Consider the following 56193-nt stretch of genomic DNA (forward strand, 5'->3'; position numbering starts at 1 on the left):
TCTTCGGCGTATCGCAGTATCCGTAATTTACGCCCAATCTCGCGTTGATCCTTGTTCATGAACATCTCCTTCTTCCCAAATCTGGGACGTTAAAAGAAATGTCTCGCGAGTAACGGCATATCTACACAGGCGGAGGCACCAAAACTGCGACACATTGAGCAGGTTGATAGATTTATTGCTCCAAGGGGCTGTGCCGCTCCGATACGCGCCCTATACCCGCCAAAATTCATTTCGGGGACAAAAACGCTCATGTATGAAAGCCTCAGCCTCGCCGCCGACAATCTTTTATCCCCGATCGTATTGTCCTTCGCCCTCGGCCTTGCCGCCGCCCTCGCGCGCTCTGACCTTTCCATCCCCGAAGCCGCGGCCAAGGCCCTCTCGATCTACCTCCTCTTCGCCATCGGCTTCAAAGGCGGGGTCAGCGTCTCGGATCACGGCGTCGACATTCATCTCGGCGCGGCGCTGCTTGCGGGCATCCTGCTCTCGGCATTGCTGCCGCTTCTCGCTTTCGCCCTGTTGCGGATGATGTCGGGCATGGACCGCCTCAACGCCGCTGCCGTGGCCGGTCATTACGGCTCGATCTCGATCGTGACCTTCGTCGCGGCCACCTCTGTGCTGGAAAGCCAGGGCATCGCCGCCGAAGGCTATATGGTCGCCGTCGCCGCCGCGATGGAGGCCCCGGCGATCCTCTCGGCGCTCTGGCTCATCTCGCGCGGCGAGGGCTCGGGGCGGATGGATGCGACCCTCTGGCGTGAAATCCTGCTTAACGGCTCGATCGTCCTCTTGGTCGGGTCTTTCTTCATCGGCTGGATCACCGGCCCCGAAGGTCTCGCCGAAATCAGCAGCTTCATCGTCTCGCCCTTCAAAGGCGTGCTCTGCCTGTTCCTGCTCGACATGGGGCTGGTGGCCGGGCGCGGCCTGCGTCAGGGGCGCGGAACGCTTGGGCTTGGCGCAGTCGGTTTTGGCCTGCTGATGCCCGTTGTCGGCTCTCTGGTCGGGCTGGCTGCTGCGCTCCTGATCGGCCTCTCAACCGGGGGCGTGATGCTGATGATGGTGCTCGCAGCCTCGGCAAGCTATATTGCCGTGCCCGCCGCCATGCGTGTCGCCCTGCCCGAGGCAAACCCGTCGATTTACCTCACGCTCTCGCTTGGCGTGACCTTCCCCTTCAACCTGACCCTTGGCCTGCCGCTTTACCTTGCACTGGCCCAGATGGCGACCGGAGGCTAAGCAAATGCAGACCCACAAAGCCAAACGCGTGGAAATCACCATCGAAAGCGTTATGCAATCGCGCCTGACAGATGCCCTTCGCGATGCGGGCGTCACCGGCTATACCATCCTGCCGGTCCTGGGCGGCTCTGGCCGCTCCGGCGAATGGTCGCGCTCGGGCCAGGTCAGCCGCGCAGGCGGCATGGTTCAGGTCACCTGTATCATCCGCCCCGACCGTCTTGATGCGCTGCTGGATGCGGCCTTTCACGTGGTCGAACGCCACATCGGCGTGGTCTGTGTCACCGATTGCGACGTGCTGCGCGCCGAGCGGTTTTAGAGCATGTCGCCTTCATTCGAATTCACGTGACATGCTCTAAGTATTGATTTCGCATGTTCGATAAGCTCAAAACCGGTTCCCACTTTTGAACAACATGCTCTAGGCTCTACTCGGCCGCGTCCTGCGCGGCGGTTTCCGCCTCGATCTCGGCGGCGCGCTTTTCGACCTGCTCGACGATATGCTCGACCATCTGCGCATTATCCATCCGGTGGCTTTGCTTACCCGCAAGATAGACCATGCCATTGCCTGCCCCGCCGCCGGTAAAGCCGACATCGGTCATCAACGCCTCGCCGGGGCCATTCACCACACAACCGATAATGCTAAGGCTCATCGGCGTCTTGATATGTTCAAGGCGCTGTTCTAGCGCCTCGACCGTCTTGATCACGTCAAAGCCCTGACGCGCGCAACTTGGACAGCTGATGATATTCACACCGCGATGCCTGAGGCCAAGCGATTTCAGGATTTCATAACCAACCTTGATCTCTTCCACCGGGTCCGCCGAGAGGCTGACACGAATCGTATCGCCAATCCCCATCCACAACAGATTGCCCAAACCGATCGCCGATTTGATCGTTCCGCTGGTTAGCCCCCCGGCCTCGGTGATCCCAAGATGGATCGGCGCGTCGGTTGCTTCTGCAAGCTGCTGATAGGCGGCGGCGGCCATGAACACATCCGAGGCCTTCACCGAAATCTTGAACTCGTGAAAATCGTTATCCTGCAAAATGCGGATATGCTCCAACCCGCTCTCGACCATCGCGTCGGGGCACGGCTCGCCGTATTTGTCGAGCAGATGCTTTTCAAGACTGCCGGCATTGACCCCGATCCGCATCGAACAGCCATGATCGCGCGCGGCGGCGATGACCTCTCGCACGCGCTCCTCACTGCCGATATTGCCGGGATTGATCCGCAAACAGGCGGCCCCCGCTTCGGCAGCCTCAATCCCGCGCCGATAGTGAAAATGAATGTCGGCCACGATCGGCACCGGGCTTTCGCGCACGATCTCTTTCAGCGCCTTTGAACTGGCCTCGTCCGGCACGGAAATCCGCACGATGTCGGCCCCGGCATCCGCCGCCGCCTGAACCTGTGCCACGGTGCCCGCCACATCGGTGGTCAGCGTGTTGGTCATCGTCTGCACCGTGATCGGCGCATCGCCCCCGACGGGCACATTGCCCACCATGATCTGTCTGCTTTTACGGCGGTAAATATTGCGCCATGGGCGGATATGGTTCAGCGACATCGCGAAAGCCCCGTCAAATCATGTGAAATCCTACCCCATGACTATCGCGCGCCGCACCAATTCGCAATCTGTCCGCACATCGCCATCACTCATGGGAAACCGCGTTAGTCCTGCGCCGCAAGCGCGGGGCTGGCCGGGGCCAACTGCAATTCGGCGACATAGCGCATCAAATCCTGATCCGCGTTGATATCGGCCACGGCATAGCGCCCCTGAAGCTCTGACGGCGTCAGCGCCAGACCAGAGGTCACGGACCCACGCGGACCGGCGGGGCCGTAATGCTCGCCGTTAACCGCGAAATAAACCGCCCCCGATTCGCCCACCCGCAGGGTCGGCGGCTCTTGCGTGGCGGGCACATCATAGCTTTCGCCGGCGTTCAGGATGCCCTCATAGATCACGCTGCCATCCGCTGCGCGCACCCTGACCCAGGCCGCCCTGACCGCCACAAGGCGCACGTCGGGCATATCGTCGGCCACAACCTGTGGCCGGTTCTGGGTGACACCGCTCACCTCATCAAGCTGCGCCACGGCAAAGCCGCTGTCGCGATCCGCGCTCGGCGTGCCGGGGCTCATCGTACCCACTTCGGCCGGGTTCAGCGTCGAAATCGGTGCATCGCGGGCCACCATCACAGGCACATCAAGCGCCTTGGGGCGATAAAGACGGCTCAACCGCTCATCGCGCGGCGGCTGGAACACACCAGAGGCCTCTGCCGTCGCCGTCGCAGACGGATCACTGACAGAGCCCGCGCTTGTCAGCGGATCGAGATCGGCCAGCACGATGGGGGTATTTTCAACTGGCGCCAACTGAACCTGCTGCACCTGGTTGAGCACGCTCCACCCGCCATAGCCAATCGCCCCGATCAGCGCCACAAGCACAAAGGCAGAGCCGATTGCGCCCGGCTCGATCCGCGACAAAAAGGTGTCCGTCGCCGGCAGAAACGGCGCGTTGGGAGAAATCAGCGGGTCGGATGACTTGGCCGTGACACGCACGGCAGAGGTGCCCGTCTTGCGGATCGACGACGCCTCGGCGGACATGCCATGGGCAATCGAAAAGCCGGATTCCGCACAAAACGCCTTGAACGCCTGATCCGGGTCCATGCCAAGGTAGCGCGCATAAGAGCGCACGTAACCGGGAATAAATCCGGGGGTATCAAAGGCTGTGGGGTCGGCATTTTCAATCGCGGCCACATAGGTCGCCTTGATCCGAAGTTCGCGTTCTACATCAAGAAGGGATTTGCCAAGCGTGGCACGCTCACCCCGCATGAGGTCACCAAGCCGCAACTCAAATGCGTCAAAGCCACGGGCCTCGACGTCTTTGATCTCGGCTGTGCGTGTAAACCGCCGCCCAATCATGCGCTCACTGCCTCTTTGGTTACCTAATGCGTTTTCCCGAACGTCCCGATTCGAGCTTTGCACTTTTCTTTACGCAACCTTAACACAGAGCAAGCGCTATTGCACGTTTTACGGCATTAACCAGCCATCTCGGCGCGATTCAGCGCACAGTGGCTCCAGAGTTCGTCCATCGCATTTACCAGCGCATCCATCTCGTCAGAGCCATGCACCGGCGAGGGTGTAAAGCGCAACCGCTCGGTGCCGCGTGGCACGGTCGGAAAGTTGATCGGCTGCACATACATGCCAAAACCTTCAAGCAACATATCGCTGAGTTTCTTGGTATGCACAGGGTCACCCACAATCACCGGCACGATATGCGAGCCGTGATCGACAATCGGCAAACCCAATCCCTTGAGACGGGCCTTGAGAACTTTCGACTGTGCCTGATGCTGCTCACGCAGTTTTTTGCCCTCGGAGGTCTTGAGAAACGCAACCGAGGCCCTGGCCCCCGCCGCCAGCGTCGGGGCCAGCGAGGTCGAAAAGATGAAACCGGGCGCGTAAGAGCGCACCGCGTCACACATCTTGGCCGAGGCCGCGATATAGCCGCCCATCACGCCATAGGCCTTGGCCAGCGTGCCGTTGATGATGTCCAGACGATGCATCAGCCGATCACGCTCGCAGATACCCGCGCCACGTGGGCCGTACATGCCCACGGCATGCACTTCGTCGATATAGGTCAGCGCGCCGAATTCATCCGCAAGATCACAGATCGCCTCGATCGGGCCAAAATCGCCATCCATCGAATAGATGCTCTCAAAGGCAATCAACTTGGGCGCCTCGGGATCATCGGCGGCCAGCAACTCGCGCAGATGCTCAACGTCATTGTGACGGAAAATCCGCTTGGCACCGCCGTTGCGGCGCACACCTTCGATCATGCTGGCATGGTTCAGGGCATCCGAATAGATGATCAGCCCCGGAAACAACTTGGGCAGCGTGCTGAGCGTGGCGTCATTGGCGATATAGGCGCTGGTGAACAAAAGCGCCGCTTCCTTGCCATGCAGATCGGCCAACTCGGCCTCAAGCCGCTTGTGATAAACCGTCGTGCCGGAAATATTGCGCGTCCCGCCCGACCCGGCGCCGGTGGCATCAAGCGCCTCATGCATCGCCTCAAGAACAACGGGATGCTGGCCCATGCCTAGATAGTCATTGCCGCACCACACGGTGATCGGCTGTTCGCTGCCATCGGGCTTGCGCCAGATCGCGTGGGGGAAATTGCCATTGCGGCGCTCAATATCAATAAAGGTGCGATAGCGCCCTTCCTGATGCAGACGTTCGATTGCGTCGTCCAGCTTGGCAGAATAATCCACTGGCAGTCCCTTCCCTCACCGATGCCGCAGCCCGCCTTTTGCAAAGCGCCCTGCGGGCCGTAGCAGCGTAGCACGCTACTTATTCAATAATACGAATGGATATATAATCCACCCGCTTCTAGCAACAGGCTACAAAATGCCGCCCCCCCCTACCTTGACTTGTGTCAAGTCGCTGGACAGCACCGCAGGGCCTGTTACCCTCGGCTAAAAGCATAAATCAGCATCAAAGGCCAGCCATGTCCCTTTCCGCCGTTCTCGCCCGCATTGACGACCAGCTACCGACCGCCACCGAGCGGTTGATGGGCCTGTTGCGTATTCCCTCGATCTCGACCGACCCGGCCTACCGCGATGCCTGTCAGGACGCCGCCGACTGGCTCGTGGCCGACCTGCAAAGCCTTGGTGTCAAGGCTGAAAAGCGCCCTACCCCCGGTCACCCTATGGTCGTGGGCCATATCGACGGGCCGAGCGATGGCACCGGGCCACACCTGCTGTTTTATGGTCATTATGATGTACAACCCGTTGACCCGCTTGAGCTGTGGAACAGCGACCCGTTTGACCCGCAACTTCAGGACAGCGATCACGGCAAGGTGATCCGCGCGCGCGGTGCCTCTGACGACAAGGGACAGCTGATGACCTTTGTCGAGGCCTGCCGCGCCTATAAGGATGTCACCGGCGCCTTGCCCTGCAAGATCACGTTTTTCTTTGAAGGCGAGGAAGAATCAGGCTCGCCCTCGCTGATTCCCTTCATGCGCGAAAACGCCGACGAACTTTCGGCCGATATCGCCCTGATCTGCGACACCTCGATGGTCGCGCCCGGCGTGCCCTCGATCGCCTCACAACTGCGCGGCATGCTCAAGGACGAATTCACCATCACCGGCCCCCGCATTGACCTTCATTCCGGGCATTACGGCGGCCCCGGCCTGAACCCGCTGCGCGAAATCAGCCGGTTGATCACAAGCTTTCACGACGAAACCGGCCGTGTCGCGGTCGAGGGGTTTTACGAGGGCGTCCACGAGGTGCCCGACGACCTTCTGCGGCAATGGGAAACCTGCGGCTTTGACGAACACGCCTATCTCACCTCGGTCGGCTACACCCAACCGCATGGCGAAAAGGCCTATCCCACCCTTGTGCAGCAATGGGCCCGCCCTACGCTTGAAATCAACGGCCTCTGGGGCGGCTATCAGGGCGCGGGCAGCAAAACCGTGATCCCGTCCAAGGCCCATTGCAAGCTGACCTGCCGCCTCGTCGGCGACATGGACCCGGACGCGCTGCGCGCCAAAGTGCGCAAACACGTCGAGGACCGGCTGTCGCCCGATGTTACAATCGCCTGGGACCAGGATCTCGAAGGCTCCCCGGCTGCGGTGATGAACATCGACCGCCCCGAGTTTGAAAAGGCCCGCGCGGCGCTTTCGGATGAATGGGCGCGCGAAGCGGTCTTTACCGGCATGGGCGGCTCGATCCCGATTGCGGGGTATTTCAAGGAAATCCTCGGGCTCGACGCCATGCTGATCGGCTTTGCCCAGGAAGACGATGCGATCCACTCGCCCAACGAGAAATATAACCTCTCAAGCTTTCACAAAGGCATCCGAAGCTGGGCGCGCGTGCTTGACGCCCTGGCGGGGTGAGCGTGGGTTTCACCCACCCTACAGGTGACCACAAATGACAGTTCCGGGCTTCACCGACCACAAATTCGCCCCCAACGGCGTCGATATCACCTTCTCGCAAGGCGGCTCCGGCCCGGCGTTGCTGATGCTGCACGGCTTCCCCCAGACCCGCGCCATGTGGACACATATCGCGCCGGAGCTTGGCAAGACGCACCGCGTCATTTGCCCCGACCTGCGCGGCTATGGACAATCGGGCAAGCCACAAGACGTGGCTGCCTATGCCTTTCGCGAGATGGCCCGCGACATGACGGCACTGATGGCAGAGCTGGGCCACACCACATTTGACCTCGTCGGCCACGACCGCGGCGCGCGCGTCGCGCATCGCCTTGCGCTTGACGCCCCAAACCGCCTGCGAAGCGTCACGCTGATGGATATCGTCCCGACCCACACCCTGCTCGCCGAGCTGCGCGCCGATGTGGCGCAGGCCTATTACCACTGGTTCTTTCTAGCCCAGCCAGAGCCCTTCCCGGACACCATGATCGCCCATGACCCCGACGCCTTTTATCACGCCTGCCTGTTGGGCTGGGGCGGCGCCAAGCTCACGGATTTCGACGCGGCCCTGCTTGATCACTATCGCCGCGCGTGGCGCGATCCCGACACGATTCGCGGCATGTGCAACGACTACCGCTCCGCTCTGTCGCATGACTTCGCCGATGACGCCGCCGATCTCGACGCGCGCATCGTCTGCCCGACGCTCATCCTCTACGGCGCCGATGGCGCCATGGCGCGGGCCTATGACGTGCCCGCCACATGGGCGCAAAAATGCAGCCAAATGCAGAGCGCCACCATTCCCGGCGGGCATTTCTTTCCCGACACGACGCCGAACGCAACGCTCGCCGCCCTGCGTGCCTTTTTGGCACCCTAGGTTTTCATCGTTCCATAAATACTCAAATCCAAACCCTGCGTCACACGCAGCGCTTGATGGTCTTTAAAAACAAAGGAAAAAATGGCGCGGTTGACGGGACTCGAACCCGCGACCCCCGGCGTGACAGGCCGGTACTCTAACCAACTGAGCTACAACCGCGCATCTTACGTCCGAGGGATAAAAGGCAGCGGTGGCGCGGTTGACGGGACTCGAACCCGCGACCCCCGGCGTGACAGGCCGGTACTCTAACCAACTGAGCTACAACCGCTCACTGCTCGCCCAATCCCTCAGGCGTGTTGCGCTTCTTACGGCGGGCCTGCGCCCCCGTCAAGCGCCCGCAACAGGAAAATTCAACTTTCCCGGCAAGTTCCCATTTCCCCCCGGTTAATGACACTCGGCGCTCGCCGTCAGGTAACGCCCAAGCCCCTCTGGAAGCGCCTCGATTCCAAGCCCCGGAGCATCACTCGCACGCCATTCTCCGCCCTCGCAAACGCCCCCCATCCCGTCAAACGCGCTGCGCAACGGGTTGGGGTTCACATCCACCTCAAGCATGCCATCCCCGCCAACCGCCGCGAGGACCGCCCCCGAGGCCGCAAGCCCTATCCCGCCGCCCAGGAAATGCGGGCAATAACGCCGCCCCTGCGCCAAAGCCCGCTTTGCCACCGCAAAACAGCCGCTTATCCCGCCCCATTTCACCACATCGGGCTGAATCACCTGCAAGGCCCCCGCCGCCGATGCCGCGTCAAACGCCGCCTGCCCCACGATATTTTCACCGCCCGCCAAGGGCATATCCGCCGCGCGCGCAAGCTCCTGCCACTCTTCTTGCGGCGCGAAGACCGGCAAGGGCTCTTCCAACCAGCCAAGCCCTGCCCCGGCGACCGCCTTTACGAAGGCCCGCGCCTGCGGCAAGTCCCAGGCCTGATTGGCATCCGCGCACAGCACCATGCCCTTGGGCAGGGATGCCGCCACCGCCAACAGCTTTTGCGCATCGCCCTGCGCAAAGCCGACCTTGACCTTGAACGCGCCAAACCCGGCCTCCTGCGCGGCGGGGATCAACCGGTCTGCCGCGTCAATCGCGATGCCGCTGGCATAGGTCGGCACCGACGCGGGGGCCCCCTTGCGCAACATCTCGCGCAAGGGTCGACCGGCACGCCGCGCCACAAGATCCCAAAGCGCGATATCAAGCCCCGCAATCGCCTGATCAAACGGGCCCGGTTCGCCGCATTGCACCGCGCGAATGCGGGTCTGGGCACTAAGCCGGTGAAACAGGGCCTCGGGGTCTGCGGCCCTCTGGCCAAGCACCAACCCCGCGATATCGCGCTCGATCAGGGCGACGCGATGCTCGGCACCGGCAGCAGGCCAATTGGCAAACACCTCGCCCCAGCCAAAACAGCCATCGTGATCCTCGACGCGCACAAACACCGCCGGACGGTCGCGCATGACGCCAAAGGAAGTCGCCACCGGCACCTCTATCGGCACCCGATAGGCATAGGCCTCGATCCGGGTGACAGGCGCGGCCCCCTCCTCGTCAGCTCCGGTCATGATGATCCCCCATGGCATGCCTCAAGGGCGCAAACCTGCAATGTCAGGCCGCGCGCCGCAATCGAAAGCGCCAACCTCATCGCACACCTCATGGCGCGCTCCGGCTCTGCTTGGGTGATCGGCCAAATCGCGCGCGGAAACTCTTTGTGAAAACCATCGTCGACGTGAAACCCGATGCCACGGCAACTTCGCTCACCTTCAAATCCGTCTCGCGCAAAAGACCGCGCGCGTGATCAAGCCTTAGATCACGAAAGAACCGATAGGGCGATTTGCCAAGGTATTTGACGAACAAACGCTCCATCTGGCGGCGAGAGCATCCTGCCGCATCGGCCAATTCCTCCATCGTGGGCGGTGCCTCGATCTGCGACTGCATCGCCTTGATCGCGCGCACAAGAAAGGGGTTTCGGGTCTCGATTCCCGTGCTCACCGATGCGCGTTGCGGTGCGTGGTCACTGCGCCGTTGGCTGTAAAGACACATGTCCGCCACGAGACCGGCAAACGCCCCGCCATAGTCGGCCTCGATCTGCTCAAGCATCATATCGGTCGTCCCGACACCACCGCCACAGGTAAAGATCGTGCCATCCACCTCATAGGCGTTCTGCGTCACCTCAATGTCGGGAAATGTCTCCTGAAAGGCGGGCTGATTCTCCCAGTGCAGGGTCGCGCGCCGCCCCTTCAAGAGACCGGCCTGCGCCAGGGCAATTGCACCGGTGCAAATGCCGCCGACGCGGCCCCCGAACCGGGCGTGCTGGCGCAAAAGGCCAAGCAGGTCCTTTGCCCCGGCCCCGACGCGCACGGTCCCGCCACAGACCACAAGATCGGTTTCGCGCGAAAACGGGCCTAGCGATTGGTCGACATTGACCGACATCCCGCAAGAACTTGCCGCGGGCCCGCCATCGCAAGAGGTGACGGTCCAGCGATAAAGCGGCCGCTGTGCCAACTGGTTGGCGATCCGCAACGGATCAAGCGCCGCGCTAAACGCCAGAAGCGTGAAATAGGGCAGCAGGTGAAAGGCAAAGTGGCGGACCGGGCGGACCTCTTTGATTGCAAAAAAGGCCGCGCCTTGCGGGATGATAGCCTCGCGCTGCACCGCCGGGTCACCCATCGCGCAGGACATGAAACCTGTCACGCGCCCACTGCCGGATCAGCGGCTTGCGCTCCCGTCGATCACAACGGGCAGGCGCTCCATGACGTTTATCAACCTTCATCTATTCCCTCGTTTCAGTGTTGCAAAAGACCAGGGCCATGGCACGATCTTATCCCTGTCTCGGCAAAACGCCCATACTCGATCTACGCGATCCGCCATTGGGCATCCGAAACCATGGACGTCCCGCTCAATTGCGCATAGTTTTTCGCTCAATTGCATCGATCGGAGACCAGTCATGGACCAATTCGCGGGCGGTTGCACCTGTGGCGATGTTCGATTTCTGGCCTCGGGGCGCCCCTACCGGGTTGGGCTCTGCCACTGCCTTGATTGCCGCAAACATCATGGCGCACTGTTTTACGCTGCGGCCGTCTTCCCTGCGGATGCGGTGAAAATTGACGGCGCGCCCCGAGAGTACGCCGGGCGGTTTTTCTGCCCGCGCTGCGGATCGTCAGTTTTCGCCCAAAGCGGCAACGAAATAGAGGTTCATCTGGGCGCGCTCGATGCCCCCGACCAACTGACGCCGACCTACGAAAGCTGGGTCATCCGGCACGAGGCCTGGCTGCCGCCGTTTCCCCATCTCAAACAATTCGATCGCGGTCGTGACGACGCAGGGCGCGATGAGGCGTAGGCGAGACGCCGCCCTTGCGCGCGGGCCAGCGGTCACTTGCGGTTCTTGAAAGGGGGGGAATGGTGGGTGATGAGAGGCTCGAACTCCCGACATCTTCGGTGTAAACGAAGCGCTCTACCAACTGAGCTAATCACCCGATTGCGGGCGTCTTAGCCAAGCCCGCCGCCCAGTGCAAGAGGCTTTGTTCACCTTCCTGCAAATCCTTTTGAATTCATCCGTCAAACGCGCATTCAGCGCATCAAAACCACCGGAACCTTGCAGGATCGGATCATCGCCGTGGTGGTCGAGCCGATAATCAGGCTGCGAATGCGGCTATGGCCATAGGCGCCCATCACCAGCATGTCAAAATCCGCCTCTTCCACCAGCTTGCCAAGCGCCGCGTCCGGCTGGCCCGAGACAACGCCGGTCTCGGCCTTGATACCGGCCGCCTCAAGCAGGGCGCGGGCATTCTCAAGGCCTTTCTTGACCTCGGGCGTGGCCGTGCCGACGGTGACCACATGCACCGAGAGCCCCGCGAAAACCGGGCTGCGGGCGATCTGATCCACCGCTTTCATCGCAGAGATGCCACCGTCATAGGCGACAAGCACCTTTTCAATCGGCTCGAATGCGCGCGCGGCCACGACAACGGGCTTGTGGCTGGCGCGCACGATCCGCTCAAGGTTCGATCCCAGATGCCCCTTTGCAAAATCGGCCGCCTCGCCGCGTTTGCCGATCAGGATCATCGCCGCATCGTCCTCGACCTCGGCCACGGTTTCCACGATATCGCCGTGGCGCAGCCGGGTGGTGATCTCGCTCACCCCGGCGCGTTCAAGAATACCGCGCGCATCCTCAAGGATCGCCCGGCCACGATGCGCCACAAGCTTGGCGCGCTGCTCGTCCAGCGCCGCCAGTTCTTCCAGCAAAGCCGTGCGCGCCCCAAGCCGGATCGAACCCGACAAATCGGCATTCTCGGCGCTTTCACGGCGCCCCAGCACATGCAAAAGCTCGACCGGCGCGCCCAAGCGCCCCGCAAGCCAGGCGGCGTGTTCGCAGACCGACGCCGAATAAATCGAACCATCCACAAGCGCGATGATCTTGTCTGTCATGGGTTATCCCCCCTCAATGCGCCATCAACGTATCTATGGCTCCGGGCTTATCATGAATTGCCAGCTTGTCGACGATGGTTTCGCTGGCCTCGTTCATACCGACAATCTCGACCTCGGCACCATCACGGCGGAATTTAAGGACCGCCATGTCGAGCGCCTGAACCGACGAGATATCCCAGATATGCGCCTGGCTCACGTCGATCACCACCCGGTCAAGCGCCTCTTTGAAGTCAAAGGCATTCATGAAATCCTCGACCGAGCCATAGAAAAGCTGCCCTTCCACGCGATAGGTCCGCACCCGTCCATCGCTTGTGATGTCGGTGGTGACCCGGAACAATTGCGCGATCTTGCCGGCAAAGAAGATGCCCGACAAGAGCACGCCCACCAGCACGCCAATCGCAAGGTTGTGGGTGTAAACCACCATCACCACCGTCGCGATCATCACGATCGAGGACGAGCGCGGATGCGTGCGCAGCTCCTTGACCGACGACCAGCTGAACGTGCCGACCGAGACCATGATCATGATCGCCACAAGTGCCGCCATCGGGATGCGGCTTACCATATCGCCAAGCCCGACCACGAGGATCAAAAGGCACACACCGGCCACGAAAGACGACAAACGCCCGCGCCCGCCGGATTTGACGTTGATGATCGACTGCCCGATCATCGCACAGCCCGCCATGCCACCGATAAAGCCGGTCGCCGAATTGGCCAGCCCCTGACCGATGCATTCCTGATTGCGGTTCGATTTGGTGTCGGTCAGATCGTCAACGATATTCTGGGTCATCAGGCTCTCGAGCAGGCCGACAACCGCCACCGCGATCGAATAGGGAAGAATGATCTTGAGGGTCTCAAGGTTGAACGGAATGTCGGGAATCAGAAAGATCGGCAAGGTATCCGGCAAATCCCCCATATCGCCCACCGTGCGCACATCAAGCCCAAGCGCCAGCGTCACCGCCGTCAGCACGATGATCGTCACAAGCGGCGAGGGAATGGCCTTGGTCACAAGCGGGAAAAGGTAAATGATACACAGGCCAGCCGCCACCAGAACATAGGTGATCCAGGGCACAAGGCGCGGATCAAGTTCGGGCAGTTGAGCCATGAAAATAAGGATCGCAAGCGCGTTGACGAACCCCGTCATCACCGATTTCGAGACATAGCGCATCACAAACCCAAGCCGCAAAATACCCGCCCCGATTTGAATGAGGCCAGCAAGAACGGTCGCCGCCAAGAGGTATTCCAACCCGTAATCGCGCACCAGCGTGACCATAAGAACGGCCGTGGCCGCCGTGGCCGCCGAAATCATGCCCGGCCGCCCGCCGGTGATCGCGGTGATCACGGCAATCGAGAAGCTGGCATAAAGCCCGACCTTGGGGTCAACCCCGGCGATGATCGAAAAGGCAATCGCCTCGGGGATAAGCGCAAGCGCCACCACCAGTCCCGACAAGACGTCGCCTCTGATATTTCCCAGCCATTGGCCACGATAGGCATCAAGTGAAATCATGTGAAATCCGTTCCTGACCAAGCCCGCCGCAACCGGCCCTGTCATGTCTGTGCAGTTTTATCGTCGATGGATCGGCGCATTTTAGCGCCGCAAAAGCGCCCAAGGTCACGACCCAGGGGCACCCGTTGATTGGGCGCAGGCTTTAGCCGCCCTGCCCGGCCTTGCCAACCCCATGCGCGCGCATTCCCGCCTTGGCGTGGCCGCAGGGCCGCGCGCCTCAGGCCTTGGGCGCTACCAGATCGGGAATGATATAGGCTTCTTTGCTCAGCCCGCGTTTCTCGGCCGTGGCGCGCACCGCCTCTTGCAGGCTCGCGCTGCGCTTGAGCAGCTTCACAAAGCGCGCCTCATCCAGCACCAGAAGCGTCGAGGGCGCAATCGCGCGCACTTCGGTGCGGCGCGGCTTTTCCATCAGGATCGCCATCTGCCCGAACATATCACCCCGACCAAGCCGCCAGGTCTGGTTCGCGCTCTCAAGCTCGACCGCGCCCGAGGCCACAAAGAACACGCTCTTGGCGGCGGCGTCCTTGCGCACGATCACCTCTTCCTCGTTGACATAGCGCGTGCGCAGCGCCCGCGTCAGGCGCCTGAGGCTGCGCGCATCAAGCCCGCGAAACAGCTTGAACTGGCTCACCAGCTCCGCCTTTTGCACCGCAAGATCAAGCTTGGGGCGCTCTTCGGCCTTAAGACGGCGGGTGTCTATATCCTGAACCAGCGAGGTATAAAGCTCCGAGCCGATCAACCCGTCTTCGCGCATCGCCTCGTATTCGCGCGCCTCAAGGCGCAGCGCGGTGCGCCGGATAAAACGGCGCTCAAGCTCTTCGGCATAGCCGGGATATTGCAGCCGCAGCCCCTCAAGCGCGGTTTCGACACGCTCGACGCGCCGGGTCTGAAGCTCGTGCAGCAATTCAGCCACCCGACGCCCGTGAATGCGCCGGATGCGCTTGTCGATGAACCCGCTCAGATCGCGCAGGATAAGGCGCTGCGACAACAGCACCTCGAAGCGATCCGCCGTCATCCGCGCCAGCGGCCCCGACAGGCCAAGCCGATTGTTGAGGATCACCGCGGCGTGAAACGCCCGATCATAGCGCAGGCTCTTGCGCGCGGCGCGCTGATAGCCGGTGCGCCCGCCACTGCGCGTCGCCTCGATCAAACGATCCGCCTCGCTCAGGATCTGCTCCGAAAGGCGCGCCGAAATCGCCCGCTCGCGGAACCGTGCCAGAATGGTATCGCGCTCGGCCCCCGCAAGCGCAATGAGCCCGAGCGTGATCCGGTCGCGATCCGAGATGGCCGCATCGTCCTCGGCCGCCTTGACCGCGCCATCAAGCCTCTCGCCAAACCGCTTGGCCTCAGAGCGCACGGTTTCCTTGGTCAGCTCGTAATTCTCCGACACCCGCGCCACGTCTTCGCGCACTGTCTGAAGCGCCACCGCGATCACCTGATTGCTCAGCGCGGAATCCAGCGGCGACAGCCGGTCAAGCCCAAGTCGCCCGATCACCCACCGCAGGGTCGTGCCCTGCACCAACAGCGTAAACAGGGTAAAGCCCGTGGCAAGGATGCCGACCAGCCGCTTGGCCTCAAGCGGGACGCGGAAACTCTCGGTCACCGCAAGCGCAAGCGCCAGAGTGACCGCACCGCGCAAACCGCCCCAGAGGATCGCCGCGCGATACGGGCGCTCGACCACCGGCGACAGTCTGACCGCCGACAAAAGCGGCATCAAGCCGAACAGGATAACTGCACGCGCCGCAATCGCCGCCAGCGTCACCACCACGATCAGGATGAAATCGCTCGCCCGCACCTCTTCCAGAAGGCGCGGGATCAACAAGGCCGCAAGGATAAAGATAAGCGCCCCGGCCCAATGCGCCAAAAGGTTCCAGACCTCGCGCAGGTTGGCCCAGGCCTCGGGTGGCAAACGCGCGGGCCCGGTCAGGTTAAGCGTTAGCCCCGCCGCCACCACCGCGATCACGCCCGAGGCGCCCACGCTCTGCTCGGCCCCGATATAGGCGAGATACGGCAGCGCGACCGAGACCGAAATCAAGGCCAGCTCGTAGCGCGCGAAAAGCGCCATGATCCAGACCGCGATCCGCGCCGCCAGCCAGCCCACCACCGCGCCCCCCGCGATCAGGACCGGAAACTGCGCCAGGGCATCGCTGAGCGTCGGGTCGGGCATGCCGAGGCGAACAAAGCCCATGAACAGGCCAAAAAGCGCAATCGCCGCCGCGTCATTCAACAGGCTCTCGCCCTCGATGATCCGCGACAACCGCCGCGGCGCCGAGATCGAGCGGAAAATCCCGACCACCGCCGAAGGGTCGGTCGTGCTGACAATCGCGCCGATCAAAAGACAGGCCGCAATCGGCAAGGTACTTGCCCAGGCAAGCGCATAGCCAACCGCCAGCGTCGCCACCACGACCGCCACCACAGCCAGCACCAGGATCGGCACCCAGTCATCCAGCATCCGGCGCGGGTTGACCCCAAGCGTGACCTGAAACAACAGCGTCGGCAGGAACACGTACAAGAACACGTTCGAGCGGATCGGCAACGCCAGAATCGCCTCGGCCACCGGATTGAGGGCGTCGGTGATATCCGTGCGCAGGAAAAAGATCGCCGCCGCCCCGATCAACATGCCAAGGCAGGCCAGGATCACACTGTAAGGAAGGCGCAGCCGCGCCGCCAACGGATCAGCCGCGGCTATGACAAGAAACAGCGATGCGATGATCGTGGTGACAAGAACAATATCCATAGGCCTGAAATAGCTCAAAAATCAGCGGTATGTAATCACGCTTATAAGGATTACACGCCCGCGCACCCTCGCCTGCGCCGTTTCTCGCCACAGGCACGCAAAAAGGCCCGATCGCCACGCAATCAGGGCCTCCGCGCAGGGTAATCGTGCGGGCACTTAGCGACCAAAGGGGTTAAAATGGTGGGTGATAAGGGATTTGAACCCCTGACATCTTCGATGTGAACGAAGCGCTCTACCACTGAGCTAATCACCCGCCGTGGCCGGTTTCTAGCGTCAGTCCGCGCCCTGTGCAACCTGATCTTTCATGGGATCTTCCTCGCCGCCACCCGGCCCGCTGATCACGCTCGCGCCACCGGCTTTGGGCTGGCGTATCTTGGCGACGATCACCCGCGCATTGGCCATTTCCTTGATCCGGTTCAGCTTGACCTTGCCGAGGGGCTGAAGGTTCAACTCACGACCTTCCGCCAGAGCTTCGCCGAGAATTTCCAACACTGCCTCGACCACCGGCTTGGCGAGTTTCTTTTTGACATCTGTGCGGGTGACGACCTTGTCCAGAAGCTCTTGTTTCTTGAGTTCGGGCCCCGCGTCAGGGGTCATGTTTTCCGAAACGACAACGGGAGTGATGCTCTCTGCTGGATCCGCTTTTGGCGTGGGTGCGGGGGGGCTTGCCTTGGCGCTGGCTTGACGGCTTGCGGTTGTGCTGCGTCGCGTGCTCATTTGATGCCTCAATTGTTTGTTTTATGGAAACAATCTAGCGCGCGAGCGACGAAATTACCAGCAACAGTTGACGAAACGGCACCTTGGGATCAAAATTGTTGCCTAACTTTTCAGACTTGCGGATTGACCATGACAAGGACCATGACCGCCGCCATTATTGGCCTGAGCCTTTTGAGTGCACCCGCCCTTGCCAGCGGTCTTGCCGATCCGGTTGTCGCGCCCGAAGTGGTCGCCGCAGAGGCCACCGCATCCTCCGGTTCACTCGATAGCGCGATCCCGGCGTTGTTCGCCATTCTGGTGCTCCTGCACCTCGCCGGCGCGCTCTAACCACGCCACGCTCGCGCATCGCATGCCACATCTGTCGCCCCCACACGGGCGCCGGAAAAAGACCCGTTTTCGCGCAGCCCTTTTCAAAAACTTCCAAATTTGCCCATCTTATGTTATTTTCAAACCCATCCGTGGGCGGTTTTGTTTTTTTCGACCAATCGTGACAGATTTTGTATTTTTTCCGCCAATGGATTTTTTCTGGGGGAATACCATGAAAAAACTACTTATCTCGACATTTTTTGCCTCAACGCTTGTGCTGACAGGCATGGCGCAGGCGGCGGAAAAGGCGCGTGTCAGCGCCAAACAGGTCCGCAGCGCGGCAACCGTTTCCTCGCAGGGCTCTGTCGGAAGCGCGGGTCCCGAGGTGGTCGTTCTGATCATCATGGCCATCGTCTTTATCACAGCACTCGTTTTCTCAGGCGGCAGCAGCGCAGGGACCTACCCGGCAATGATGAGTGACGAACGCCTGAAAACCGACATCAAACGGGTGGGCACCTCGCCCGATGGCTTTGGGATTTACCAATTCCGCTACAAGGGCCACGCCGAGCTTATCCAAGGCGCCATGGCCCAGGACGTGCAGCGTCTGCGCCCCGGTGCCGTCAGCCGCCACAGATCCGGTTTCCTGATGGTGGATTACGGGCAGATCGACGTCGCCCCGCGCCTAATCGACTAGAGACTGTCACGTTCGCTCAAAAATCACGCGACACCCTCTAACGGAATGATGTCGCAAGTTCGAAAATCTCAAAACCGGTTCCCACTTTTGAGCAACATGCTAACGGAATGATGTCGCATGTTTCAGGGTGGCCTTGCCAAACGAAATGCGGCGCAGGGCCTCCCCTGCGCCGCACCTCATTTTCCTGAACGACCCCGCCTAGTGCGCGGTGGCACCTGTGCCCTCGCCGCCCCGCTTGATCGCGGCCTCGGCTGCGGCGGCCTCTTCGGCGGCCTCGTCCCATTCGACCGGCTCTGGTGCGCGCACCAGGGCCAGCTTGAGAACGTCACGCACGTGATCGACCGGAATGATATCCAGACCCTGTTTGACATTGTCAGGGATCTCGACCAGGTCCTTTTCGTTCTCGCGCGGGATCAGCACGGTCTTGATGCCACCACGCAGCGCCGCCAGAAGCTTTTCCTTCAGCCCGCCGATGGGCAGCGCATTGCCGCGCAGCGTGACCTCGCCGGTCATGGCGATATCCTTGCGCACCGGAATACCGGTCAGCACCGAAACGATCGAGGTCACCATCGCAAGCCCAGCGCTTGGGCCATCTTTCGGCGTCGCGCCTTCGGGCACGTGCACGTGGATATCCCACTTTTCGAACTTGGGCGGCTTGACCCCGATTTCGGGTGCAATCGAGCGGACATAGCTTGACGCCGCATCAATCGATTCCTTCATCACGTCGCCAAGCGTGCCGGTGGTTTTCATCCGGCCCTTACCCGGCAGGCGCAGCGCCTCGATGTTCAAAAGCTCACCACCCACAGAGGTATAGGCAAGCCCGGTGACAACACCGACCTGATCGCTTTCCTCGGCCAGACCGTATTTGTACTTTCTGACCCCAAGGAAATCGCTGAGGTTCTCAGAGGTCACCCTGATCTGCTTGTCCTCGCCCTTGATGATCCGGGTCACGGCTTTGCGCGCCACCTTGGCGATCTCGCGCTCAAGGTTCCGCACACCGGCCTCGCGGGTGTAATAGCGCACCATATCGGTCAGCGCATCATCGCTCAGCTCGAACTCGCCCTTGCGAAGGCCGTTGTTCTTGACCTGCTTGTCGATCAGGTGCTGCTTGGCGATCTCGCGCTTTTCATCCTCGGTGTAGCCCGCCAGCGGAATGATCTCCATCCGGTCCAGAAGCGGCCCCGGCATGTTGTAGGAGTTCGCCGTGGTCAGGAACATCACGTCCGACAGGTCATATTCGACCTCAAGATAGTGATCGACAAAGCTGCTGTTCTGCTCGGGATCGAGCACCTCAAGCATGGCGCTCGCCGGATCTCCGCGGAAATCCTGCCCCATCTTGTCGATCTCATCCAAAAGGATAAGCGGATTGGTGGTCTTGGCCTTTTTCAGCGCCTGAATGATCTTGCCCGGCATCGAGCCGATATAAGTGCGCCGGTGACCGCGAATTTCGCTCTCGTCACGCACGCCGCCAAGCGAAATGCGGATGAATTCGCGCCCGGTGGCGCGGGCCACCGATTTGCCAAGGCTGGTCTTGCCCACACCCGGCGGGCCGACAAGGCACATAATCGGCCCCTTGAGCTTTTTGCTGCGCTGTTGCACGGCAAGATACTCGACGATCCGTTCCTTCACCTTGTCCAGACCATAGTGGTCCTTGTCCAAAACGCTCTGCGCGCGGCTCAGGTCTTTCTTGACCCGGCTCTTCACGCCCCACGGGATCGACAGCATCCAGTCGAGATAGTTGCGCACAACGGTTGCCTCGGCGCTCATCGGGCTCATGTTCTTGAGCTTCTTGAGTTCGGCATCCGCCTTTTCGCGCGCCTCTTTGCTCAGCTTGGTCTCGGCGATCTTCGCCTCAAGCTCGGCCACTTCGCCTTCGCCCTCTTCGCCATCGCCAAGTTCCTTCTGAATGGCCTTCATCTGCTCATTCAGATAATATTCGCGCTGTGTGCGCTCCATCTGGCTCTTGACGCGGGTCTTGATCTTTTTCTCGACCTGCAAGACACTCATTTCGCCCTGCATCAGGCCATAGACCTTTTCAAGACGCTCGCTCACGCTCAGCGTTTCAAGCAGGTCCTGCTTTTTGTCGACCTCGATACCAAGATGCCCGGCCACCAGATCGGCAAGCTTTGCGGGCTCTTCAGAGTCGGTGACGGCGGCGAGCGCCTCGTCGGGGATGTTCTTTTTGACCTTGGCATAGCGCGCGAATTCATCGCCCACCGTGCGCAACAGCGCCTCGATGGTGGTGGCATCGCCCGGCATCTCGGTGAGATACTCGGCGCGCGCCTCGAAGAAATCATCATTCTCAAGGTATTCGGTGATCCGCACCCGCGCCACACCCTCAACCAGCACCTTGACGGTGCCATCGGGCAGCTTCAGCAGTTGCAACACGTTGGCCAGCACACCGGCACGGTAAATACCGGCCTCGTCCGGGTCATCAATGCCCGGGTCAATCTGACTGCTCAGAAGGATTTGTTTGTCGTCCTGCATCACCTCTTCCAGCGCGCGGACAGATTTTTCACGCCCGACAAAAAGCGGCACGATCATATGCGGGAAAACCACAATATCGCGCAACGGCAGCACCGGGTAAGAGGCGTTCAATGGCTCTTGCATCATCATTTCCTGTTCTTGGCAAAAAGGCACTGGCCCTGACTATGCAGCAACCTCGGCCTTCTCCGTTTCACTGATGTTAATTTGGGGCACATCGACCCCGATTTCAACACGCGCTCCCCAGAATGCCCGTCCCGGCCCGCGGGGGCAAGGGCACAATAGGCAGGTTTTATAGCAAATGCCGCGCCCGAGGGTCAGGCGCGGCATGAAAGCGGTGTTATCCCAGGCAGAGCCCGCCCTAGGCGGCCTCAAGGCTTGGGTAATCGGTATAGCCCTCACGTCCGCCGCCATAATAGGTATCGCCATCGCCCTCGTTGAGCGGCGCATTGACGCGCAGCCGCTCGGCCAGATCGGGATTGGCGATATAGGGCCGCCCAAAGGCCACCAGATCGACCTTGCCCGCATCAACCCGCGCCATGGCAAGATCGCGGTCATAGCCGTTGTTGGCCATGTAAACCCCTTTCCAGAGCGCGCGCAGCGCATCAAAGCCGCCCTCACGCTTGCCACCGGTCTGACCCTCGACAAGGTGCAGATAGGCCAGCGGATAGGCGTTCAGCCGCTCGACCACATAACCGAACGTCGTATCCGGGTCGCTGTCTTCGGCATTGTTGGCCGCCGAGAACGGCGAGAGGCGCAGGCCGATCTTATCGGCGGGCCAGACTTCCGTCAGCGCATCAAGCACCTCGAACAACAGCCGCGCGCGGTTCTCGACCGAGCCGCCATAGGCATCCGTCCGCGTGTTGGTGCCATCCTTGAGGAATTCATCCAGCAGATAGCCATTGGCCGCGTGAAGCTCGATCCCGTCAAAACCCGCCTCTTTGGCGCATTTGGCGGCATGCACGTAATCGGCGAGGATGCGCGGCATCTCATCCAACTCAAGCGCGCGCGGCTCCGATGTTGTGGCGGGGCCTTCCTTGGTAAAGGTCGGCGCCTCGGCGCCAATGGCAGAGGGCGCAACCGGCGGCTGACCGTTTGGTTGCAGCGACACATGGCTGATCCGGCCCACATGCCAAAGCTGGATCACGATCTTGCCCCCCTCTTCATGCACCGCATCGGTCACCTTCTTCCAGGCGGAAACCTGAGCAGGCGTGTGAATGCCGGGCGTCGCGACATAGCCCTTGCCCTCGGCCGAGATTTGCGCGGCCTCGGTGATGATAAGCCCGGCACCGGCGCGCTGACGGTAATACTCCACATGCATGTCGGACACTTCGCCGGTGCCATCATCGGCGCGGTTGCGTGTCAGCGGGGCCATCACGATCCGGTTGGCCAGCTCAAGGCTGCCTGCTTTGGCGAAGGAAAATAGCTTGTCTGTCATGGGGACGCTCCTGCGTTTGATCCGTATTGCGCCGGGATGCATGTCTGTATGCCCCCGGCCTTGGATCATACCTAGGCACGACGCGCCCCGGCCCCAAGGGGCAGTCCCTGTCCCCCAGTCCACAGCACGCCTTGCAGAAATGCACAGATCCGACCGCTTGACAGGGTGATCGTGACAAAATGCCAATGATTTAACCCCAAGCCGCCCATAAAGCGCCCAAAACACGCCGCAGACTGTCGTGGTATTTACCGTCTTTGAGGCCCGGTTTCATGTTTGCACGCATCGCCCGCCAATATCGGCGGTTTCTGTTCGGCGGCCTGTTTGTCTCGCTCTTTATGGGGTTGGCCGTGCTCTCGGGCACCGTGGACTGGCCCGCAGAGATGTCCCGCCCGATCATCGGCACGCTGACATGGGGGATCGTGCTTATCCTGATCATCGGGATTCCGATCGTGGTGCTCAGCCTGTTGTTGCCGGGATTGCTGCCGCTGATCGAACTCTGGCTGATCACGATCCTCGTGCTTTGCCTGATCGACCCGCTTGTGCGCCCCGTCATCACCGGGTTCGGCCTGCCCGGCTGGAGCTATTGCATCCTGCTTGGCGCAGCCTTTCTGGTGGTTGAACGCTCGCTTTACGGGCCGTGGCTGGCCAATCTGTGGCGGCGCAACATGAAAGCGCATAGCGCCACCCTCACCGTGCCCGGCACGCCCGAAGAGATCTGGCGCAAGCTTTATCCAGACACCGCCCATAGCGAGAGCTTTTTCTGGCCCGGCGCCAGCTTTCCGCCCGCCCCGGACGGCAGCGACGCGGATATGCTGATGCGCCTGCCGCGTCATCACGCGGCCAAGGATGCATTCTTTGAGCTGCACATCAAAGAAGCCCGCGCGCCCGATCATTTCCTCTATGAGGTCCGCCCCCTGCCCGGGTGTGAAGACCCCCGTCAACGCATCGAGGTCAAGATCACCCCTCTGGACGAGACCCAAAGCCGTGTCACCTATACCCAGCAATTTCTGGACCTCTCCTTTGGCAAGCGGCTGTTCTTTTACCTCCACAACGATTTCCGCGACACATTGGCAAGCCTGCGTGCGCGGCTTTCAGGGCACAAGGACCGCTCGATTCAGGGCAGCCAGATGCTGTGCAGCTAGGCATTCAGAGCAGTTCGATATCACCCTCGGCGCGCCCGGCGTGAAACCCGGCTTCCCACTGGGCAAACGTGCCCTGCGCAATCGCCTCGCGCATGCCTGCCATGATATCCTGAAAGTAATGCAGGTTGTGCCAGGTCAGCAGCATCGAGCTGATGATTTCCTGGCTGCGGAACACATGATGCAGGTAAGCGCGCGAATAGTGGCTGCACGCCGGACAGCTACAGGCCTCGTCAATCGGGCGCGGATCATCCTGATGGCGCGCGTTCTTGATGTTAAGCACACCGCGGCGGGTAAATACCTGGCCGGTGCGCCCCGAACGGGACGGCAATACGCAATCCATCATGTCGATGCCGCGCTTGACCGCGCCGACGATATCATCGGGCTTGCCCACTCCCATAAGGTAACGCGGCTTGTCCTCGGGCAGGAACCCCGGCGCGTAATCGAGCACGCCGAACATCGCCTCTTGCCCCTCGCCAACGGCCAAGCCGCCAACCGCATAGCCGTCAAAGCCGATGGCCTTGAGCGCCTCGGCGCTTTCCTCGCGCAGCTCGGGCGTGACGCCGCCCTGCATGATCCCGAAGAGCGCATGACCGGGGCGATCCCCAAAGGCCTCTTTCGACCGCTCGGCCCACCGCATCGACAAGCGCATGCTTTCGGCGACGGCCTTATCCGTGGCCGGAAGCGCCGGGCATTCGTCAAAACACATGACGATATCGCTGCCCAACAGCTTTTGGATCTCCATCGAGCGTTCGGGCGTCAATTCGTGCTTTGAGCCGTCGATATGGCTTTTGAAGGTCACACCCTTTTCGGTGAGCTTGCGCAGCCCGGCAAGGCTCATCACCTGAAAGCCGCCGCTATCGGTCAGGATCGGGCGATCCCAGTTCATGAACTTGTGCAACCCGCCAAGCCGGTCAATCCGCTCGGCGCCGGGGCGCAGCATGAGGTGATAGGTATTGCCCAAGAGGATATCGGCCCCCGTCGCGCGCACGCTTTCGGGCATCATCGCCTTGACGGTCGCCGCCGTGCCCACCGGCATGAAGGCCGGCGTGCGGATCTCGCCGCGCGGCGTGGAAATCACCCCGGTGCGCGCAAGCCCGTCACTGGCCTGCATCTCGAAACTGATCCGCGCTGTCATAATTTGACCCCTATCTACTTTTACCCCCCCTTAAAGCGATTTACCCCAGCTTGTAAAACGGCCAAAAGCGGCACATCTACAAAAAGGGCCGCAAGCGGCGGGTCGCGTGAAATTTTGAGGTGCTGAATGTTAGAAGACCAAATCATCGACCTGCTGTCGTCCAACCTGCTTTATATCCTGCTGGCCGCGCTGGTCATCATCACCGTGCTGCGCAGCGTCAAGATCGTTCCGCAGTCCGAGCAATACGTGATCGAGCGCTTTGGCCGCCTGCATGCCGTCCTTAAACCCGGCATCAACATGATCGTGCCGTTTCTGGACAAGGCCGCGCATCGCATCTCGATCCTTGAACGCCAATTGCCGACCGCCGGTCAGGATGCGATCACCAAGGACAATGTGCTTGTGCGCGTCGATACCTCGGTGTTTTACCGCATTACCGAGCCTGAAAAGACGGTTTACCGGATTCGCGACGTCGATGCCGCCATCGCCACCACCGTGGCCGGCATTGTGCCCGCCGAAATCGGCAAGATGGATCTCGACGAGGTGCAATCGAACCGCAACGAAATGATCTCTACCATCAAACAGCTGGTCGAAAGCGCCGTCGACGACTGGGGCATCGAGGTGACACGCGCCGAAATCCTTGACGTGAACCTTGATCAGGCCACCCGCGACGCGATGATGCAACAGCTTAACGCCGAGCGCGCCCGCCGCGCGCAGGTAACCGAGGCCGAAGGCGCCAAACGCGCCGTCGAACTTAACGCCGACGCCGAGCTTTACGCCGCCGAACAGATCGCCAAGGCCCGCCGTATCGCCGCCGACGCCGAGGCCTATGCCACAAGCGTCGTCGCCAAGGCCATCGCCGAAAACGGCGTCGAGGCCGCGCAATATCAGGTCGCCCTGAAACAGGTCGAGGCGCTCAATGCGCTTGGCGCAAGCCCGTCATCATCCACCATCCTCGTGCCCGCCAACGCGCTTGACGCCTTTGGCGACGCCTTCAAGATGCTGAAAGGCAAGGCATAATGCTGGGCGGGGTGGCACTCTGGTCGCTCTGGTGGGTCTGGCTTGCCGCCGCCCTTGCGCTTGGCATCTTTGAGGTGCTTGCACCGGGGTTCATCTTTCTCGGCTTTTCCATCGGCGCGGCGCTTGTCGGGCTTTTGCTTTTGACCCCGCTCACACCGGGCTTTGCGGCACTGCTGGCGATTTTCGCGGTGCTTTCGCTGATTGCATGGCTCGTCCTGCGCCGGTTTTTCCGCGCGCCGGGCGGCAACGTCCGCAGGGTCGAGACCGACATCAACGACTAGGCCGCCCCGAAGGCCACGCTTGAATTCCCCCGCCATCCGTGATGTGACTGAGCGCCCAAAGGCGTAACATTCCGCACATCGCGCGCCATGACCTTGCCAAGGAGGCCCCCTTCATGACCACTCCCGAAACTCCGCAGCCGCTGCAATTCGGGTGGGAAGAATGGGTTGCCCTGCCCGAACTGGGCGTGCCCGCCCTCAAGGCCAAGGTCGATACCGGCGCGCGCACCTCGGCGCTGCATGCCTTTGATATCGAGACCTTTGGCCCGGCGTCAAAGCCCAAGGTGCGGTTCACCGTGCACCCGATTCCGGGGCGCGACGACCTTGTGATCCCCTGTTCGGCCACGATCATCGACCGGCGCGATGTGACCTCGTCAAACGGCGAGCGCGAGTTACGCTATGTGATCTCGTCCAACCTTACCGTGGGCGACGACAGCTGGCCGATCGAGATCACCCTGACCAACCGCTCGACCATGGCAAGCCGCATGCTCTTGGGGCGTCAGGCGCTCAAGGATCATATCTCGATCGTCGCCACCGACCGGTTCCTGCAACCCGAGCTTAGCTATGACGTCTATCACACCGCCCGCATGCGCAACGAACAGCCCAAGCGCGCCCTGCGCATCGCCGTTCTCAGCCGCGAAGACAATTACTCGACCCGCCGCCTTGTCAGCGAAGGCGAGGCGCGCGGTCATACCGTCGAGGTGATCAACACCACCCGCTGTTACATGGCGATCAACGCGATGGCTCCCGAGGTGCATTACGACGGCAAGCGTCTGCCCCGGTTTGATGCCGTTGTGCCGCGCATCGGCGCGTCGATCACGCCCTATGGCACCGCCATCATCCGCCAGTTTGAAACCATCGGCACCTATTGCGTGAATTCAAGCGCCGGCATCACCTCGAGCCGTGACAAGCTTTATGCCCATCAACTTATGGCGCGCGCCAAGATCGGCATGCCCAACACCGCATTCGCCGCCTCGCCGCATGACACCTCTAACCTGATGGGCCTTGTCGGCACCGCACCGCTTATCGTCAAACTGCTGGAATCGACCCAGGGCAAGGGCGTCGTTCTGGCCGAAACCAAAAAGGCCGCCGAATCCGTGATCGACGCCTTTCGCGGTCTCAAGGCCAACTTCCTGGTACAGGATTTTGTCAAGGAGGCGGCGGGCGAAGATATCCGCTGTCTGGTGATCGGCGGCAAGGTCGTGGGCGCGATGAAGCGCACCGGCGCCGAGGGCGATTTCCGCTCCAACCTGCATCGCGGCGGCTCTGCCAAGGCGGTGCGCATCACCAAGATTGAGCGCGACACGGCGATCCGCGCGGCGAAAGTGTTTGATCTCAACATGGCTGGTGTCGACCTCTTGCGCTCAGAGGCCGGGCCAAAGGTGCTTGAGGTCAACTCTTCGCCGGGCTTTGAGGGGATCGAGGGCTCGACTGGCAAGGATATCGTCGGCGCGCTCTATGATCTGATCGAATCCCGCGTGCGCCCCGCGCCCGTGCGCCGCCGAAAATCCAGCAAAACCGCCGAAGAGTGAACAGCGTGGCGCGCGCCTCTGGACGAAGCCCGCTATAAACCCTATATGTTTGGTCAGGATAACCCGCAGGACACGATGATGAACAATAGCCCCGAACCCCTTGAAGGCGCCCCGCTGATCGCGCCCTCCAGCACCGATCACCCGCTTTATGATCAGGTGGTCGAGGCCTGCCGCTCGGTCTATGACCCGGAAATTCCGGTGAATATCTATGATCTTGGCCTGATCTACACGATTGATATTGATGGCGAAAACGCGGTCAACATCACCATGACCCTGACCGCCCCCGGCTGTCCTGTGGCCGGCGAAATGCCCGGTTGGGTCGCCGAGGCGATCGAGCCTTTGGCAGGCATCAAGCATGTTGATGTCGCCCTTGTCTGGGAGCCGCCCTGGGGCATGGACATGATGAGCGACGAAGCCCGCCTTGAACTGGGCTTTATGTAATCAATGCAACCGACTGGAAGGCAAACCTGATGTTTGGCATCCCCGGAAAACAGGCCGTGACCATCACCCCGGCCGCCGCCGCACAAATCGCGAAACTGATGGGCCGTGATGGCCATCAGGGTCTGCGCATTGGCGTGAAAAAAGGCGGCTGTGCGGGCATGGAATACACAATGGAATATGTGACCGAGGTCGACCCCAACGACGAAGTCGTCGAAACCGACGGCGCGCGTGTGATGATCGCGCCCATGGCACAAATGTTCCTGTTCGGCACCCAGATTGACTACGAGGTGTCGCTGCTGGAATCCGGGTTCAAGTTCAAAAACCCCAATGTGACCGAGGCCTGCGGCTGCGGTGAATCGATCAAATTCGCGGATATGTAATCCGCTCCTGCTCTCAAATATGTCGGACAACCGTCCCCGACACTTGCATTTTTGCGGGTGTCGGACGACAAGGCTAACCAATTTCAAGAGGGCATGATCATGAGACGCAAACTCGCCGCGGGCAACTGGAAGATGAATGGCACCGCCAGCAGCCTTGCCGAGGTGCAGGCGCTTGTATCTCTCCATTGCGCACCCTCTGTCGATATCCTGATCTGCCCTCCTGCGACCTTGATCGCGCAGGCCGCCGGTCTTTGCGCGAACAGTCCCATCATGATCGGCGCACAGGATTGCCACGCGGCCGCGTCCGGCGCGCATACTGGCGATATCTCGGCGCCCATGTTGGCCGATACCGGCGCCGGGGCCGTGATCCTTGGCCACTCGGAGCGGCGTGAAAACCACAATGAAACCAGTGATTTGGTCGCCCAAAAGGCCGTCGCCGCCCATGCTGCGGGGCTGATCGCGGTGGTCTGCCTTGGTGAATCGCTGGCGCAGCGCGAAGGCGCCCAAACCCTTGACGTCATCGCCGAGCAACTGGCTGCTTCGCTTCCCGATGGCACCACGGGCGCCAATACCGTCATCGCATACGAGCCGATCTGGGCCATTGGCACAGGTCTGACCCCGAGCCTCGCCCAGATTGGCGAGGTGCATGATTTCATCCGCAGCCGCCTGAGCGAGCGCTTTGGCGTGCAAGCGGCAGAGGATTTTCGCCTGCTTTACGGCGGGTCGGTCAAGCCCGAGAATGCCGCGGAGATTTTCGCCACCTCGAATGTCGATGGCGCCCTTGTCGGCGGCGCAAGCCTGAAATCCGAAGATTTCTCGCCTATTATCAGAGCACTGGAAGCCTGAGTTAAAGCGGCAACATGGTGGTCGACTTGATCTCTTCCATCGACAAAAGCGCCGTGACATTATGCACTTTCACCTCTGAAATCAGTGCCTGATAGAACACATCATAGGCGCGCGCATTGGCGACCCGCACCTTGAGGATATAGTCGATATCCCCGGCCAGACGGTGCGCTTCCTGCACTTCGGGGCGGTCATTCAACGCCTTGAGAAACGCTTTTTGCCAGGTCGCGTCATGCTCTGATGTGCGGATCAGCACGAAGAAACAGGCCTCGAATCCCAATGACTCGGCATCAAGCAGATAGGTCTGCTGCTTGATGACCCCAGCCTCGCGCATCTTGCGAATCCGGTTCCAGACGGGGGTCTTGGAACTGCCGACATTCTTGGCAATATCGTCAAGCGACTGCCCCCCGTCCTCTTGCAGCTGCACAAGGATTTTTCGATCCAGTTCGTCCAGACGAACAGCCATTCCAATTTTCCTTCAACGTTGGAACATCCCACCCAAAGCTATCGCAAGAAGAAACGAATGTTCTTATCGACGCCGGTATCTAGCGCATATGCGGGAATATTTCCTATAATGGGGGCGAAGTCAAACCAATCCGAGGGTGCCCGCGATGAAGCATTTCCCGATCTTTCTGGCCGTAGAGGGCCGCCGCATCGTCCTTTCGGGCGGCGGCGATGCTGCCTTGGCCAAGCTGCGCCTGCTCCTCAAGACCGAGGCCCACCTCACGGTTTTTGCCCCCACACCCGCGCCAGAGATCGAAGATTGGGCCGCTGCGGGTCGCCTGCGCCTTGTGCGCCGCGCGATGGAGCCGGGCGATACCCTCTGCGCCAAGCTGTTTTATGCCGCCGATGAGGACAGGGTCGAGGATGCCCGCACCGCCGCCATCGCAAGCGCCGATGGGGCCTTGGTCAATATCGTGGATAATCTGGGGGATAGCCAGTTCATCACCCCCGCCATCGTTGATCGTGATCCGGTCACCGTGGCCATTGGCACCGAAGGCGCCGCGCCGGTTCTGGCCCGCGCCATCAAGGCCGATCTGGAAGAGCGCCTGCCCGCTAGCCTCGGCACGCTGGCCCGCCTTGGCAAGGCGTTCCGCCGCGCGGTCGAAATCCTGCCGATGGGGCGGCGGCGGCGCGATTTCTGGGCCGACTACTATTTCACCTCTGGCCCCCGCGCGCTTGAACAGGGCGGTGAGGATGAGATCAAGATCACCCTCCAAGCCCTTCTGGATAAACATGAAATCAAACCCGAACGCGAAGGTCACGTGGCCTTTGTCGGGGCCGGTCCTGGCGATCCCGAGCTATTGACGCTAAAGGCGCGCAAGGCGCTGGACGCGGCCGACGTGGTGATCCACGACCGGCTTGTGACACCCGAAATCCTTGAACTGGCGCGCCGTGAAGCCGTGCTGATCGACGCGGGCAAAGAGGGCTTTGGCCCTTCGATGAGCCAGGACGACATCAATGCGCTTATCGTGACCCACGCCAAAACCGGCGCGCAGGTCGTCCGCCTCAAGGGCGGTGACCCCACCATCTTTGGCCGCCTTGACGAGGAAATCGACGCCGTGAGCGAAGCCGGGATCGGCTGGCATGTGGTGCCCGGTATCACCGCCGCCTCGGCCAGTGTCGCGGCCATCGGTCAAAGCCTGACGAAACGCGGGCGCAATGCCTCGGCGCGGCTTTTGACCGGCCATGACATGAAGGGCTTTGCCGATCAGGACTGGCGCGCTCTGGCGCGGGTCGGCGAGGTGGCGGCGATCTATATGGGCAAGAAATCGGCGCGTTTCATCCAAGGCAGATTGATCATGCAGGGCGCGGATCGCACCACGCCGATCACCGTCATCGAGAACGCCAGCCGCCCCGATCAGCGCATCCTTGCGACCACGCTCGATGCCTTACCGAGCGCCCTGACCAAGGCAGATTTCACCGGCCCCGCCCTTATGTTTTATGGCCTCAGCCCGCGCGAAACGCAGGCCAGCCTTGCCCAAATTCAGCAACAGGAGCTTGCCTGACATGTCCCGCGACTTCACCCCCAAGGTTATCACCGCAAACGCCCTGATCGAAGGCGATGTCATCTATTTCACCGCCACTAACGGCTGGACCCGTCACCTCGGCGAGGCAGAGGTTCTCACCGATGAGGCCGACGCCGATCTGCGGCTGTTGCAGGCACAGGCCCAACCGCATCTGACCGTTGGCGTTTATCTCGCCGATGTGGCCCCCGGCGAGGACGGCCCCGAGCCGACGCATTTCCGCGAGGATTTCCGCCGCAAGGGCCCCTCGAACCTTTTTCATGGCAAGCAGTCCGAAGGACTGTCCTGGGTTTAAACCGGGACCCCTCAAGACAAGGAAGCAAAAACATGTATTATTACAATGACTTCGATGCCTCTTTTGTGGCGGAACGCAACCGCCAGTTTCGCGCTCAGGTCGAGCGCCGCATCGACGGAAGCCTGACCGAGGATGAATTCAAGCCGCTGCGCCTGATGAACGGTCTTTATCTGCAACTGCACGCCTATATGCTGCGCGTGGCAATCCCCTATGGCTCGCTCGACCCGGCAAAACTGCGGCAGCTGGCCTATCTGGCCGAGCGGTTTGACAAGGGCTATGGCCATTTCACCACCCGCACCAATATTCAGTACAACTGGCCGCAACTGCGCGATGTGCCGGAGATGCTTGATGCCCTGGCCGAGGTCGAAATGCACGCGATCCAGACCAGCGGCAACACCATCCGCAACGTGACCTCGGATCACTTTGCCGGCGCCGCCGCGGATGAGATCGAAGACCCGCGCCCGGTGGCCGAATTGATCCGGCAATGGTCGACCGACCACCCCGAGTTTCAGTTCCTGCCGCGCAAGTTCAAGATTGCCGTGATCGCAAGCGACACCGACCGCGCCGTGATGAAAAGCCACGATGTCGGCCTGCGCATTGTCGAACGCGACGGCGTGCGCGGTTTCGAGGTCTGGATTGGCGGCGGCATGGGGCGCACCCCGATGGTGGCCAAGCGCTTGCGCGATTTCCTGCCGCGCGCAGACCTCCTGCCCTATCTCGAGGCGATCCTTGCGACGTACAATCGGATCGGGCGGCGCGACAACAAGTACAAGGCACGCATCAAGATCACGGTGCATGAAAACGGGCTTGATGAAATCCGCGCCCAGGTCGAGGATGAATTCCCTCGCCGCCGCGCCGTCTTTGGCGGCGAGGATCAGGCGCTATTGGCCGAGATCACCGCCGCCTTTGCCGCGCCTGCGTTCAAAAATACCGATCCGGCGCCCTATTTTGCCGCCCGCGACGCCGATCCGGTGTTTCGCGCCTGGAGCGACACCAATGTGACCGCGCACCGCACGCCGGGCTATGGCATCGTCACCATCAGCCTCAAGGCCCATGGCGCGACGCCGGGCGATGCCTCGGGCGATCAGATGCGCCTTGTCGCCGATCTTGGCGAGACCTACGGTCACGGCGATATCCGCGCCACCCATGCCCAGAACCTTGTTCTGCCGCATGTGCCGCTCGCCGATATCCCGGCGGTGCATGCCGCTCTGAAAACGCTTGGGCTGGCCACCGGCAATATTGGCCTTGCCTCGGATATCATCGCCTGCCCCGGCATGGATTATTGCGCGCTTGCAACCGCGCGCTCGATCCCCGTGGCCCAAGGCATTGCCACGCGGCTTGAAGAGCTCAAGATCGAGCATGAGGTCGGGCATTTGCAGATCAAGATTTCGGGCTGCATCAACGCCTGCGGGCATCATCACGTGGGTCATATCGGCATTCTTGGCCTTGATCGCGCAGGGGTCGAAAACTATCAGATCACCCTTGGCGGCGATGCCTCTGAGACCACCGCCATCGGAAGCCGCACCGGCCCCGGTTTTGCATACGACGAGATCGTGCCCGCCGTCGAGCGTCTGATTTTCGCCTATCTTGACCTGCGCGAAGGCGAGGAAGAGACATTCCTTGAGGTCTATAACCGCGTCGGCATGGCCCCGTTCAAATCCGCGCTTTATGACGCCGAGGCGCGGGCCTATGCCGCAGAGTAACCTTGCAAACCGGGTGAGCGCCCTCAATCACCGCTATCGTCATCATTCGGCGATATCGGTGATCGAGCACGCGCTGCGCGACCCCGAGGCCGGAAAACTGGCGCTCGTGTCAAGCTTTGGCGCGGAATCGGTAGTGCTTTTGCACATGGTGTCGGTGACGCGGGCCGCGACGCCGGTGATCTTCATCGACACCGAGATGCTGTTCACCGAGACGCTTGTCTATCAGCAGGAGCTGGCCGAGCGGCTTGCCCTGCGCGATCTGCGTATCATCCGCGCTGCCCCCGGTGAGATGGCCGCCGAGGACCCCGACAACACCCTGCATCAGCGCGACACCGATGCCTGTTGCGCCCTGCGCAAGGCGGCGCCATTGCAAAGCGCCCTGATTGGGTTTGACGGCTGGATCACCGGGCGCAAACGCTATCAATCAGGCACCCGCGCGGCGCTTGATTTCTTCGAAGTGGAAGAGGGCACAGGACGGATCAAGGTCAACCCGTTGGCCCATTGGACCCCCGAGGACATGCAAACCTACATGGATGAGAACCGCCTGCCCCGGCATCCGCTTGTCGCCAAGGGCTATCCCTCGATCGGCTGCATGCCTTGCACCACCCCCGTGGCGCCCGGCGAAGACCCAAGATCGGGCCGCTGGCGCGATCAGAGTAAAACCGAATGTGGCATCCATTTTGAAAATGGCAAAATGGTGCGAAAAGGAGTGACCGCATGACCGTCATCGTTAGCGACACGGGCTTTGCGCCCGAAGATTTCAACGCCCCGATCACCCCGCTTGCCGAGGCCGAAAGCGCCACGACGGCGCTTGATCTGGCGGTTGACACCAACCCCGCCGAGCTTGGCGACCGCTTGGGCGGCGTGACGATGATCCGCGTCGATTTTCCAAGTTCCGCCGATGGCCGCGGCTTTTCCATCGCGCGGCAATTGCGGCTTATGGGCTATGGCGGGCGGTTGCGTGCGCGGGGTCATGTGATCGCCGATCAATACGCGATGGCGCGCCGCTCGGGCTTTGACGAGGTCGAAATCTCGGAGGCCCTGGCCAAACGCCAGCCCGAGGAGCAGTGGATCTTTCGCGCCAACTGGCAAGCGCATGATTATCAGGCCCGCCTGCGCGGCTAAACGTCCTGCGCCCTTTCCCTGACCCAGATCAATGTTTATGCAGAGGGGCCGGTCTATGTGACTGGCAAAAGAAGCTATGAATGAGATGACCCAAGTGACCGATGCACCCGTAAAGACGGCCAAGACGCCCACCCTGCCCGATGCGCAGAAAGTGACCGAGGTCACCCATTGGACCGACCGGCTGTTTTCCTTCCGCGTGGCACGCCCCGCCTCTTTGCGCTTTCGCTCGGGCGAATTCGTGATGATCGGCCTGATGTCCACGGACGAAAAGACCGGTCGCGACAAGCCGCTTTTGCGAGCCTATTCCATTGCCTCGCCGTCCTGGGATGACGAGCTGGAATTCTATTCGATCAAGGTTCAGGACGGCCCGCTGACAAGCCGGTTGCAGCATATTAAGCCCGGAGACGAAATCATCCTGCGCCCCAAGCCGGTGGGCACGCTGGTGCATGACGCGCTCCTGCCCGGCAAGCGCATCTGGTTCTTTGCCACAGGCACCGGCTTTGCGCCCTTTGCCTCGTTGCTGCGCGATCCGCAGACCTATGAAGATTACGACGAGGTCATCATCACCCATACCTGTCGCGAGGTGGGCGAGCTTGAGTATGGCCGCAAGCTGATTGAGGATATCCGCCAGGATGAGATGCTTGCCGAATTGATCGGCGAAGGCTTTGCCGACAAGCTGCGCTATTATCCGACCACGACGCGCGAACAGAGCCCCAAGATGGGCCGCATCACCGATCTGATGCGTTCGGGCGAGGCCTTTGCCGATCTCGGCGTGCCCCCTCTTGCGCCGGAAACCGACCGCGCGATGGTCTGTGGCAACCTCGCCTTCAACCTTGAGATCAAGGAAATGCTCGAAGGCTATGGCCTGCGCGAAGGCGCAAATTCCTCGCCCAAGGAATATGTTGTCGAAAAGGCCTTTCTCGACTGATCGGCAGGCGGGACAAGATTTTTCGGCGAAAAATCTTGGTCGCTCTCCATAGATATCGCGGGATTTGAAATACACGCCTGGTAATCCTCCCGTTTTTAACGGGACGAGATCGTAGAACTTACGCAGCCATTTTCAGTTTCATTGCGGGTGTGATGCCGCCGATGCCCATGTTCGGGCGGTCGTTGTTGTAAGTCCAGAGCCACTGGGTGGCAAAATGCCGGGCCATCTTGGAACGACCGGCTTGCTTATGGCCGATTGGATCAAGACCCCGCTTGGCGACATGATCGCGATCAGCAGCGCGACGCATCTCCACCTTTTGGAATTCATCGACCGCAAGGCCCTCAAATCCGAGATCGCAACCCTTGAAAAGGCGGTCAAAGGCCGTCTTGGCCTTGGCTCTTATGCCCCGACCAAGCAGATCAGGGAAGAACTTGAGGCGTTCTTTGTCGGCCAATCCGCCAGTTTCGCCACGCCGCTGGCCCTGACTGGCACGCCCTTTGCCCGCGCGGTCTGGGCCGAGCTTCAGCGCATTCCGCCCGGTGTCACCAAAAGCTATTCCCAGATTGCTCAACAGATCGGCCGCCCCTCGGCCACCCGCGCCGTGGCCCGCGCCAATGGCGCCAACCAACTGGCGCTTGTCATTCCCTGCCACCGTGTCATCGGGGCTGATGGGTCTTTGACCGGCTATGGCGGCGGGCTCTGGCGCAAGCAGCGGCTTTTGGAGCTTGAGCGTCATTACAGGGGCCTTGATCAGAACCCCTAGCAGAGGGACCGCGCGCTGTTCAAAGGCGCGGTCCCGAGTGTTTTCTTGCCTGGTCTACTTGTAAACCCGATCAAGGAACTCAATCATCTCGACAGCCATTTCGGGGCCAAATTCCTCAAGCGCGAAATGGCCGGTGTCGAGGATATGAAATTCAAGATCGTCGAGGTCGGCCTTATAGGGATGCGCGCCCTCTTCGGGGAAGATCGGGTCGTTCTTGCCCCACATCAACAGCGCCGGCGGCTGATGCTCGCGAAACAGCGCCTGCCATTTCGGGTATTCGCCGACATTGGTGCCGTAATCGAGAAACAGCTCAAGCTGCACCTCCTGGTTGCCGGGGCGATCCAGAAGGTATTGCACGGTCCAATAGTTATCGGGGCTGATGTTTTCGGGGTTCTGAACGCCTGCGGTGAACTGCCATTTGGTCGCCTCAAGCTCGAAGAAGCCACGCAGAGCATCGCCGTTCTCGGTCGTTGGCGCCGCCCAATAGGCCTTGATCGGATCCCAGAACTCGCGCAGTCCCTCGGCGTAGGCATTGCCGTTCTGGATCACGAAACCCTCCACGCGCTCTGGGTCATCGGCGAACATGCGGTATCCGACCGGCGCGCCGTAATCCATCACATAGGCCACGTAGCCCTCAACGCCTTTTTGATCCAAAAGCGCGGTCATCATCCCGGCGATATTGGCGAAGGAATACTCGAACTCTGCGGCGGGCGGCATCGCAGAGGCGCCAAAGCCCGGATAATCCGGCGCAATCACGTGATAGTCCTGCGCAAGTTCCGGGATCAGGTTGCGAAACATATGCGACGAGGTCGGAAAGCCGTGCAGCAACAAAACGGTGGGATGCGACGGATCGCCCGCCTCGCGATAGGCGATGTCGATGCCGTCGATGCTTGTGCTCCGATACGCCACATGGTCGGGCGACGCCAGATCAAGCGCAAGAGACCGCATCGGCAGGGCCGCGCCAAGGGCAAGCGACACCACAAGCGTGCCGCTTTGCAGCATATATTTGAAAGAGGGGGTCATGGGATTGGCTCCTTTGTGTTTGGGGCTTAGGACGCGGCACCAAGCAGATCGCTCAGCCGCGCATTCTCGGTGGTGAGGTCGGAAATCTGCGCGCGCAGTCGCGCGAGATAGGGTTCAAGCTCGGCCTCGGTGAGGCGCTGCGGAATATGGGCGGGACAGTTCCAGTCAAACGCCTCGACCGTGATCAGGATCGCGCGTTCGGGCCGCCCGACATAATCGGGATCGTGCAGGGCCGGGAGGATTTCGGCGGCGGCTTCGCCTTCGACAACCCGCGACCTGCCCCAGATCTTGATCCGCCTGCGGTTGGGGTAATCCATCAGGATCAGAGAGATACGGCCATCCCCCGCAAGATTGCCAAGGCTCACATACTGTCGGTTGCCGCGATAATCGGCGTACCCGATGGTGCGCGCGTCGATCACCCGCAAAAACCCCTTGGGGCCGCCGCGAAACTGAACATAGGGCCAGCCGGTTTCGGAAACGCTCGCTTGGTAAAACCCGTCGCGGGCCTCGATAAAGGCGGCCTCGGCGGGGCCGAGGTCCGTACCGCCATTCACATCCGGAGACAGGAATTTCTCGTAACCCGCCGCAGACCCAAGGCGGGCCTGCGCAGCGCGCACCCTGGGGGTAAAGGCGATTTCGGCAAAGGCGCGGGGCATGTCATTCTCCTTTCAGGGGCTTAGAGGCCAAGGTCGCTCAGGCCGGGGTGATCGTCGGGGCGCCGCCCCTCGGGCCAGTGAAACAGCCGCTCGGCCTCGGTGATCGCAAGGTCGTTGATGCTGGCAATCCGGCGGCGCATGCGACCGTCCTCGGCGAATTCCCAGTTCTCGTTGCCGTAGGAGCGAAACCACTGGCCCGCTGCATCGCGCCATTCATAGGCAAAGCGCACGGCGATCCGGTTGGTCGTCCAGCTCCACAGTTCCTTGATCAGGCGATAGTCCTGTTCGCGCGCCCATTTGCGGGTGAGGAAGGCCTCGATCTCGGCGTGACCGGTCAGAAACTCGGCTCGGTTCCGCCATTGGCTGTCGGGGGTGTAGGCCTGGGCGACAGCCTTGGGGTTTTGACCGTTCCAGCCGTCTTCGGCGGCGCGGACCTTCTGGATGGCGGTACTTTCGGTGAAGGGTGGAAGCGGTGGGCGGCTCATGTCTGGCTCCTTGGGTTCAAATGATTACTGATCGGTACACCTTGTTGCTCTTAAATGTACAGATCGGTAACTGTTGTCAAATATTTTTTGACCCCTTGATCCATAAAAAAGGTGCCATATCCTCATTACATATTGAAATTAGAAGATTTTATTTTTCTGGAGACTGCGCGCGCCCTGCCCTATATTGTGAACCAGTCAGTACACAAAAAGGCACTCCATGCGACCAAACAAACGAGACGAACTGGTGCGAAACGCGCTTGAGGTGTTCTATCGCGACGGCTTTCACGCCACCGGGATGGACAAGCTTGTCGCACAAACCGGCATCTCGAAAACCTCAATGTACAAACATTTCCGCACCAAGGAAGAGATGATCCTTGCCGTGCTCAGGCTGCGCGACGAGCGGTTTCGCAACTGGTTCTGTCGCCGCGTGGAAGAGATTGCCGTGACCCCGAAGGCCCGCCTGCTGGCGGCCTTTGACGTGCTCCACGAATGGATCGCATCGCCCGAGTTTCGGGGCTGTATGTTCATCAAGGCGGTGTCGGAATTTCAGGATCCAAAGGACCCGATCCATATCCAATGCGCGACCCATAAACGGATGCTGCTTGAATATGTTCAGGAAATCGCGACCGAGTCCGGGGTCCGTGATCCGGCGGCGCTGGCGCGCCAGTTGATGCTGCTCAAGGAGGGGGCGATCGTGACCTCGGTGATGCTGGGCAATGCCACCCCGGCGCTTGACGCCAAAGCCGCCGCAGAAGTGTTGATCGAGGCCGCGGCCTGTCGCCAGACATAAAAAAACCCGCGCCGGATAGGTCCGGCGCGGGGTGGTGTTGTGCCTTAGCCTTAGGTCGGTCGGCTGATCAGTAGCCAAGCGCGCTGCGAGCAGCCTCAAGCGCTGATTTCAGCAACTCGGGATTGTCCTGCGCCTTTTGGATGGTTTGCAGCAGAAGGGTCTTCTGCATGGCCCCAAGATCGGTGCCCTCAATGAGGCTCTTGGCGCTTTCCATGTTGAAACCGTCCATGGTCAGGGCTTCGGGCGCTTCGGCTGTTCCGGTCGCGGCCTCGACAGCGGCTTGCGCCGCATCGCCGGTTTCAGCGGCAACATCAGCCGCGCTTTCGCCAGTGGCGGCCTCGACGGCCTCTTTGGTGGCGTCCTGCGCGGCGTCAACCCCATCCTGAGCGGTGTCGGTCACGGCCTCGGTGGCGGTGTCAGCCGCCTCGGTGGCGGTGTCCGTCGCGGCATCAGCCGCCTCGCTTGCCGTATCGGCCGCAGCGTCTACAGCCTCGGCAGCCGTGTCGGTGGCACCATCTGCGGCGCCGGTTGCAGCCTCAACGGCGCTTTCGACGGCCTCTGACGCGGCATCCACGGCCTCAGCAGCGGCATCAGCCACCGCATCGGCGGCCTCGGTCGCGGTATCGGCGGCGGCCTCTGCGGCTTCGCCAACCGCTTCGCTTGCATTTTCAAGCGCTTCGGGGGCCTCGACCTCATTTGCGGTCTCGCTGACCGTGTCGACAACCTCTGTCACCGATTTTCCGGTAAACAGCATATAGCCACCGCCAAGAACGACGGCAGCCAAAACAATCCATAAAAGGTTCTTCATAAACCCCTCCCTCATACATGCGGGTCCGGCAAATAACGCCATCCCTTCGCTTCTTGCTCTCAGATGGAGCGCAAAAAGGAAAGGTACAAGGGGGAATAACCCTTAAATCGGCTCAGATCAGCCTATTTTGGCGCTTGAAAGCTGCCCCGGCCAGGTTTACGTTGCACCTTCGAATTCACCACAAAACCAAAACGATTGAAGGAACAAAGCCATAGCCCGCAGACCTCATAACGCGCCCCCGCAACGCGACACCGGCCCTCGTATCAATGAACGTATCCGCAATGACGAAATCCGCCTGATTGGTGCGGATGGCGAAAATGTTGGCGTGGTCACACCGGACCGGGCAATGGAAATGGCCGCAGAAGCCGGGCTTGATCTGGTTGAAATCTCGCCGAACGCCAATCCGCCGGTCTGTAAGATCATGGATTTCGGCAAGTTCAAATACGAGACCCAGAAACGCGAGGCCGAAGCGCGCAAGAAGCAAAAGATCATCGAGGTGAAAGAGGTCAAGTTTCGCCCCGGCACCGACACGCATGACTACGACGTCAAAATGCGCAACGTGGTCAAGTTTCTTGAAAATGGCGACAAGGTAAAGATCACCCTGCGCTTTCGTGGCCGCGAGATGGCCCACCAGGATCTGGGCCGCCAGCTTTTGGAACGGATCGCCGGCGATATCAATGGCATCGGGCGCGTTGAAAACATGCCCAAGATGGAAGGCCGCCAGATGATCATGATCATCGGCCCCGGCCCGAAATAACGCGAGTTTAGATTTCAGACGTTCCATGACCCCCGGCCTTATGGTTCGGGGGTTTTGCATGCCCCCTTGCGCCGGGCGGTCAGTCGCGTAGGATGATCCGCTCTGACAAACCCGGAAGGTTCCATGACCGTTTACGAATACAAGGTTGTCCCCGCCCCGACCCGTGGCCGCAAGGCCGCCGGTGTCAAAACGCCCGAGGCCCGCTTTGCCCTTGGGTTTGAAGAGGTACTGAACGAAATGGGTCGCGACGGTTGGGAGTATCTGCGCGCAGATATCCTGCCGAGTGAAGAGCGTCAGGGGCTGACCTCAAGCCATACGGTCTATCGCTCGGTGCTGGTCTTCCGCCGCGAAATCGCCGCGTCGGAACGGGTTGTCGAGGGCCTGCGCGCCGAGGCCGCGCGCGCCGTGAGCCCGCCTGTTACGCCCCCTCTGAAAGCCCAGAGGCACGACCCCGCCGATGAGACGCCGGAAAACGACAAGACCTAGACGCCCCAAGACCGTTCTGCTTTTCATAGCAAGGGGTTAGGCATTCGACCCCTCGCCGGTCCGCGCAAGAACATCGCGCAAAGGTGAGGTGATTTTTTTTGCTGCGCCCCCTTCAATTTGCCGCGTTTTGGCATACACTCTCGTCTCCGACTCGAAAAGGTGAGCCCCATGTCCAAGTCAGATCCCTTCGGTTTCGATATGTCCGTGTCTTCGGCCAAGAAGAAAAACCCGCGTGGCCGACGCGGCATGTCGGGCGCCTCCGAAACATCGGTGCGGGTGTGCGAGCATGAAGGCTGCACCGAGGCCGGCAAATTCCGCGCGCCCAAGGCGCCGGATGTGCTGGATGATTATCTCTGGTTCTGCCAGCAGCACGTGCGCGAGTACAACCTCAAGTGGAACTTCTTTGACGGCACCACCGAGGCCGAGATCAACGCGCAGGCCTCAAAAGACAAGGTATGGGAGCGTGAAACCCGCGCCTTTACCGATCCCGAAACGCGGGCCTGGGCACGGCTTGGAATCGAGGACCCGCATCAGGTTCTGGGCGGCAATGCCACGCAGAATCCCGGCAAGAAACGTGGCGGAAGCCGCAAATTGCCCCCCACAGAGCGTCGCGCCGTCGAGATTCTCGAGGCCGAGGATACCTGGACCAAGGCCGATCTGCGCAAATCCTACAAATCGCTGATCAAGGTGCTTCATCCGGACATCAATGGTGGCGATCGAAGCCAGGAAGAACAGCTTCAACAGGTGGTCTGGGCCTGGGAGCAGATCAAGGACAGCCGCAATTTTAGATAAATTGCGGGCTTTGTGACCTTATCACCGACGGCACCGCCCGGACGGCATATGCTTGGGCTATCACATGCCGGTCATGTCGACCGGATCAATTAAAGGTGTTGTCATGCTTAAGAAAAATGTCGGGTCGTTGGACCGCGCGCTTCGTATCATCGTCGGCCTCGCCCTGCTGGCGGGCTTTGCCCTTAACCGCGACGGGGCCTATAGCTGGCTCTATCTGATCGGGATCATCCCGCTGGTGACCGGGCTTATGTCAAGCTGCCCGCTCTACACGATCCTCGGGTTGCGCACCTGTCCTCTGGACAAGCCCGACGCCTGAGCGCGCGACCGGGGTTTTCAGACAAATCGCCTAAAACTTTATGCAAAAGGCGGTGGCGCGCTGCGCCGCCGTCAACGGTTTGTCCGATATTTGCCCCTATCCCTTGAGCGGTATCCATTCCGCGTAAGGGGCAGCCATGCAAACCGATCCACAGATTTCCCAACTTATCCCTCAGGTCACCGGGGTCGCGGGGCAATCCGGCGATGTGATGATCAACACCGCCCTCGAATTCGTGCGCACCCACCTGAACATGGAGGTGGCCTATCTGTCTGAATTCATTGGCGATGATCTTGTCTTTCGCGCCGTAAGTGCGCCGGGATTCGAGGATATGTGCCATGTGGGCGGCTCGATCCCGCTGGATCAGGTCTATTGCCGCCATATCCTTGCCGGGCGCCTGCCCGAGCTTATCCCCGACACCGGCGCCGAAGACATCTGTCAGTCGCTGGCGCTGACCCACGCGATTCCGATCAAATCACACGTCAGCGTGCCAATCCGCCGCCGAGACGGCTCGCCCTGTGGCATGTTCTGCTGTCTCAGCCGCAGCACCCGCTCTGACCTGACCGAGATCATGACCGGGGCCAAGTTCGAAATGGTCTATCAACCGATCATGGACGCCAATGATCGTCGCCCCAAGGGGTTCGAGGCGCTCTGTCGCTTTCGCTCTGATCCCTATCGCCCGCCGAACCTCTGGTTTGATGACGCCGAAAGGGTTGGCATGCAGGCCGACCTTGAAATCGCGATGATCGAAGTTGCGCTGAAGGCTCTGAAGGTTCTGCCGTCTGATATCTACCTGTCGGTGAACGCCTCGCCCGCCACCGTGGCCTCGGGGCGGCTTCCGGCTGTCTTCGCGCCCTACCCCTGCGAGCGTATCCTGCTCGAAGTCACGGAACACTCCAAGATCGACAACTACGACGCCCTGCTGAGCGAGCTTGCCTACCTTCGCTTTTCCGGCGTGCGCCTTGCGATTGACGATGCCGGCGCGGGCTATTCCGGTCTGCAACATATCATTCAGCTGCACCCGGATGTGATCAAGCTTGATATGTCGCTGACCCGCGATATCGACAAGGATCTGGTGCGCCGCTCTCTGGCTGCGGCCCTGATGCGGTTTTCCAGTGAAATCGACGCACAGATCGTCGCCGAAGGCATTGAAACCGAAGAGGAGCTTGCCGTGCTGACCGACCTTGGCGTGCCGCTGGCGCAAGGTTACCTTCTGGCCAGACCCGGAGACCTGGCCGCAGCCATGAAGTGGTTTGACGGCGAGACGGCCCGCTCGATCGCCTGAGCGGGGCGCCTAACCTATTCGGCGGCCACCCGGCGCGCCGCCAGCATCTCTTTGAGGTAATGCCCGGTATGGCTGCGCGGTTCCTGCGCGACCTTCTCGGGCGTGCCCACGACCACGACCTCACCGCCGCCGTCGCCCCCCTCGGGGCCGATATCGATGATATGATCGGCGGTCTTGATCACGTCAAGGTTATGCTCGATCACGATCACCGTATTGCCGCCATCCACCAGCTCGTGCAGCACTTCGAGAAGCTTTTTCACATCCTCAAAGTGCAGCCCCGTCGTCGGCTCATCAAGGATATAGAGCGTGCGCCCGGTCGATCGCTTGGCCAGCTCTTTTGAGAGCTTCACACGCTGCGCCTCGCCGCCCGACAGGGTCGTCGCCTGTTGGCCTACCTTGATATAGCCAAGCCCGACCCGCGCCAGCGCATCCATCTTGTCCCGGATGCCCGGCACCGCCTTGAAAAAGCTCTGAGCATCTTCAACCGTCATATCAAGAACGTCCGCTATGCTCTTGCCTTTAAATCGAATTTCAAGGGTCTCACGGTTATAACGCGCGCCCTGACAGGTCTCGCAGGTGACATAGACATCGGGCAGAAAATGCATCTCGATCTTGATCAACCCATCGCCCTGACAGGCCTCGCAGCGCCCGCCCTTGACGTTAAAAGAAAACCGCCCCGGCTTGTACCCGCGCGCCTTGGCCTCGGGGAGCCCGGCAAACCAGTCGCGGATCGGCGTGAAGGCCCCGGTATAGGTCGCCGGATTGGATCGCGGCGTGCGCCCGATGGGGCGCTGATCAATGTCGATCACCTTGTCCAGATGCTCAAGCCCCCTGATGGTTTCGCAAGGTGCCGGTGTCTGGCGCGCCCCGTTCAGCCGCATGCTTGCGGTCTTGAACAGGGTCTCGATGGTCAGGGTCGATTTTCCGCCACCCGAGACGCCGGTCACACAGACGAACTTGCCAAGCGGAAACTCGGCCGTCACCTCCTTGAGGTTATTGCCCGTCGCCTTGACCACCTTGAGCTTTTTGCCATTCCCCTTGCGCCGCTTGGCGGACACAGGAATTTCGCGCACACCCGACAGGTACTGCCCGGTGATTGATCCCGCATCGGCGGTCACCTCTTCCGGCGTGCCGTGGCTGACCACCTGGCCGCCATGAATGCCGGCACCGGGGCCGATATCGAACACGTAATCGGCGGTGCGGATGGCCTCTTCGTCATGCTCGACCACGATCACCGTATTGCCCTGATCGCGCAGATTGCGCAGCGTGGTCAAAAGCCGCCCATTGTCGCGCTGATGCAAGCCGATGCTTGGCTCGTCCAGCACGTATAGCACTCCGGTAAGCCCCGAACCGATCTGGCTCGCAAGTCTGATCCGCTGGCTTTCGCCGCCCGACAGCGTGCCGGAATTGCGGCTAAGCGTCAGGTAATCCAGACCGACATTGTTCAGGAACCCAAGACGTTCGCGGATTTCCTTGAGGATCGCACGGGCAATTTCATTCTTCTGTTTACCAAGGTGATCAGGCACGGTTTCGCACCAGGCATAGGCCTCGCGGATCGACATCTGGACCACCTGCCCAACATGCAAATCGGCAATCCGAACCGCCAATGCCTCTTGCCGCAGACGAAACCCACCGCAGGTGCCGCAGGCGCGATTGTTCTGATACCGCTCGAATTCTTCGCGGATCCAGTTGCTGTCGGTCTCGCGATAGCGGCGCTCCATATTGGGGATCACCCCCTCGAACACGCGGCTGACCTGATAAATCCGCCCGCCCTCGTCATAGCGAAACGGGATTTCCTCTTCGCCCGAGCCATGCAGGAACACCTGTTTCACATGCGCCGGAAGGTCCTTCCAGGCGGCATTCTTGTCAAACTCGTAATGCTTGGCAATGGATTGAATTGTCTGGGTAAAATAGGGTGACTTACCCTTTCGCCAGGGCGCAATCGCCCCATCGCTGACCTTGAGCGCCTCATCGGGCACCACGAGCCGTTCGTCAAAAAACCGCTCGGCCCCAAGCCCGTCACACTCGGGACAGGCCCCAAACGGCGCGTTGAACGAAAACAGCCGCGGCTCGATCTCGGGGATGGTAAAGCCGCTGACCGGACAGGCAAACTTTTCCGAGAACGTCATCCGCTCCGGCTCGCCCTCTTTTGGGGCGGTTTCAAGGATCGCGATCCCATCCGCCAGATCAAGCGCGGTGCGGAAACTGTCGGCAAGCCGGGTTTCAAGGCCTTCCTTGATCACCAGCCGGTCGACCACAACGTCGATGTCATGGCGGAATTTCTTGTCAAGCGTGGGCGGCTCGTCAAGCTCGTAAAACGCGCCATCAACCTTGACCCGCTGAAAGCCCTGCTTGCGCAGCTCCAAGAATTCCTTGCGGTATTCGCCTTTGCGGTCGCGCACGATCGGCGCCAGAAGAAAGGCGCGCGTGCCCTCTTCCATCGCCATCACCCGGTCGACCATATCCTGCACCTGCTGCGCCTCGATCGGAAGGCCGGTGGCTGGCGAATAGGGCGTGCCGACGCGGGCAAACAAAAGCCGCAGATAGTCGTAAATCTCGGTCACAGTGCCGACGGTTGATCGGGGGTTCTTCGAGGTGGTCTTTTGCTCGATCGAAATCGCCGGGCTCAATCCGCTGATGTGATCCACATCCGGCTTGCCCATCATCTCGAGAAACTGGCGCGCATAGGCCGAAAGCGATTCGACATAGCGCCGCTGCCCTTCGGCATAGATCGTATCAAACGCGAGGCTCGATTTGCCCGAGCCGGAAAGCCCGGTGATCACAACCAGTTGGTCGCGCGGAATATCCACGTCGATATTCTTGAGGTTATGCTCGCGCGCGCCGCGCACCTCGATATATTTGAGATCGGCCATTCTGCCCCCCGGGGTTCACGTGGCTTACAAATAGGTGAGAGTGGCCATAGTTCCAAGTCAAATTTGCGAACATTCCGTGAACAAGAGGGATCGGCCGCCTATTTCTGCGCAAGCGCCCAGGAACAGATCGGGAAATCCGGCTCATCCGTAAGGTCGTCGGTTTCCGGGTCATAGACCGGCGGCCATTCGCCCTCAAGATTGCGCCGCGCCGCATGGCGGTTGCCCCATTGACGCGCATTGATCTTGCTCTCGTCAAATCCCGCCTCGATCAACAGGTTCTTCAGCCCCCGCGCCGTCCAGCGCGAACAATCCACCGGATCGCCGTGATAGGGAATGAAAAACGGCACCGCGACCCAGAAATACCCGCCCGGGCGTAACATCTCCAAAACATGGCGCGTCGCCGCATAAGGCCGGTCAAGATGCTCCCAGACCTGGTTGGCCAGAACCAGATCAAAGCTCAGCGTGTTGCCCTCAGCGTCGCGATAAGGCCCCTTGCAGATGTCATATTTCGGATAGCGAAACCGCTCATAGCTCTTGAACGCGAACCGCCGCCCGTATTTCCCCGACACTTCGGCCGCATCCATCGTCGCGGGCTCAAGTGCTGCCATCCACCGGCGCGAGGATTTCTGCATCACGATCCGGTTGATACTTGCCACTGGCCTACCCCTTGCTACGCGCTCCCATTGTGACGGGACTACAAAAAAGGCGCAAGCGTCACCCGCCCGCGCCCTCATGTTTCTTCTTGCTCTAAATATCCCGGGGGAGTCGCGTTTTCGCGACGGGGGCAGCGCCCCCATTTCGCCTAGATATGAATCGCCCGGCCATAGGCCTCAAGCACCGATTCATGCATCATCTCGCTTAGGGTCGGATGCGGGAACACGGTGTTCATAAGGTCCTCTTCGGTGGTCTCAAGCTGGCGCCCGACCACATAGCCCTGGATCAATTCGGTCACCTCGGCCCCAATCATATGCGCGCCCAAAAGCTCGCCGGTCTTGGCATCAAAGATGGTTTTCACAAGGCCCTCGGGCTCGCCCAGGGCAATCGCCTTGCCATTGCCGATGAACGGGAAACGCCCGACCTTGATCTCGTATCCGGCGTCCTTGGCCTTGGCTTCGGTCATGCCGACGCTGGCCACCTGCGGATGACAATAGGTACAGCCAGCGATGCTCTCGGGCTTGACCGGATGCGGATGCCCGCCCGCGATCAACTCGGCCACCATCACGCCTTCATGGCTGGCCTTATGCGCAAGCCAGGGCGCGCCGGCGATATCGCCGATGGCATAAAGCCCCTCGACAGCGGTGCGGCAATATTCATCCGTGACCACATGGGTGCGATCCACGGTGACGCCAAGCGCCTCAAGGCCAAGGCCTTCTACATTGCCGACAATGCCCACGGCGGAAATCACCGTGTCGAATTCTTGCTTTTCGACCTTGCCGCCCGTTTCGATATGCGCGGTGACCTTGCCCTTGCCGCGATCAAGCTGCTTGACCATGGCCTTTTCCATGATCTTCATGCCCTGTTTGACAAAGGCCTTCTTGGCAAAGGCGGAAATCTCGGCGTCTTCCACCGGAAGCACGCGATCCATCACCTCAACCACGGTCGTATCGGCGCCAAGCGTGTTGTAAAAGCTGGCAAATTCGATGCCGATCGCGCCCGAGCCGATCACCAATAGCTTTTTCGGCATCCTTGGCGGCACAAGCGCATGCTTGTAGGTCCAGACCAGATCGCCATCGGCCTCAAGCCCCGGCAATTCACGCGCCCGCGCGCCGGTGGCCAGCACGATATGCTTGGCCGTCAGCTCCTCGGTGCCCTTGTCGGTCTTGACGGTGACCTTACCCTTGGCGGGCACTGTCGCCTCGCCCATGATCGCCGTCACCTTGTTCTTCTTGAGAAGATGCCCGACGCCACCGTTCAGCTGTTTGGCCACCCCGCGCGAGCGTTTGACGACCGCATCCAGATCATAGCTGATCCCCTCGGCCTTGAGGCCGAATTCCTTGGCGCGATGCATCAGGTGAAACACTTCGGAGCTGCGCAGCATCGCCTTGGTCGGGATACAGCCCCAGTTCAGACAGATCCCGCCCATATGCTCGCGCTCGACGATGGCCACGTTCAGGCCAAGTTGCGCCCCCCGGATCGCGGCAACATAGCCCCCTGGACCCGCCCCGATTACGATCATGTCAAAAGCCTTAGACGCCATGCGGCCCTCCGTTTTCAAATTTAGTTTGGTATTAAACTATTTTGAAACGGACCACAACGCAGCAACGCGAACCGGCTGCGCAAACACCCAGTGACGATGTGGTCGACGTCAAATCCTGGAAAATTCCGCCCGGAATATCAGGCGGCTTCCTTGAACCGGCGCAGCGTCGCGCCATACCCACCCTCGGCCACATAGTCGCGTTCCACGGCCGTGGAGGGGCGCGAAAGCGCGGCATTGCGATAGGGAAAGCGGCCAAACTGTCGGATCACTTCGCGATGCGCACGCGCATGCAAAAGGTTGTCCGGTCCATGCACCGGCATCCGCTCGCACATCAGGCGCACACAGCGCTCCTGATCACAGAGGTTCTCGGAGTGCATCAGGGGCAGATAAAAGAACTGTCGCGCCGGCTCGTCAACCTTCAGATCCCAACCGCGCTTGATCGCGATCTTGGCCGCCGAAAGCGCCGGATGATCCGATGCAAAGGCCTGCGCCTCGCCGCGGAACATGTTGCGCGGAAACTGATCCATGAGGATGATATAGGCGAGCGTTCCCGTCGGATAGGTCAGCCACAGACCATAGGCCCCCTCCTGCGCCCTGTTCCACGCCCCCTGAAAGCGGTCGCGTACAATCTGATCAAGTTCGTCAGAGGCTTCATACCACCTCTTCGGTCCAACTTCATCCAACCAAAAACTCAGTACATCTTCGGGCGCAACCATAGGGAGAACTCCTCATTTTCCTATGATGTTCATCTCAAGTTAACGGCAAAAACGCCATTTTTCACAGTAACTTATTACTACAAAAGGGACACAAACCAAGCCTATCAATCGTTTTGCGCCTCTTGAGCCGTCTCGATGGCGTAATCTTGCGCAAATTCCACGGCCATTGGTGAAGAAGAGGGCGAAACCGGTGTGTAGCTGTCGGTGTCGCTCACCGAAGGGGCCGCGCGCTGTGTCATCCGGTAGATGGCGTAAGCGACCAGCATGAACATCAGGACAGCCATATAGAGGAAATACCCCCCCGGCCCCATTGCCCCCATCATCCAGCCCACCAAAATCGGGCCGGCAATTGCGCCAAGGCCGTTGATGAACACCATGCCCCCGGCGGCGGCGGCCATATCGTCATGTTCAAGAAAGTCGTTAGTATAGGCAATCAGCAGCGAATAGAGCGGGTTGGACGTGCCCCCCACCAAAAAGGCCGCCACCAGAAGCATCCAGAAATTCACCCCGAACACCATGCCGATCAGCGCGCCGATCCCGGTCACCAGCGACACGACGGCAATCAGTTTGCGGCGATCCATCCGGTCCGACACCCACCCAAGCGGATATTGCACGAGCATCGCGCCGATATAAAACGACGCCACAAAGGCGGAAATCTGCCCGATGCTCAGCCCCACCTCGGAGCCGTAAACCGCCGCCATGCCGAACTGCGCGGCAAAGACGCCACCGGTCAGGAACATGCCGACACAGCCAAGCGGCGAAATCTTCAGGATCTGCAGAAGCGACAGCGGCTTGGTGGTGTCAAAGGCCGGTGTCGGGCTGACCGAAAGCAAAATCGGCGCAAAGGCCAGCGACACGAGAACCGAGGGAATAACGAACAAAACATAGCCCGCCGGATCGGCCATCACCATGATACCCTGTGCCGAAACGATGCCGATCATCTGCACGATCATGTAAAGCGACAGCGCCTTGCCGCGCGTCTCATTGGTGGCCGAATTGTTAAGCCAGCTTTCAGCCGTCACATAAACGCCCGAAAAACAGAAGCCGATCATCACCCGGCCAACGGCCCAGGCCCAGGGGTCTGCAATCGTCGGATACATGATCAGAACCGCCGAGATCAAAGAGCCAAGCGCGGCAAAGACCCGCACATGCCCGACCCGGCGGATCATCTCCGGCGCCATCCGCGACCCGGCCAGAAAGCCAAGGAAATAAGAGGACATGACAATCGACATCTGAAAGGTCGAAAACCCTTCCAGTGCGCCGCGCACACCCAAAAGAGTGCCCTGCATGCCATTGCCGACCTGCAACATCATCATGCCAAGCAAGAGGGCCCATGACCCCGACAGCACCTTGAACATCGCACGTCTCCTGTTTCTTTATTTCACCCTAACAGACCACCTCGTGACCGCAGGGTCAAAGGCGACTCAGTTTCGCCCCTGCGCGGCCCCCGTGACAGCGTTTCACCGGGGGATCAACAAGGAAGCATCACCATAGGAGAAGAAGCGATAATTTTCAGTGACTGCATGCCGGTAAATCTCGCGCAGGCGATCCTGGCCGACAAGCGCCGAGACCAGCATCATCAGCGTCGATTTCGGCAGGTGAAAGTTGGTCATAAGCGCATCGGTCACCCGAAACTCAAAGCCGGGATAGATGAAAATATCGGTTTCACCCTGCCACGGCGCAATCTCTCCGGTGGCGCGCGCGGCCGTCTCGATCAGGCGCAGCGCCGTGGTGCCGACCGGAATGACACGCCCGCTCGCCGCGCGCGTTGCGGCGATTTCGGCGGCGGCCTCGGCGCTGACCTCGCCCCATTCCGCGTGCATTTTGTGGGTCGTCACATCCTCAACCTTGACCGGAAGGAACGTCCCCGCCCCCACGTGTAGCGTGACATGGCTGAAGGTCACCCCCATCGCGGCAAGCTCGGCCAGAAGAGCCGCATCGAAATGCAGCGAGGCCGTGGGCGCCGCAACCGCCCCCGCGTGGCGCGCCCAGACGGTCTGATAGTCGGTCTTGTCCTGCGCATCCGCCGGGCGCCGCGCCGCGATATAGGGCGGCAGGGGCATCGCGCCGGCCTCGGCCAGGGCGGCATCGAAATCCTCGCCCGCAAGGTTGAAGCGAAGCCGCCCCTGCCCGTCTAGCTTGGCCTCAAGCGTCGCCGAGAGATCGGGCGAGAACACGATCACCTCGCCCTCGGAAATCTTCTTCAACGGCTTCAAAAGCGCGCTCCAACTGCCATCGGCGGCAGGGTCAAGAAGGGTAACCTCGATGCGCGCCGCGGTCGCCCCCTGCGCGCCAGTGCGGTGACGCTCCCCGCTCAGGCGCGCGGGAATGACCTTGGTGTCATTCAGCACCAGCCGATCCCCGGCGCAGAGCCAGTCCCCAAGCGCGCTTACCCGCGTGTCGGTGATCGCATCGCCATTCGCCACCAACAGGCGCGCCGACGTGCGCGGGCGCGCGGGCCGCGTGGCAATCAGCGCCTCGGGCAGTTCGAAATCAAAATCACTTAGCTTCATCTGTCCTGTCTTTGATGGGCCGGGGCCTCTTCCTGTGTGCTTTGTGCCGGATCGGATGCGGGCGCATCCCCTAGCGTCGGCGCCGGCTTGCGGAAAATGTTGCGCAAGATCCCCGGTGCCAGGGCCGAAAGCGGGTTGACCGAAACACGCGGATCAGAGGCAACCCCCTTCAGCTTGTAGTTAAACCCGATCAAGCCCTCACCCGCGCGGTTGAAAATTCCCCCGATCGAATTCACCAGATAGACCGGAGACACAACCCCCTGCATGTCCATTCGCCCGCTATCCATGTAATAAAATCCGTCCATCGACACGCCAAGCGCGGCGCCGACCGCGCTGCCTTCCAGGAGGGTCAGGCGGTCTGGCGTCAGGCGGAATTTGGCATCGACCCGCGAAAAGTGAAGCCCCTCCCCGTTGAGTTGCTCCAACAGGCCGACCACGCTGATCGTGTTCAAAAGCGCGGCAAGCGCCGGGGCCTCTTTGATGCGGAATTGTTCGATGACAAGCTTGCCGTCATAGCTTCCGGGTTCGGGGGCCGGGGTGAGAACAAGATCCATCTCGCCCTTGCGCGCCTGTTTCAAAAGCCCGGCCGAACGCAAAACGCCGCCCGCATCCGTCGACTGAATGCGAAACGCGCTGCGCCCGCTCATCGGCACCACCCGCCCGGTGACGGCGGTAAAACCGTTGACCTTGCCGGTGAAATTGCCGTCCGTGCCGCCCGCCGTATCAAGCTCTGCGCGAAAATCCATCAGCGCGATCCCGTCCGAGACCTGCAGGCGGTCAAGTTGCAACGACACCGGCCCCCCTCCAGAGCCGTCTGCGGCCCCGCCGCCGCCCTCGCCGCTCAGAGAGGTCTGGCGCAGATCAATCGTACCGCCGCGCACCTCGACGCGCGGGCTTTGCCCGGCGCCAAGCCCGACAAGTGTCACCGGCGCATTCAGCCAATCGCCGATTTTGACGCTGCGAAAGGCCGCGCGATCGAGATCGCCGCTGGCGCTCAGGGTAACGCTGCCGCGCGCCTCAAGCCCGCCGCCGGTGAACTCAAGTCGATCAATATCGGGCGGCTCGCCGATAGTGCCCGCAACCTCAAGGCGCCCGGTGGCGGCCTGCGGCAAGGCCCAGCTCAGCTGTTTCAGGCTAAGCCCGACCCCCGCAAGGCCAGAGCTTAGCTCGAAGCGCGGCGGCTGGTCCTTGGCGAAGTTGATCGTGATATCCGCAGGCCCCGCCCCCGAGATGCTGCCCGGCGGCAGGCCGATGTTGAATTCGTCGGCAAATTGCTCTGACAGCTCGATCACCCCCGACACGCTGCTGTCTCCAACCGCGCCATTACCAAGCGGCAAACGCCACGCACCACTGACCGGCACCCGCCCGATGCGCGCGTCGCCGCCAATCTCGATGCCGGTATTGCTGGCGCTCACCGTCAATTCACTGGCCGCCAGAACCCGGTCCCTGACCAGCGTTTCGCTGCGCACCTCGGCCAGGGTTCCGGTCACGTCATAGGCCACCTCGGCGGGGGTGAGTTTGGGCTTGAGCAACAGATCAAGCTGCCCCTTGAGGGTCGCGCGGCCATCGGCCAGCGTCACCGGCTGCCCGGCCTTGGTCAGAAACCGGAACGGCTCTTCATCAAGCAGCGACAAGGCGGCTGTTACGGTGCTGTCGGTCTGCAAAAGCACGCGGGCCGGCCCGCTTTTCAGGCGCACATCGGGGATAATGAAACTGGTGCCGGAAATATCGACCTTGCCGCCCTGTGCGGCCACCACGTGACCGCTCTGCGCGCTGATCACAAAGCGGTTGTCATAGATCGAGGCATGGCCAACTCCCTCCGAGATCGGCGGCACACCCTTGAGAAAGCGGGCTTGCAAGCCCTCGAAATCGAACCCCAGAAACACGTCCGGGCGCGCATTGGGCGTGGCGCGCAGGGCAAGCTGAATGTTCTGCAGATCGGCCTTCTGCACGTTCTGGGAAATCCAGTCCCGTGTTTTGGGTTTCAGGGCCAGCGGCCACAATTCCATAAGCCGCTCTGGCGCAAGCGCCCCCATCCGACCATTGAGCGCCATATCCCAACCATCCGATTTACCGCGCACGACGCCATCAAGCACGAAATGCTGGCCCTGATCCTCAAGGCTCAGCTCGCCCACCGAAAGCACGAAGGGATCAAGCTGAAGCCGGATATCGGCCGCCGCCCGGTCAAGCAGGATCGGCTCGGGGTAAAACTCTGCCGGGTCGGCGCTGATGTCACTGACGCGGACCTGCGCCTGTAATTCGCGCGGCCAGCCGTTCTCCATCCCCACCAGAAAGGCGGTGCCCTCGGCGCGCGCCGTGACCCATTTGCTATCGACGGAAAGTTCCGAAAAGCGGATTTCATCGGCGGAGGGATCATAGGTGAAATAGCTGCGCGCCGATTGAAACGCGATCGGCGCCGTGGCCGGGGTCGGCTGCAACACGCCGGCGCCGATCTGAAGCGTCGCACTCAGCGGCCCAAGTCGGCCCTCGCCATCAACCGAGGCCCGAAGCGCCCCCGAAATCGGCGCATCCAGCGCATCAAGCCAGGCCAGGGCCGGTGATTGCCCGGAGATGTCGCCCGAAGGCATATCATCGAAATTCACCCCGAACTCGACCTGTTTGCGACCGATTTCGCCGCTATAGCTAACCTCGAGCGTGGTGGCGTAATCGCGCGCGCCCAAAAGCGCGACATCGCCGCGAATGCCGATCTGCGCGCCGTCCCGCGTCAGCAAGACGCGCCCGCCATCAACGCTCCAGGCGCGGCCCGCGCGGGCATCTTCATAGCGCAGCGTCAGATTGCCGGCCTCGACGCGCGACAGGGCGGCAAATTGCGGACGGCTGAAAATCGCGTCGATCTGATCGGTGAGGTTGGCAAATTTCGCTCCCTCCCGCGTGCCCGGCCCCTCAAGCGCAATCGCAAGATCGCCCTCGGCGCGCCGCCGCAGGATAAGACGCAGGCCCGACAGCCGGATCGACGAGGCCTGAACCTTGCCATCAAGGATCGGCTTGGGCGCGACGGTAATCTCAAGCTCCGAGAGATTGGCCACCTGCCCGCCATCGCCCGCCCTGAGCGCCACATCGCGCAGCAAAAGCCGCGGCACCAGATCCTCGCTGACCACCATCGACATATCGCCAAAGGCAAGCTGATAGCCCGGCAGATCGGCATTGATCCGCTGTGCAATCCGCTGATGAAGCCAGTCCGGCGCCGTCAGCCGGGTGCCGATCGCCAGCACCGCCGCAACCGCCACCGCCAGAACCAGCGCGCAGACACAAAAAGACAGGCCCAGCCAAAATCGCCTAAGCCGCCCTTTTCGCGTGACTTCCTTGTCCTTATTGCTCATCTGACCCGTTTGGGGTGGCTTTGCGCCGCCCGATGCTGCCTCTTGCCTTTATTCTCGCCTTTTGAGTCCTAATATGGAACTCACATTTTCGCATCACAAGGAGCGCCCATGCCCGACACATCCGATATCGCCCCCGATTTCACCCTGCCGCGCGATGGCGGCGGCACCGTTACCCTGTCCGCGCTGCGCCCCAAGGCGGTGGTCCTGTTCTTTTATCCGCGCGACAACACCCCCGGCTGCACCAAAGAGGCCATCGCCTTTTCCGGCCTCAAGGACACCTTCGAGGCCGCTGGCGCCACTCTGCTCGGCATTTCCAAAGATAGCGTTGCCAGCCACGAAAAGTTCCGCGACAAACAAGCGCTTACTATGCCGCTCGTGTCCGACGCCGAGGCCGAAACCTGTGAAGCCTACGGCGTATGGAAGGAAAAAAGCATGTATGGCAAGACATTCTTTGGCATCGAGCGCTCGACCTTCCTGATTGACGGCAAAGGGCGCATCGCGCGGGTCTGGCGCAAGGTCAAGGTGCCGGGCCACGCAGAAGAGGTGCTTGAAGCCGTGAAATCGCTGTGAGCGTGCAAACCCTTTCGCAAATGGCCGTCGAGGTGCTGACCACCGCCGACGGCCGTGAAAAGGCCGCGTGCTCGCGGGCGCATGCCAAAACCTGGTTTACCGCCCGCGCCGCCGGTCAGGACATTCCCCTGGGCAACACCGCCCCGCCGATGCAACCGGCCCGCCCTGCGCGCCCCGAGCTGCTTGATCCGCGCGATGTGCCGCGCCGCCGCCCCGGATCTGAAAAGGGCCGGATTGCCATGCTGCACGCCGTGGCGCATATCGAGCTCAACGCGGTTGATCTGCACTGGGACATCATTGCGCGCTACACCGACACCGAAATGCCGATTGGTTTTTACGACGACTGGGTCAAGTCCGCCGATGAAGAATCCAAACATTTCAATCTGATAAGCGACTGCCTTGAAGCGATGGGGAGCCATTATGGCGACCTGCCCGCCCATGCCGGCATGTGGCGCGCCGCCGAGGATACCGCCGATGATTTCATGGGCCGCCTCGCCGTGGTGCCGATGGTGCTTGAGGCGCGCGGCCTTGATGTGACCCCCGGCATGATCGCGCTGTTTACCAAGGCCGGAGACACCGCCGCCGTCGAGGCGATGCAGGTGATCTATGGCGAAGAGGTGGCGCATGTCGCCTTTGGCTCGAAGTGGTTTCACTTTCTGTGCGGGCGTCACAACCTTGACCCCAAGGACGTGT

Annotated in this window: 52 protein-coding genes, 4 tRNA genes and 1 pseudogene (1 of these 57 only partly in view); 29 read left to right on the plus strand and 28 right to left on the minus strand. The window is 61.0% G+C overall.

Annotation, left to right across the window (positions count from 1 at the left end):
- Positions 1 to 249: 249 nt before the first annotated feature.
- Both ROG8370_RS09500 and ROG8370_RS09505 read left to right on the plus strand, forming a co-directional pair.
- Entirely contained in the window at positions 250 to 1227 is a 978-nt protein-coding gene (locus ROG8370_RS09500; protein WP_085826853.1) for a sodium-dependent bicarbonate transport family permease, read from the plus strand.
- A 4-nt stretch (positions 1228 to 1231) separates the two neighbouring features.
- Complete coding sequence (locus tag ROG8370_RS09505; protein ID WP_085826854.1) at positions 1232 to 1543, plus strand: P-II family nitrogen regulator; 312 nt, start codon at positions 1232 to 1234, stop codon at positions 1541 to 1543.
- A 106-nt stretch (positions 1544 to 1649) separates the two neighbouring features.
- On the opposite strand, the gene ispG is transcribed toward ROG8370_RS09505, so the two are convergent.
- The 3 genes from ispG to hemA form a co-directional block, all read right to left on the minus strand.
- Positions 1650 to 2780, minus strand: a complete 1131-nt coding sequence (gene ispG, locus ROG8370_RS09510; RefSeq protein ID WP_085826855.1) for a flavodoxin-dependent (E)-4-hydroxy-3-methylbut-2-enyl-diphosphate synthase — start codon at positions 2778 to 2780, stop codon at positions 1650 to 1652.
- A gap of 104 nt (positions 2781 to 2884) precedes the next feature.
- A complete protein-coding gene (locus ROG8370_RS09515; protein WP_085826856.1) occupies positions 2885 to 4129 on the minus strand; it encodes a helix-turn-helix domain-containing protein in 1245 nt (414 codons plus the stop codon).
- 116 nt (positions 4130 to 4245) lie between these two features.
- The gene (gene hemA / locus ROG8370_RS09520) at positions 4246 to 5475 is read right to left on the minus strand and encodes a 5-aminolevulinate synthase (protein WP_085826857.1); all 1230 of its coding nucleotides are present in this window, start codon (positions 5473 to 5475) and stop codon (positions 4246 to 4248) included.
- Between the two features lie 236 nt (positions 5476 to 5711).
- Here hemA and ROG8370_RS09525 point away from each other — a divergent pair, with 236 nt between their 5' ends.
- Entirely contained in the window at positions 5712 to 7100 is a 1389-nt protein-coding gene (locus ROG8370_RS09525; RefSeq protein WP_085826858.1) for a M20/M25/M40 family metallo-hydrolase, read from the plus strand.
- Positions 7101 to 7134: 34 nt separating this feature from the next.
- Complete coding sequence (locus ROG8370_RS09530; protein WP_085826859.1) at positions 7135 to 8004, plus strand: alpha/beta fold hydrolase; 870 nt, start codon at positions 7135 to 7137, stop codon at positions 8002 to 8004.
- A gap of 82 nt (positions 8005 to 8086) precedes the next feature.
- Here ROG8370_RS09530 and ROG8370_RS09535 read toward each other — a convergent pair.
- The 4 genes from ROG8370_RS09535 to ROG8370_RS09550 form a co-directional block, all read right to left on the minus strand.
- Positions 8087 to 8163 (minus strand) — tRNA-Asp (locus ROG8370_RS09535).
- 32 nt (positions 8164 to 8195) lie between these two features.
- Positions 8196 to 8272, minus strand: a tRNA-Asp gene (locus ROG8370_RS09540).
- Positions 8273 to 8388: 116 nt separating this feature from the next.
- Complete coding sequence (locus tag ROG8370_RS09545; RefSeq protein ID WP_085826912.1) at positions 8389 to 9546, minus strand: mandelate racemase/muconate lactonizing enzyme family protein; 1158 nt, start codon at positions 9544 to 9546, stop codon at positions 8389 to 8391.
- Positions 9547 to 9634: 88 nt separating this feature from the next.
- Positions 9635 to 10675: a GlxA family transcriptional regulator gene (locus ROG8370_RS09550; RefSeq protein ID WP_245827297.1), complete on the minus strand. Its 1041-nt coding sequence runs from the start codon at positions 10673 to 10675 to the stop codon at positions 9635 to 9637.
- Positions 10676 to 10928: 253 nt separating this feature from the next.
- Between ROG8370_RS09550 and ROG8370_RS09555 the strand changes: the two genes are divergently transcribed.
- Entirely contained in the window at positions 10929 to 11321 is a 393-nt protein-coding gene (locus tag ROG8370_RS09555) for a GFA family protein (protein ID WP_085826861.1), read from the plus strand.
- A 60-nt stretch (positions 11322 to 11381) separates the two neighbouring features.
- On the opposite strand, the gene ROG8370_RS09560 is transcribed toward ROG8370_RS09555, so the two are convergent.
- The 6 genes from ROG8370_RS09560 to ROG8370_RS09585 all read right to left on the minus strand — a co-directional run bounded on the left by ROG8370_RS09560 (position 11382) and on the right by ROG8370_RS09585 (position 17364).
- Positions 11382 to 11457: transfer RNA gene (locus tag ROG8370_RS09560), tRNA-Val, on the minus strand.
- 94 nt (positions 11458 to 11551) lie between these two features.
- On the minus strand, positions 11552 to 12406 hold the full coding sequence (locus tag ROG8370_RS09565) for a universal stress protein (RefSeq protein WP_085826862.1): 855 nt from the start codon (positions 12404 to 12406) through the stop codon (positions 11552 to 11554).
- 13 nt (positions 12407 to 12419) lie between these two features.
- The gene (locus ROG8370_RS09570) at positions 12420 to 13910 is read right to left on the minus strand and encodes a SulP family inorganic anion transporter (RefSeq protein WP_085826913.1); all 1491 of its coding nucleotides are present in this window, start codon (positions 13908 to 13910) and stop codon (positions 12420 to 12422) included.
- 217 nt (positions 13911 to 14127) lie between these two features.
- Positions 14128 to 16647 (minus strand): cation:proton antiporter domain-containing protein, encoded by a 2520-nt coding sequence (locus ROG8370_RS09575; protein WP_085826863.1) that lies wholly within the window; start codon positions 16645 to 16647, stop codon positions 14128 to 14130.
- A 178-nt stretch (positions 16648 to 16825) separates the two neighbouring features.
- Positions 16826 to 16900: transfer RNA gene (locus ROG8370_RS09580), tRNA-Val, on the minus strand.
- A gap of 20 nt (positions 16901 to 16920) precedes the next feature.
- The gene (locus ROG8370_RS09585; protein ID WP_085826864.1) at positions 16921 to 17364 is read right to left on the minus strand and encodes an HU family DNA-binding protein; all 444 of its coding nucleotides are present in this window, start codon (positions 17362 to 17364) and stop codon (positions 16921 to 16923) included.
- Between the two features lie 129 nt (positions 17365 to 17493).
- Here ROG8370_RS09585 and ROG8370_RS09590 point away from each other — a divergent pair, with 129 nt between their 5' ends.
- Together ROG8370_RS09590 and ROG8370_RS09595 are read left to right on the plus strand one after the other, a co-directional pair.
- Positions 17494 to 17691, plus strand: a complete 198-nt coding sequence (locus ROG8370_RS09590) for a hypothetical protein (RefSeq protein WP_139838095.1) — start codon at positions 17494 to 17496, stop codon at positions 17689 to 17691.
- 211 nt (positions 17692 to 17902) lie between these two features.
- Entirely contained in the window at positions 17903 to 18364 is a 462-nt protein-coding gene (locus ROG8370_RS09595) for a tail fiber domain-containing protein (RefSeq protein ID WP_139838096.1), read from the plus strand.
- 198 nt (positions 18365 to 18562) lie between these two features.
- On the opposite strand, the gene lon is transcribed toward ROG8370_RS09595, so the two are convergent.
- Positions 18563 to 20974: an endopeptidase La gene (gene lon, locus ROG8370_RS09600; protein ID WP_085826914.1), complete on the minus strand. Its 2412-nt coding sequence runs from the start codon at positions 20972 to 20974 to the stop codon at positions 18563 to 18565.
- Positions 20975 to 21209: 235 nt separating this feature from the next.
- Positions 21210 to 22286 (minus strand): alkene reductase, encoded by a 1077-nt coding sequence (locus tag ROG8370_RS09605; RefSeq protein WP_085826867.1) that lies wholly within the window; start codon positions 22284 to 22286, stop codon positions 21210 to 21212.
- 269 nt (positions 22287 to 22555) lie between these two features.
- Here ROG8370_RS09605 and ROG8370_RS09610 point away from each other — a divergent pair, with 269 nt between their 5' ends.
- Positions 22556 to 23428: a hypothetical protein gene (locus tag ROG8370_RS09610; protein WP_085826868.1), complete on the plus strand. Its 873-nt coding sequence runs from the start codon at positions 22556 to 22558 to the stop codon at positions 23426 to 23428.
- Between the two features lie 4 nt (positions 23429 to 23432).
- On the opposite strand, the gene tgt is transcribed toward ROG8370_RS09610, so the two are convergent.
- Complete coding sequence (gene tgt, locus ROG8370_RS09615) at positions 23433 to 24563, minus strand: tRNA guanosine(34) transglycosylase Tgt (RefSeq protein WP_085826869.1); 1131 nt, start codon at positions 24561 to 24563, stop codon at positions 23433 to 23435.
- A gap of 126 nt (positions 24564 to 24689) precedes the next feature.
- Between tgt and ROG8370_RS09620 the strand changes: the two genes are divergently transcribed.
- The 6 genes from ROG8370_RS09620 to tpiA all read left to right on the plus strand — a co-directional run bounded on the left by ROG8370_RS09620 (position 24690) and on the right by tpiA (position 29057).
- On the plus strand, positions 24690 to 25580 hold the full coding sequence (locus tag ROG8370_RS09620) for an SPFH domain-containing protein (RefSeq protein WP_085826870.1): 891 nt from the start codon (positions 24690 to 24692) through the stop codon (positions 25578 to 25580).
- On the plus strand, positions 25580 to 25861 hold the full coding sequence (locus ROG8370_RS09625; protein WP_170925215.1) for an NfeD family protein: 282 nt from the start codon (positions 25580 to 25582) through the stop codon (positions 25859 to 25861). The genes ROG8370_RS09620 and ROG8370_RS09625 overlap by 1 nt, the downstream gene beginning before the upstream one ends.
- A gap of 113 nt (positions 25862 to 25974) precedes the next feature.
- Positions 25975 to 27390, plus strand: coding sequence for a 30S ribosomal protein S6--L-glutamate ligase (gene rimK, locus ROG8370_RS09630; RefSeq protein WP_085826871.1), 1416 nt, complete (start codon positions 25975 to 25977; stop codon positions 27388 to 27390).
- Positions 27391 to 27468: 78 nt separating this feature from the next.
- Positions 27469 to 27831: an SUF system Fe-S cluster assembly protein gene (locus ROG8370_RS09635; RefSeq protein ID WP_085826916.1), complete on the plus strand. Its 363-nt coding sequence runs from the start codon at positions 27469 to 27471 to the stop codon at positions 27829 to 27831.
- A gap of 29 nt (positions 27832 to 27860) precedes the next feature.
- Positions 27861 to 28211 (plus strand): HesB/IscA family protein, encoded by a 351-nt coding sequence (locus tag ROG8370_RS09640; RefSeq protein WP_085826872.1) that lies wholly within the window; start codon positions 27861 to 27863, stop codon positions 28209 to 28211.
- Positions 28212 to 28310: 99 nt separating this feature from the next.
- Complete coding sequence (gene tpiA / locus ROG8370_RS09645) at positions 28311 to 29057, plus strand: triose-phosphate isomerase (RefSeq protein ID WP_085826917.1); 747 nt, start codon at positions 28311 to 28313, stop codon at positions 29055 to 29057.
- 1 nt (position 29058) lies between these two features.
- On the opposite strand, the gene ROG8370_RS09650 is transcribed toward tpiA, so the two are convergent.
- The gene (locus tag ROG8370_RS09650; RefSeq protein ID WP_085826873.1) at positions 29059 to 29520 is read right to left on the minus strand and encodes an Lrp/AsnC family transcriptional regulator; all 462 of its coding nucleotides are present in this window, start codon (positions 29518 to 29520) and stop codon (positions 29059 to 29061) included.
- A 145-nt stretch (positions 29521 to 29665) separates the two neighbouring features.
- Between ROG8370_RS09650 and cysG the strand changes: the two genes are divergently transcribed.
- The 7 genes and pseudogenes from cysG to ROG8370_RS09685 all read left to right on the plus strand — a co-directional run.
- Positions 29666 to 31063 (plus strand): siroheme synthase CysG, encoded by a 1398-nt coding sequence (cysG, locus tag ROG8370_RS09655; protein WP_085826874.1) that lies wholly within the window; start codon positions 29666 to 29668, stop codon positions 31061 to 31063.
- A gap of 1 nt (position 31064) precedes the next feature.
- Positions 31065 to 31376 (plus strand): DUF2849 domain-containing protein, encoded by a 312-nt coding sequence (locus tag ROG8370_RS09660; protein WP_085826875.1) that lies wholly within the window; start codon positions 31065 to 31067, stop codon positions 31374 to 31376.
- Positions 31377 to 31408: 32 nt separating this feature from the next.
- A complete protein-coding gene (locus tag ROG8370_RS09665; RefSeq protein WP_085826876.1) occupies positions 31409 to 33079 on the plus strand; it encodes a nitrite/sulfite reductase in 1671 nt (556 codons plus the stop codon).
- On the plus strand, positions 33066 to 33800 hold the full coding sequence (locus tag ROG8370_RS09670) for a phosphoadenylyl-sulfate reductase (protein ID WP_085826877.1): 735 nt from the start codon (positions 33066 to 33068) through the stop codon (positions 33798 to 33800). The genes ROG8370_RS09665 and ROG8370_RS09670 overlap by 14 nt, the downstream gene beginning before the upstream one ends.
- Positions 33797 to 34204, plus strand: a complete 408-nt coding sequence (locus ROG8370_RS09675) for a DUF934 domain-containing protein (protein ID WP_085826878.1) — start codon at positions 33797 to 33799, stop codon at positions 34202 to 34204. The genes ROG8370_RS09670 and ROG8370_RS09675 overlap by 4 nt, the downstream gene beginning before the upstream one ends.
- Before the next feature lie 76 nt (positions 34205 to 34280).
- Positions 34281 to 35132 carry a ferredoxin--NADP reductase gene (locus ROG8370_RS09680; protein ID WP_085826879.1) on the plus strand — a complete coding sequence of 284 codons (852 nt, stop codon included), beginning with the start codon at positions 34281 to 34283 and terminating at the stop codon, positions 35130 to 35132.
- Between the two features lie 208 nt (positions 35133 to 35340).
- A pseudogene (locus ROG8370_RS09685) lies at positions 35341 to 35895 on the plus strand (methylated-DNA--[protein]-cysteine S-methyltransferase); the annotation flags it as partial.
- 54 nt (positions 35896 to 35949) lie between these two features.
- On the opposite strand, the gene ROG8370_RS09690 reads toward ROG8370_RS09685, so the two are convergent.
- From ROG8370_RS09690 to ROG8370_RS09700, 3 genes are read right to left on the minus strand one after another with little or no spacing between them, the layout of a single operon-like run.
- Positions 35950 to 36918, minus strand: coding sequence for an alpha/beta fold hydrolase (locus ROG8370_RS09690; RefSeq protein ID WP_139838097.1), 969 nt, complete (start codon positions 36916 to 36918; stop codon positions 35950 to 35952).
- A 26-nt stretch (positions 36919 to 36944) separates the two neighbouring features.
- A complete protein-coding gene (locus tag ROG8370_RS09695) occupies positions 36945 to 37574 on the minus strand; it encodes a pyridoxamine 5'-phosphate oxidase family protein (RefSeq protein ID WP_085826881.1) in 630 nt (209 codons plus the stop codon).
- Between the two features lie 20 nt (positions 37575 to 37594).
- Entirely contained in the window at positions 37595 to 38059 is a 465-nt protein-coding gene (locus ROG8370_RS09700) for a nuclear transport factor 2 family protein (RefSeq protein ID WP_085826882.1), read from the minus strand.
- Between the two features lie 217 nt (positions 38060 to 38276).
- On the opposite strand from ROG8370_RS09700, the gene ROG8370_RS09705 reads away from it, so the two are divergent.
- Entirely contained in the window at positions 38277 to 38849 is a 573-nt protein-coding gene (locus tag ROG8370_RS09705) for a TetR/AcrR family transcriptional regulator (protein WP_085826883.1), read from the plus strand.
- Between the two features lie 67 nt (positions 38850 to 38916).
- Here the strand turns inward: ROG8370_RS09705 and ROG8370_RS09710 are convergent, their stop codons facing one another.
- On the minus strand, positions 38917 to 39657 hold the full coding sequence (locus ROG8370_RS09710) for a translation initiation factor 3 (RefSeq protein ID WP_085826884.1): 741 nt from the start codon (positions 39655 to 39657) through the stop codon (positions 38917 to 38919).
- A 298-nt stretch (positions 39658 to 39955) separates the two neighbouring features.
- Between ROG8370_RS09710 and infC the strand changes: the two genes are divergently transcribed.
- From infC to ROG8370_RS09735, 5 genes are all read left to right on the plus strand, one after another.
- Positions 39956 to 40414 (plus strand): translation initiation factor IF-3, encoded by a 459-nt coding sequence (gene infC / locus ROG8370_RS09715; protein WP_245827304.1) that lies wholly within the window; start codon positions 39956 to 39958, stop codon positions 40412 to 40414.
- A 123-nt stretch (positions 40415 to 40537) separates the two neighbouring features.
- Positions 40538 to 40900, plus strand: a complete 363-nt coding sequence (locus ROG8370_RS09720) for a DUF4177 domain-containing protein (protein ID WP_085826886.1) — start codon at positions 40538 to 40540, stop codon at positions 40898 to 40900.
- A gap of 168 nt (positions 40901 to 41068) precedes the next feature.
- Complete coding sequence (locus tag ROG8370_RS09725; protein WP_085826887.1) at positions 41069 to 41692, plus strand: J domain-containing protein; 624 nt, start codon at positions 41069 to 41071, stop codon at positions 41690 to 41692.
- A 103-nt stretch (positions 41693 to 41795) separates the two neighbouring features.
- Positions 41796 to 42008, plus strand: a complete 213-nt coding sequence (locus ROG8370_RS09730) for a YgaP family membrane protein (protein WP_085826919.1) — start codon at positions 41796 to 41798, stop codon at positions 42006 to 42008.
- Positions 42009 to 42144: 136 nt separating this feature from the next.
- A complete protein-coding gene (locus ROG8370_RS09735; protein WP_139838098.1) occupies positions 42145 to 43290 on the plus strand; it encodes an EAL domain-containing protein in 1146 nt (381 codons plus the stop codon).
- A 14-nt stretch (positions 43291 to 43304) separates the two neighbouring features.
- On the opposite strand, the gene uvrA is transcribed toward ROG8370_RS09735, so the two are convergent.
- From uvrA to ROG8370_RS09770, 7 genes are all read right to left on the minus strand, one after another.
- The gene (gene uvrA, locus ROG8370_RS09740) at positions 43305 to 46163 is read right to left on the minus strand and encodes an excinuclease ABC subunit UvrA (RefSeq protein WP_085826888.1); all 2859 of its coding nucleotides are present in this window, start codon (positions 46161 to 46163) and stop codon (positions 43305 to 43307) included.
- A gap of 98 nt (positions 46164 to 46261) precedes the next feature.
- A complete protein-coding gene (locus ROG8370_RS09745) occupies positions 46262 to 46819 on the minus strand; it encodes a class I SAM-dependent methyltransferase (protein ID WP_245827299.1) in 558 nt (185 codons plus the stop codon).
- Positions 46820 to 46965: 146 nt separating this feature from the next.
- Entirely contained in the window at positions 46966 to 48360 is a 1395-nt protein-coding gene (gene lpdA, locus ROG8370_RS09750; protein WP_085826889.1) for a dihydrolipoyl dehydrogenase, read from the minus strand.
- Positions 48361 to 48497: 137 nt separating this feature from the next.
- Positions 48498 to 49076: a DUF924 family protein gene (locus ROG8370_RS09755; protein ID WP_085826890.1), complete on the minus strand. Its 579-nt coding sequence runs from the start codon at positions 49074 to 49076 to the stop codon at positions 48498 to 48500.
- A gap of 104 nt (positions 49077 to 49180) precedes the next feature.
- Positions 49181 to 50434, minus strand: coding sequence for an MFS transporter (locus ROG8370_RS09760; RefSeq protein ID WP_085826891.1), 1254 nt, complete (start codon positions 50432 to 50434; stop codon positions 49181 to 49183).
- 102 nt (positions 50435 to 50536) lie between these two features.
- Positions 50537 to 51589, minus strand: coding sequence for a tRNA preQ1(34) S-adenosylmethionine ribosyltransferase-isomerase QueA (gene queA, locus ROG8370_RS09765; RefSeq protein WP_085826892.1), 1053 nt, complete (start codon positions 51587 to 51589; stop codon positions 50537 to 50539).
- Complete coding sequence (locus ROG8370_RS09770) at positions 51586 to 54930, minus strand: YhdP family protein (RefSeq protein WP_085826893.1); 3345 nt, start codon at positions 54928 to 54930, stop codon at positions 51586 to 51588. The genes queA and ROG8370_RS09770 overlap by 4 nt, the downstream gene beginning before the upstream one ends.
- Positions 54931 to 55038: 108 nt before the next feature.
- On the opposite strand from ROG8370_RS09770, the gene ROG8370_RS09775 reads away from it, so the two are divergent.
- The gene (locus ROG8370_RS09775) at positions 55039 to 55500 is read left to right on the plus strand and encodes a peroxiredoxin (RefSeq protein ID WP_085826894.1); all 462 of its coding nucleotides are present in this window, start codon (positions 55039 to 55041) and stop codon (positions 55498 to 55500) included.
- Between the two features lie 20 nt (positions 55501 to 55520).
- Positions 55521 to 56193: the 5' portion of a ferritin-like domain-containing protein gene (locus ROG8370_RS09780; protein ID WP_085826922.1), read on the plus strand. 131 nt of this gene lie beyond the right edge of the window; the window shows 673 of its 804 coding nt (coding positions 1-673); the start codon lies at positions 55521 to 55523; its stop codon lies beyond the right edge, outside the window.

The sequence above is a fragment of the Roseovarius gaetbuli genome, assembly GCF_900172365.1.
GTDB classification, from domain to species: Bacteria; Pseudomonadota; Alphaproteobacteria; order Rhodobacterales; family Rhodobacteraceae; genus Roseovarius; species Roseovarius gaetbuli.

What these genes read in the sequence shown, in the direction of transcription:
- ROG8370_RS09500 (WP_085826853.1), top strand. Translation starts at nt 250, where the DNA reads ATGTATGAAAGCCTCAGCCTCGCCGCCGACAATCTTTTATCCCCGATC.
- ROG8370_RS09505 (WP_085826854.1), top strand. Translation starts at nt 1,232, where the DNA reads ATGCAGACCCACAAAGCCAAACGCGTGGAAATCACCATCGAAAGCGTT.
- ispG (WP_085826855.1), bottom strand. Translation starts at nt 2,780, where the DNA reads ATGTCGCTGAACCATATCCGCCCATGGCGCAATATTTACCGCCGTAAA.
- ROG8370_RS09515 (WP_085826856.1), bottom strand. Translation starts at nt 4,129, where the DNA reads ATGATTGGGCGGCGGTTTACACGCACAGCCGAGATCAAAGACGTCGAG.
- ROG8370_RS09525 (WP_085826858.1), top strand. Translation starts at nt 5,712, where the DNA reads ATGTCCCTTTCCGCCGTTCTCGCCCGCATTGACGACCAGCTACCGACC.
- ROG8370_RS09530 (WP_085826859.1), top strand. Translation starts at nt 7,135, where the DNA reads ATGACAGTTCCGGGCTTCACCGACCACAAATTCGCCCCCAACGGCGTC.
- ROG8370_RS09545 (WP_085826912.1), bottom strand. Translation starts at nt 9,546, where the DNA reads ATGACCGGAGCTGACGAGGAGGGGGCCGCGCCTGTCACCCGGATCGAG.
- ROG8370_RS09555 (WP_085826861.1), top strand. Translation starts at nt 10,929, where the DNA reads ATGGACCAATTCGCGGGCGGTTGCACCTGTGGCGATGTTCGATTTCTG.
- ROG8370_RS09565 (WP_085826862.1), bottom strand. Translation starts at nt 12,406, where the DNA reads ATGACAGACAAGATCATCGCGCTTGTGGATGGTTCGATTTATTCGGCG.
- ROG8370_RS09570 (WP_085826913.1), bottom strand. Translation starts at nt 13,910, where the DNA reads ATGATTTCACTTGATGCCTATCGTGGCCAATGGCTGGGAAATATCAGA.
- ROG8370_RS09575 (WP_085826863.1), bottom strand. Translation starts at nt 16,647, where the DNA reads ATGGATATTGTTCTTGTCACCACGATCATCGCATCGCTGTTTCTTGTC.
- ROG8370_RS09585 (WP_085826864.1), bottom strand. Translation starts at nt 17,364, where the DNA reads ATGAGCACGCGACGCAGCACAACCGCAAGCCGTCAAGCCAGCGCCAAG.
- ROG8370_RS09590 (WP_139838095.1), top strand. Translation starts at nt 17,494, where the DNA reads ATGACAAGGACCATGACCGCCGCCATTATTGGCCTGAGCCTTTTGAGT.
- ROG8370_RS09595 (WP_139838096.1), top strand. Translation starts at nt 17,903, where the DNA reads ATGAAAAAACTACTTATCTCGACATTTTTTGCCTCAACGCTTGTGCTG.
- lon (WP_085826914.1), bottom strand. Translation starts at nt 20,974, where the DNA reads ATGCAAGAGCCATTGAACGCCTCTTACCCGGTGCTGCCGTTGCGCGAT.
- ROG8370_RS09605 (WP_085826867.1), bottom strand. Translation starts at nt 22,286, where the DNA reads ATGACAGACAAGCTATTTTCCTTCGCCAAAGCAGGCAGCCTTGAGCTG.
- ROG8370_RS09610 (WP_085826868.1), top strand. Translation starts at nt 22,556, where the DNA reads ATGTTTGCACGCATCGCCCGCCAATATCGGCGGTTTCTGTTCGGCGGC.
- tgt (WP_085826869.1), bottom strand. Translation starts at nt 24,563, where the DNA reads ATGACAGCGCGGATCAGTTTCGAGATGCAGGCCAGTGACGGGCTTGCG.
- ROG8370_RS09620 (WP_085826870.1), top strand. Translation starts at nt 24,690, where the DNA reads ATGTTAGAAGACCAAATCATCGACCTGCTGTCGTCCAACCTGCTTTAT.
- ROG8370_RS09625 (WP_170925215.1), top strand. Translation starts at nt 25,580, where the DNA reads ATGCTGGGCGGGGTGGCACTCTGGTCGCTCTGGTGGGTCTGGCTTGCC.
- rimK (WP_085826871.1), top strand. Translation starts at nt 25,975, where the DNA reads ATGACCACTCCCGAAACTCCGCAGCCGCTGCAATTCGGGTGGGAAGAA.
- ROG8370_RS09635 (WP_085826916.1), top strand. Translation starts at nt 27,469, where the DNA reads ATGAACAATAGCCCCGAACCCCTTGAAGGCGCCCCGCTGATCGCGCCC.
- ROG8370_RS09640 (WP_085826872.1), top strand. Translation starts at nt 27,861, where the DNA reads ATGTTTGGCATCCCCGGAAAACAGGCCGTGACCATCACCCCGGCCGCC.
- tpiA (WP_085826917.1), top strand. Translation starts at nt 28,311, where the DNA reads ATGAGACGCAAACTCGCCGCGGGCAACTGGAAGATGAATGGCACCGCC.
- ROG8370_RS09650 (WP_085826873.1), bottom strand. Translation starts at nt 29,520, where the DNA reads ATGGCTGTTCGTCTGGACGAACTGGATCGAAAAATCCTTGTGCAGCTG.
- cysG (WP_085826874.1), top strand. Translation starts at nt 29,666, where the DNA reads ATGAAGCATTTCCCGATCTTTCTGGCCGTAGAGGGCCGCCGCATCGTC.
- ROG8370_RS09660 (WP_085826875.1), top strand. Translation starts at nt 31,065, where the DNA reads ATGTCCCGCGACTTCACCCCCAAGGTTATCACCGCAAACGCCCTGATC.
- ROG8370_RS09665 (WP_085826876.1), top strand. Translation starts at nt 31,409, where the DNA reads ATGTATTATTACAATGACTTCGATGCCTCTTTTGTGGCGGAACGCAAC.
- ROG8370_RS09670 (WP_085826877.1), top strand. Translation starts at nt 33,066, where the DNA reads ATGCCGCAGAGTAACCTTGCAAACCGGGTGAGCGCCCTCAATCACCGC.
- ROG8370_RS09675 (WP_085826878.1), top strand. Translation starts at nt 33,797, where the DNA reads ATGACCGTCATCGTTAGCGACACGGGCTTTGCGCCCGAAGATTTCAAC.
- ROG8370_RS09680 (WP_085826879.1), top strand. Translation starts at nt 34,281, where the DNA reads ATGAATGAGATGACCCAAGTGACCGATGCACCCGTAAAGACGGCCAAG.
- ROG8370_RS09690 (WP_139838097.1), bottom strand. Translation starts at nt 36,918, where the DNA reads ATGACCCCCTCTTTCAAATATATGCTGCAAAGCGGCACGCTTGTGGTG.
- ROG8370_RS09695 (WP_085826881.1), bottom strand. Translation starts at nt 37,574, where the DNA reads ATGCCCCGCGCCTTTGCCGAAATCGCCTTTACCCCCAGGGTGCGCGCT.
- ROG8370_RS09700 (WP_085826882.1), bottom strand. Translation starts at nt 38,059, where the DNA reads ATGAGCCGCCCACCGCTTCCACCCTTCACCGAAAGTACCGCCATCCAG.
- ROG8370_RS09705 (WP_085826883.1), top strand. Translation starts at nt 38,277, where the DNA reads ATGCGACCAAACAAACGAGACGAACTGGTGCGAAACGCGCTTGAGGTG.
- ROG8370_RS09710 (WP_085826884.1), bottom strand. Translation starts at nt 39,657, where the DNA reads ATGAAGAACCTTTTATGGATTGTTTTGGCTGCCGTCGTTCTTGGCGGT.
- ROG8370_RS09720 (WP_085826886.1), top strand. Translation starts at nt 40,538, where the DNA reads ATGACCGTTTACGAATACAAGGTTGTCCCCGCCCCGACCCGTGGCCGC.
- ROG8370_RS09725 (WP_085826887.1), top strand. Translation starts at nt 41,069, where the DNA reads ATGTCCAAGTCAGATCCCTTCGGTTTCGATATGTCCGTGTCTTCGGCC.
- ROG8370_RS09730 (WP_085826919.1), top strand. Translation starts at nt 41,796, where the DNA reads ATGCTTAAGAAAAATGTCGGGTCGTTGGACCGCGCGCTTCGTATCATC.
- ROG8370_RS09735 (WP_139838098.1), top strand. Translation starts at nt 42,145, where the DNA reads ATGCAAACCGATCCACAGATTTCCCAACTTATCCCTCAGGTCACCGGG.
- uvrA (WP_085826888.1), bottom strand. Translation starts at nt 46,163, where the DNA reads ATGGCCGATCTCAAATATATCGAGGTGCGCGGCGCGCGCGAGCATAAC.
- lpdA (WP_085826889.1), bottom strand. Translation starts at nt 48,360, where the DNA reads ATGGCGTCTAAGGCTTTTGACATGATCGTAATCGGGGCGGGTCCAGGG.
- ROG8370_RS09755 (WP_085826890.1), bottom strand. Translation starts at nt 49,076, where the DNA reads ATGGTTGCGCCCGAAGATGTACTGAGTTTTTGGTTGGATGAAGTTGGA.
- ROG8370_RS09760 (WP_085826891.1), bottom strand. Translation starts at nt 50,434, where the DNA reads ATGTTCAAGGTGCTGTCGGGGTCATGGGCCCTCTTGCTTGGCATGATG.
- queA (WP_085826892.1), bottom strand. Translation starts at nt 51,589, where the DNA reads ATGAAGCTAAGTGATTTTGATTTCGAACTGCCCGAGGCGCTGATTGCC.
- ROG8370_RS09770 (WP_085826893.1), bottom strand. Translation starts at nt 54,930, where the DNA reads ATGAGCAATAAGGACAAGGAAGTCACGCGAAAAGGGCGGCTTAGGCGA.
- ROG8370_RS09775 (WP_085826894.1), top strand. Translation starts at nt 55,039, where the DNA reads ATGCCCGACACATCCGATATCGCCCCCGATTTCACCCTGCCGCGCGAT.